Origin of the sequence: Rufibacter roseus (assembly GCF_001647285.1) — a bacterium.
Taxonomy (GTDB): domain Bacteria; phylum Bacteroidota; class Bacteroidia; order Cytophagales; family Hymenobacteraceae; genus Nibribacter; species Nibribacter roseus.
In genome coordinates this window covers 173,015-229,940 of record NZ_LRML01000006.1, presented here as the reverse complement: position 1 = coordinate 229,940, position 56,926 = coordinate 173,015, and the positions used below count along the sequence as shown (strand labels likewise).

Here is a 56,926-nt window from a genome sequence, read left to right as displayed (position 1 = left end):
ATAGTTATGCTTATAATCGTTTTAAAAGAATACGGGGCTAAAACCGGAAGGGTTCTTATGCTACTCTTATAACCCGTTTATGTACCTTTGGTTATAAAAGAATCCATTGAACTACCTGGCGCACCTTTTTCTTTCGGGTAATGACCCTGACCTGCAGATTGGCAATTTCATAGCCGACAGCGTGCGCGGTGCCCAGATACTGCTGTATCCGGAGCGGGTGCAACAGGGCATTAAGCTGCATCGCCAGATAGATGCCTTTACCGATTGCCACCCTATTGTAGCCGAAACCAAAGCTCGTCTGCGGCCACTTTTCCGGAAGTACGCCGGAGTGGTGGCAGACCTTTATTTTGATCATTTTCTGGCGGTGCAATTTTCACATTTCAGCGCTGAGCCTTTGCCTGCGTTTGCCGCTGCTGCCTACTCACATATATTAAGTAGGCCAGAACTGTTGCCAGAGCGGGTACACCATTTCTTACCGCACATGGTCCGTCACAACTGGCTGGTTTCTTATGCCAAAGTGGAAGGAATTACCAGAGCCTTACAAGGGCTTAGCCAACGCACCACCTTTGAATCAGGAATGGAAAAAGCAGGAGAGGAGTTACTGTTAAATTATGCTTCCTATGAAGAAGAATTTGCCAGGTTCTTCCCGGAACTGCAGCGGTATGTGGAGGAGCAGATAGTATTAATTAGGAATTAGGAATTAGCAAAGCGCAGGGAGGACACAGAGTGGAATCAATATTATATTCAGCAATGCGTGGACCAGCAAGTGTAAACATCCCCCTTCGCCCCCTTTAAAGGGGGAGTTTCTACTATTGGGTTAAAAAAAATGTTCCTGTTTTTGGGCTACTTTATAAAAAACAGGCCGAAAACAATAAGAGCCAATCCTTCTAGGATTGCTCTTATTGTAATATTATGACTCGCGACTCAGAACTCGCGACTCAAGACTCTTAATGATGGTGTCCACCTTCGCCGTGTACGTGGCCGTGGGCTATTTCTTCTGCAGTGGCATCTCGCACTCCAATTACTTTGCCTTCAAAATGCATATCCATTCCGGCGAGCGGGTGGTTGAAGTCCATGAGTACGTGGTCTTCTTCTACGCTCATAATGCGGCCTTGCATGTGGTTTCCTTCGTTGTCAGACATTGGAATGTAATTGCCTACCTGCACCATTTCCTCGTCTATTTTACCGTCTACCTCAAAAACGTTTTTAGGCACCGGCACAACAGCAGACTCATCTAAATCGCCGTAACCTTCTTCAGAAGAAACGGTGAATTTGAAGGATTCTCCTTCAGACTTGCCGGCAATTTCCTGCTCGAACTTTTCTGGTAACCCACTGACACCAAATAAAAAGACCATCGGATTTTCAGTGTCGGCTGTCTCAACGAGCGTTGCTTCGCCTTCTTCGTCAGTTACGCGTAGCTCGTAGGTGAGCGTTACAACTTTGTTCTCTTCTATTTTCATTTGATGAAGGGGTTTATGTGTTGATTTGTCGTAAAGGTACATATTCAGGAGAAAGAACCATGAGTTAGGAGCAATTCTGATAAAAAGCCAAGTGCTTAAAATCTGATATGGTCTTTCCTGTTTCTATTTCTTTTACGGTTCACTGAAGGTAAAAGATTAAGGTTTCTACTCCTCCGTTAGGAGTTCCCAGGCACTTCTATAAGCACCTATACCCTCGGCGTACTGCAGAAACTGATTATAAAAGTCATTCACTCCCAGCGTGGCACTGTCTCCAACAATCACCATTTTCTTTTTAGCACGGGTCATGGCCACGTTCATACGTCGTATGTCGGCTAAGAAACCAATCTCGCCTTCTGGATTGCTCCGCACCATGCTGATATACATAATATCTCGTTCCTGACCCTGGAAAGAATCTACCGTACCCACAGATAACTGCCTCTTGTTTTGCAGCTTAAATAGCTTGGGCTCATGTTCTACCTGATCTTTCAGGTAATTGATCTGGGCGCGGTAAGGGGAGATGATGCCAATGCGGAGTGGCTTTTCCTGTGCTTCGTTCTCCTTATAATCAAAGGGTTCATACGGCTGAAGCAACTGCACCAGGTGATTTATGAGCAGGTCTGCTTCTTCTGGGTTGGCGGTGCTGCTGCCTTCGCCCATAGTTTGCTCATTGAATCCGCAGCCGGCAGTGTCAATGAACTCCACTACCAGCCCAGGGGCAAACTCAGAAAATACATCATGTAGTGTTGCTGTTTTCACCGATTCATGCGCCTGTAGTTCACCGCCGTAAAACTGCTGGTTAGAAAAGCCCATGATGAGTTCGTGCATGCGGTACTGGGTTTTGAGCATTACCCCGCTTTCTGGTTGCCTCTCAATGCATTTCTCAAATAAAGTCCTGCCCAAGCCGCCTTTTTCGGCCGCCAGGGATTTAACGGTTGGTGGTAATTGGCAGTGGTCTCCGGCCAGTACGACTCGGTTGGCGCGGGTGATGGGTATCCAGCAGGCGGGTTCCAAGGCTTGGGCGGCTTCGTCAATAAAAACAGTGTCGTACTGCAGGTGCCGGATCACTCTATTGGCTGAACCCACTAACGTACAAGTAATTACCTGCACATTCTCCAACAAATCATCAGTGATATACTGCTCAATATCATCGGCTTGGGCTAAGACACGTTTGCTTTCTTCCTGCATAAACCGCCGCTGCTCCCGTTCATGCGGGCCGAAGTTACGTTTATACTGACCAGCCATACTTTTATATTCTTGGGCAGATTTCCGGAGCTTCTTCAGCATCTTGAAATCGCGGTGGTGCATGATCTGGGCATCCAGGGTGTGCTCCAGTAGCACTTCTGATACTCTGGAAGGATTACCGATGCGGATGACATTGATATCTTGTTCGGCAAGTTTTTCTGTGAGTAAATCTACGGCAGTATTACTGGGGGCGGTAACTAACAATTTGCGTTCACCGCTCTCTAAAGTTTTAATGATAGCCTGCACCAGTGTGGTAGTTTTACCAGTGCCCGGAGGACCATGAATGATAGCCACGTCTTTGGCTTGTACAATGTTTTTGACCGCTTCGTTCTGCGATTGATTTAGAGACGGAATAGGTGAATAGCTGCGCTCACGGCGGAAAATGGCTGGTTCTGCACCCAAAAGAATGTCGCGTAGCTGAGCCAACCGGCTTTTTTCAGCTTCCATTACTTTCATGAGGGCAATTTCCATTTCGCGGTAGCTCACTTCATCAAAAGTAAGCTCCACAGCCATTCTGGAACCTCCATATACCCAATCCGGAAGGTCTTCCTTAGAGGTGGCTAAGCGCAATTTGTTCCGCTTCACCTCCAGCACCACTCCATTTAAAGAGCCGCCTTCTCCGTTGGTGAACAAAGCCGCCGAAGAACCCGCCTGAAACATGTGCAGTTGGTCTCTGGCAGAAGTACGCTCTAACTCCACCACCATTTTATTACCAAACCCTACTTCCTGCTTTACAATGCTGACGGGGTACCAGCAAATTCCAAGGGCTTTGCGCTCGGTGATGCTGGTTTGGGCATTCTTTAATTGGTATTGTTTGCGGTCTTCTTCCTGCTCTAGCTTAAGCAGCGCCCGCACCTCTAAAAGTTCGTCTAAGATTTTATCCATTTATGTGGGGACACATGATTCAAGACTCAAGATATAAGACTTCAGGTGTACGAAACCATAAATAGGTCTTGTGTCTGATATCTTGTTTCTTATGTCTTTGTTATACAAAAAATGTATGTTGGTAAGGTTGGCACTTATATACTGTGGTGCCGGCGTAAATGATCTTTCTCCAGAGGGGTAATTTTTCTTCTGGCTCTACATATACGGAACCACAGGTTGGACAGGTTGGAACCTGTACTCTGTTTTTAGCCTGATTTTCAGAAAATAGCCGTAAAACAGGCTCTGCCACCTGGTGGTCTTTAATTTTGATCTGGAGTTGGTAATAAATTCCTTCGCCAAAAGGTAGGCTGGGAGGGCCGCAGGATTTCACTAGTGACAGAATTTCCACCTGCTCTAAAGCTTGGTATAACTCTACTGCCTCAGCATAAGTAATGTATTCGGCAACCGTTATAAAACGGTCTGTCATGCTTTCTTAAGCTTTTTCTTTGGAGCCTGAACTCTGTTCAATTTGCCTCTGAGCCAGGAAATATAGCCCACTAACACCAGTGACAGCATAGCGAAGAAAGCGGCGATGGCATCATGCTCAAATTTGGCATCGGCAGACACCACTAATTTTTCCTCCAGGTCTTTGATTTGCTTTTCTCTTCGGCGCACCAGGTTTCTTGAATTCTCTAATGAAGCTTTCAATTCAAATATGTTGTCAGTTACCAAACGCTTGTCTCCCTGCACCTGGTTAGCTATACGCTTGGTCTCATATTCTAATTCAGCGGCACGTTTGGCGGCAAGCCTTCTTGCCTCTAAAGTCTGTTCAGAAACAGCATGTATAATCTCTGTGTCTTTTTGCAGTACTTCTTTCAGTGCATCAATCACAGCTTTCATGTCTTTTTTAGAGGCATTGCCCCAAAAGCTGTTTTCCTGTGCTTTCAGGTAGTCATATTTTAACACCAACTGCTCACGTTCTGTAATTAGCTGCTGAATTTTAGATTCTGCGGCAGTAAGCTTAACAACAGGAGCTTCTGCGGCATCAGGGGTTAAGGAAGGGGCTGCCGCTGGCTTTGAAGTAGCTACTGTTTGTACTTTTGAAGTAGTGCTGGCAACTTGAGGTTTTGGTGCTGCCAGTGTTTTAGGCGCAGTGGAAACTACCATTGGCTTAGGTGCCGGCGCTGATACAGGCTTAGGCGTTGGGGTGACCACTTTGGACGTAGCTGGCAAGGCAGGGGGGGAGGCTAACGTCTGGCCGTTAACGTTGGCTGTGTAAGCAAGACTTAACAAGAACAGAAGGCGAGCGGGTACTTTCATAAGCGTAAAAAATCAAATCTATATCTACCTACTTAAAACCAGACTTAATAATAGAAGCTGTTTTTGGCATGGTTCTGTAAAAATACATCAAAAACGGCAGATAGCCGCAAAGGTGAAGACTCAGAATAATGTATTGTGCACCAGACCTGTGCAAGAGCTGAAATTTTACTATAAAAGAAGAGGGCTGGCAAGTATACTTGCCAGCCCTCTTCTTTTATAGTTTCTACTTTTACTTATTCTGCTGGTCTGCCCAGTTGTCCATTTTCTTCTCAACAACTCGCAAAGGCATGGTGCCATCTTTCAGGAATTCTTCATGAAATGAAGCTAATTTAAACTGATCACCTAGTTTCTTCTGGTATTTTTCTCTCAGCTCCTTGATCTTTAACTGACCAATTTTATAGGATAGCGCCTGACCTGGTATGGCCATGTACCGCTCTATTTCAGCTATGGCACCTTCTTCACTGATGGCCATATTGCTTAACATGTACTGTATCGCTTCTTCGCGGGTCATGCCTTTAGTGTGCATTCCTACGTCCACCACCAGCCGCACAGCTCTGTGCATTTCATCTCCTAAAGCGCCCATATATTGGTAAGGGTCAGTATACAGCCCCAGCTCTTTGCCCAACGATTCTGCGTATAGCGCCCAGCCTTCGCCGTAGGCACCGTACCAACTAAAGCGGCGGAATTTAGGCAACGCCTCGTTTTCCTGTTGCAACGATATCTGGTAGTGGTGCCCGGGAATGGCCTCATGCAAAAACAAAGACTCCATACCTGAGGTGGTGTTGAACTTGGTGGCATCTAAGATGGGAACGTAAAAAATGCCGGGTCGAGATCCGTCTGGTGAACCTTGGTTATACTCGGCACTGGCCGATGCCGCTCTGAACGCTTCCGTCTGCCTTATTTCAAAAGGAGTTTTAGGCGTTTGATTGAACATCTTTTTCAGGTAGGGCTCAATTTTAGACTGAATGGCTTTGAAGGCACTTAGTACCTCTTCCGGTGTTTTGTAGGGAGTGAACTTGGGGTCGTTACGAAGGTGGGTGAAGAAAGCATCCATGGTGCCTTTGAAACCTACTTGATCTTTTACCTTTTGCATTTCCCCTTTTATACGGTCTACTTCTTTCTGCCCGGTAGTATAAATATCGGCCGCCGATTTGTCAGTGGTGGTCCAGTATTTCACATAATAATTGTAAAGGTCTTTGCCACCCGGAATTTGATCTATACCAGTTGAAGTGCGTGCTTTAGGTAAATATTCCTGCCGAAGGAAAATCGCTAGCTTTTGGTACGTAGGCACCAGCTTGGTCTGGATTGCCTTTTTGTATTCTTCCGTCAGGCGCTGGCGGTCAGCACTAGCCATTTCCTCCGGAAAATTGTTGATGGGACCATAAAATAAGCTTTTGCTTGGTTCCTTCGTCACCAGGCTTTCCATTTGCGGAATCATTTTCTCCACCAATGCCTTTGGCAACACCACTTCATTGGCAATGCCCAGCCTGAAATTGGCAATGGCACTGTCTGCCCACACGGTAAAGCCTTCTATGCGCTGCAGCCAGTTCTCATAATCCTTTACTGTCTTGAAAGGCTGATTGCCCGTGCCGGAACCTAACTGGCCCATAGTAAGCGGCAAACCCCAGAACTGCTGGAACGGGATCATCCAAGTATTGTGCTTCAGGCCTTCGAGCTGAGTGTTCATTTCATACTCAAAAATATCATAACTGATCTGGTCATTGGCATTTAGCTCTGCCCGCTCAAACTGGCGCAACCTATCAAGGTAACTTTGGTAGTAAGTTTTTAAAGAATCACGGAAACCCTTGGTGTTGCTGTTTGGCAGCAGGTGGTTATAGCGGTTATCACCTTGGGCTGTGGCCTCCAGCGGGAACAGTCGGGCATTCTCTTCCCAGTAATTCTCAAACAATGTAGCCAACTGGGTATTGTCTGGCGTGTTGGCAGCAGTCTCCCTTTTATTCTGACAAGAGAAAAGCAAAAAGACAGACAAAAAAGCAAGAGCAAAATATTTCATAGGCATTGTGTTTTAAGAGCTAAGACAAATACGATGAACTTTTTAAGGTGATTGGGCTAATTTTAATGCTTTGCTACAATGGAGTATTAATTTATACTAATCAGACTTCAAATGATTTTTTAGCTGTAGTAAGTAGCGTATCAGCACATCTTGCAGCGGATAATCTGGGTGCATGAGGTAGTGGTGCGCCATGCCGTCTAGTGTAGCGACCATTAATCTTGCCTCGGCGGTAGGAGAGGTAGAGCCTGCCGCTGCAAGATGCTGCGTCAATAAGTTCAGTCTTTTTTGATTCTCAGCCTCCAGTTCCTTTTCCAGCGCCTTCACAACGTCAGACTGTAGTCTAAGGCTATAGTAAAGCTTCCAGAAGTTTCTGTTTTCTTCTAGCACTTTGAAAGTAGTTCGTACGTGGTGATCCAGAAACTGATAAGCAGATAGCTCCTCCGGCTTCTGGTAAGACTCCAGCACCGACTGTCTTCCTTTTAAAAGACCCGCCTTCAGAAGCTCTTCTTTACTGCTGTAATAATTGTAAAGCAAACCCAATGATATTCCCGCAGACTGAGCTATTTGGCGGATAGAGGTGCGGTCAAAACCTTGCTGCGCAAATAATTCCATAGCAGACTCAAGAATATTCTGGGCGCTGGTTTCACGCTTTAAAACCCGTTTATTCATATTGATTGAACGTTTGTTCAAATTTAAAAATTGTTTATTGAAGGACAAAAGAAAAGCCTGTTTTCATGCTCTTTTCTGAAAAAGAAGCTGAAAACAGGCCTGTGAAAAGGTGTGGTTAAATTTTAAAGCTTGTTGATGCGGCTATAGAATTTACTTTGGTAAGAGCCTCCTATTGGAATGTATTTGTCCTGCATCAGCACAGAATCATCTTCAATGAGCTCTATTTTCTTCAGGTTAATGATGAAAGAGCGATGAATCCGCAGAAATTGATCACTAGGTAATTTCTGGTCTATGGCGCTCATGGTTGTATAGACTATGTGCTTTTTATTCTCGGTGTTGATGACCACATAATCTCCCCGGGCTTCAATAAAAAGTATGTTGTTAAGGTTCAGCTTAATTATTTTGTTGTCAACCTTGACAAATATTTCCTCTGGATGGACAGTGGCGGCAACTGCCGCTGCCTGTTGCGGTTGCGCGGCTTCCATGCGGGCAGTGGTATTGATGACAGCCTGGGTAAAGCGGGTGAAATCTACCGGCTTTAGCAGGTAATCAGATACTTGTAATTCGAAGGCCTGCAACGCGAAATCTTTATGCGAGGTGATAAGAATGGTATGAGGTTTCTTCGGTAAGGTTCTTAGTAATTCTATACCCGTCATCTCCGGCATTTCCACATCCAGAAACAAAATATCAATAGAATCATTCTTCAGAAGCCAGGCTAGTCCTTCGGTGCTGGAATTAAATGCCTGCACTAGCTCCAGTGAGGGAGTGGCCTTGATGTGACGCTCTAATATCATTCGACTAAGCTCATCATCATCAATAATGATTACTCGGTAGGGGGTGTCCTTTTTCAAAATCTGCTCATGTTGAGTTTCAAATACAATAACCTAAAGGCTAATGTTCTCCAAAGTTATGACCAATTAGCCTTCTGTGGTGCGGAAGCTTTAAATTATCTTTTCATAACCAAGATTGGCGCGGATTGTTCAAGATAGTAAAAAATATTCTTCAGCTGCAAACCTGACTACAAAACTAAGTGGCACCTACATAAATTAAGTGAGGTACCTATAACTCTCTCCCAAAAAAACGTATAAGAGCACCAAACTAAGCAAAATCAAGTGCTTCCTGTTACTCTGCTCAATTCGCTAAAGATTAATACTCAGCCTGATGACTCCACCTGCGGACCCACCAGCCTGCATGCCGTGTACCAATATTATAATGATATTATACCACTTGAGCAGGTTATTTCTGAGGTGTCTTTTCTGGAAGAGGGAGGAACACTGGCCGTTATGCTTGGCTGCCACGCTTTGAAAAGGGGGTATAAAACCCGCATTTATACCTTCAATTTACATGTTTTTGACCCTACCTGGTTTATTAAGCCCGAAAAAGGGAAGCTAATTGCCAACCTGCAGGAGCAGCTCCGGTACAAATCTGATATAAAGCTTCAGGTTGCCACCAGAGCCTATATAGAGTATTTAAAGTTAGGAGGAGAGATTTGCTACCGAGATTTAACGCCTGGCCTGCTGGATGAATATTTTTCCAAAGACATTCCTTTACTGGCAGGCCTCAGCGCCACCTTCTTATATAACTGTGCCCGTGAGCGTGTAAACGAGCGCGACGAAGCAGTTTATGACGATATTAGGGGAGAGCCCTTGGGTCACTTTGTTGTGTTGGCAGGCTTTGCCCAAGACAAAGAGCACGTTATTGTGGCAGATCCGTATCAGGAGAACCCGCTCTTTCGGAACAATTATTATAATGTGAACACGTCCCGGCTGATCAATGCCATCATGCTGGGAATTGTTACGTATGATGCTAATCTTCTGGCTATCGAGAAACCAGTAACCTCAAATTCTTAATGAATTAACGAACCTACATGCGCAAACTAGTTGTGGTCAATAATCCCAAAGATTGGGATCTGGACGTAGAAGATGTGGAAGTGGTAGACGCACAACGTTACCTCACTGACCCAGCCTACACCGAAATAAGAAGTGCCCGCATTTTTAATCTGTGCCGCTCGTACCGGTACCAAAGCAGCGGCTACTACGTGTCTTTGTTGGCCGAGGCCCGTGGCCACAGGGCTATTCCCAATGTAACTACCATTCAGGATTTAAAGTCGCCTACTATTGTGCGGGCCATTACTGATGAGATCAACGAGACAATTCAGAAAAGCCTGGGCAAGCTCAAATCTAAAAATTTCACTCTCAGCATCTATTTCGGCCAGAATGTCGCTAAACAGTATGAGAAACTGAGTAAGCAGTTGCATGACCTGTTTCAGGCTCCGCTGTTAAGGGCGCAGTTTGTATATAACAAGGAGTGGGTGCTGGAGAACATAAATCCTATTCCGGTCAATGAGGTTCCGGAACACCATATTAAGTACCTGCATCGTTTCGCGAAAGCTTATTTTGCCCGAAATCGGTTTGCGGGGCAGCGGGTGAATAAAAAGATCTACGACTTGGCTATTCTGGTGAATCACGCCGACTCAGACCCGCCGTCAAATGACAAAGCACTTCAGTATTTTATAGAGGCAGCAGAGTCTCTGGGTTTCTACACAGAATTAATCACCAAAGAAGATTACCGACGGCTGTCTGAATTTGATGCGCTCTTCATCCGGGAAACAACTTCGGTGAATCACCATACCTACCGCTTTGCCCGCCGAGCCCACGCCGATGGCTTAGTCGTGATTGATGATCCTGCTTCAATTCTACGCTGCACAAACAAAGTATACCTGGCCGAGCTGCTCACTAAAGCTAAAGTGAACATTCCTCAAACAATGATTATTCACCGGGATAACTGTGAGAAAGTGACGGAAACCTTAGGCCTTCCTTGTGTACTGAAGAAACCTGACAGCTCATTCTCGCAGGGCGTGGTGAAGGTAAAAACAGAAGAGGAACTGCAGGAACAGCTGCGTGAAATGCTTTTTGAATCTGACCTGATTATTGGGCAGGAGTTCAGACCGACAGATTTTGATTGGCGAATAGGAATACTGGACAAGCAACCGCTGTATGCCTGCAAATATTTCATGGCCAAAGACCATTGGCAAATCTACAACTGGGAAGGCAAGAAGAACGACGTAACTGGTAACTTTGAAACGGTTCCTTTTGCAGATGTTCCGTTCTTTGTGCTGCACACGGCTTTGAAAGCGGCCAACCTTATCGGCGACGGGTTGTATGGAGTAGATTTGAAGGAAATTGATGGAAAAGCGTACATTATTGAAGTAAACGACAACCCTAATATAGACCACGGCGTGGAGGACCAGATTCTAAAAAAGGATCTGTACCTGACTATTCTAAAATCTATAAAACGGCGCATAGACAACAAAAAAAGCCTGAACACCCATGAGCCAGCGTAAGAAACTGGGGCTTTTTGCCGGTTATGGCGTGGAAATGGAATACATGATTGTAGACCGTGACACGCTGCAGGTAAGGCCCATAGCCGACGAGGTGTTGAAAATGGAAGCTGGCGAAATAACGTCTGACGTGGAGCGGGGAGAGATGGCATGGTCAAATGAGCTGGTGCTGCATGTATTGGAACTGAAGACCAACGGACCGGCCAAAGAGTTGCACCGTTTGCCGCTGCTGTTCCATCAAGAGGTGCTCCGAATAAATGAGATCCTTGCCCCCATGAATGCCATGCTGCTGCCTACTGGGGCTCACCCATTCATGAACCCCTACAAAGAAACAAAGCTGTGGCCCCATGAAGCCAGTGAAATTTACGAGGCTTATAACAGAATCTTTGATTGCCGTGGCCATGGTTGGTCAAACTTACAGAGCACCCATGTGAATCTGCCTTTCAGCAATGATGATGATTTTGGCAGGCTGCACGCTGCCATCCGTTTAATTTTGCCGCTGATACCTGCTTTAAGTGCTGCCTCGCCGCTATTAGATGGAGTCGTTTCTGGTCTTCTTGACACACGCCTGGAGGTGTACCGTAAAAATCAGCAAAAGATTCCGTCTATTGCTGGACAAGTGGTTCCGGAGGCTGTGTTTTCTGAGAAGGAATACGGGGAGCATATTTTTGGCCCCATATTCAAAGCCATTGCGCCCTATGACCCTGATGGTGTTCTGCAAGATGAATTCCTTAATTCACGTGGAGCCATTGCTCGGTTTAGCCGTGGTGCCATTGAAATTAGAATCATTGATAACCAGGAATGTCCGCTGGCTGATGTGTCCATTGTAACATTGGTCACCGAAGTATTAAAATACCTAACCCAGCAGCGGTGGAGTAGCTACCCTCAACAGCAGAATATTAAAACGGAGCAGTTAGCTTCAGTTTTCCTCTCCTCTTTAAAAACCGGCCCGGAAACAGCAATAAAACAACCAGAACTGCTTCAGTTGTTTGGTTTAAACCGTAGCCAGTGTACTATCAAGGAGCTATGGCAGCACTTGTGGGAACAGGTAAAGCATTCAGACGCCTTCACCCCTGAACTGACTAGTGCCGTGGAAGTGATACTCTCTGAAGGCTGTCTGGCACAGCGCCTTTTACGGGGGCTGGGGCAGAATCCTGATCTAGAGCAAATCAAGAGCGTATACCTGAAGTTGGCGAATTGTTTGCAACAGAACCAAATGTTTGTACCGTGAGAGAGGAAAACCTTAAAATATTGATTACCTGTGAGCACGGGGGAAATATAATTCCGGAAGAATATAGTACCACTTTTTCAGGAGGAAAAGAGGAGCTGGAGTCGCATAGAGGGTATGACATTGGTGCGTTAGAATTGTTTCAGAACTTTGAAAGCAACATAGGAGATTTCACGCACTTTAGCCAAACCAGTAGACTTTTAGTGGAGCTGAATAGGTCGTTGCACCACCCCAAATTATATTCTGAATTTACCCAGCACATAGCGCCAGATGTAAAGGAAAAGATTCTGCAGGAGCATTATTTTCCGTACCGTAACCAAGTAGAAACTAAAATAGGAGAGTGGGTGCGTGACGGGCTCAAAGTGCTGCACCTATCTGTGCATAGTTTTACTCCAGTAATGAGTGGCAAATTACGCAATACTGATATCGGTTTGCTATATGACCCAAGTAGAGCCCGCGAGCAATTATTTGCGGCCCATTGGCGGCAACAGTTGCACAAATCGGCGCCACAATTTAAAGTTCGGTATAATTATCCCTATAAAGGCACAGCCGATGGATTTGTGACACACCTTCGCAAGGAATTTAATGATGAGCAGTATGCTGGGCTAGAGCTGGAGGTAAATCAAAAATTTCCGGAGCAGAAACACGAGAAGTGGGAGCAGTTAAAAAACGTTTTAGTCTCTTCTTTTAGGCAGGCGCTTTAACCCGGGATAAGAATTTTAGTATAAGTACTATCTATTGTTTGGCCATAACGGCTGTTTGTTCTACCTAAACTATGAAAAATGAATTGGATTATTGAACTACTTGTAAGCGCTGGGGTGATTTTGCTATTAGCCTATATCCTGCCCCAAGTGACCATTAAAAGTTTCTGGACCGCCCTTTGGGTAGCTGTTTTGGTGGCTATTTTGAATGTGCTGATTGGTTGGTTGTTACGGGGGGTGCTCAATTTATTCACCTTAGGCTTGCTCACTGGAATTGTAAGAATAGTGGTTGCCGCCATAGTGATTAAAATTGCCGACAAATTGGTGCGCAATTTCAAAATTGATGGTTTTTGGCCAGCCTTGGTTATTGCTGTGGCTCTTGCGGTTGTCAGCTACTTCTTAGACAGAAATGACGAAGGCCGCGAAATCTCCAGATCAAATCAACCGGCTCTTATAGAATTGACGGTTTCACGCACCTAACCTCAATTGCCTTTTCTAACTCGTTAGTAGCAGGCATGTAAACAAAAAAGCAAGCTTCTTGTATAGAAGCTTGCTTTTTTGTTTTGTAGTTTAGAAGGTAGGCAATCATTCAAGTTCTTTCTCTGTAAGTGTCTATAAAAAGCCCCTTTCATAGGCATACAATACCTGCCAGTTATGATCAAATCAATATCCTCTGGAAATATCAGCCAGTTTATCTTTTACTTCTTCTCCGGCCAAAAACAACTGAAGGTTTTCAAGGAAGCGATTGATTTTGCCTTCGGTTTCTCGGGCTTGTCCGCCGCTGGTATGTTGGGTGAGCAGCACGTTATTCATTTGCCATAGGGGGGAAGTAGCAGGCAATGGCTCTTGCTCCGTTACATCTAATACTGCACCAGACAATTGTCCGTCTTGCAGAGCGCTGACCAATGCCGTTTCATTGGTTGTGCTGCCCCGTCCAACGTTTGCGTACAGGCTTCCCGGCTTCATCTTTGACAGAAACTCCCCTGAAACATACTGCACCAGATGGCCAGGGAGAGTATTGATGACAACATCTGTCAATGGTAATTGGCGGTAGAGTTCTTCTTTTGAAAGTATGTCGGCGGAAGGGTTTTGGCGGGCGGTAAGCACTATATGGCATCCAAAGCCTGTGAGCATTCTTTTTATGGCCTGCGCTATAGTGCCGGCTCCCAGAATGACCACTCTTTTGCCGCTCAGCAGTTGCAGCGTTGCCCTCACTTCTTTTCCTTGCCACTCTTTCTTATCCTGCAGCTTTACTAGCCTCGGAATAGCTCTATACATAGCCAAAATTCCGGCTACCATAGTCTCAGCGCAGGCAATGGCAAAAAAGTCACCCATGTTAGCTACCACGGCGGCTGTTGTCACAGATCGGTACTGTTCAAACCCCGCCGACTCCAGCTGCCAGAAACGCAAGGCGGTTGGCGGATTACTGAACCACTGCGCAGGCGGATTGCCAAAAATCACTTCGGCCTCTTTAAATGCCTGTTGCTGCTCTTCAGAAGAAAGATCTGTGCTGAAGTATGCTTCAATACCATCCGGTAATTGTTGCCGCAGGTAGTTCTTTTGGTCAGTGCTTAAATCTGAATAAACGAAGAGCTTCATAATGCTGTATATACCCTGCCTTTTCACAAACTGTTGTGATGACACAGCTTGGTTTTCTGAATTATCCAGCGGAAGTAGTAATGTTGTTTTGGGGCTACTTTTCAAAAAACAGGTCTAAAACACTATTCCTCGTCCTCAAAATAAAGCTTGTAAAATTTACGTCCGTCTGGGTCTACTCCTTTTTCTATCATTTCTTTGTTGCCGTGTATGTACACGTGGAAGTTTTTGTCGAGCTTAAGCACGCTTTTAAAAACCCTTGATTGTTTTTTCACCGCCTGTGGCGAAATTTCGAAACTGTCTTCCAGTTCCACATCATAGTTCTGGCGGTACTCACCGTCGTAGTTCCTGAAAGATTCAATCAGTTCTGGCTGACCGAAAACCTCGGTCTCAAATTCTTCCTTATCAAATGACTCATGCTTTGTAAAGTACTCCACTGACTTGTTTAGCAAAGCAATCTGGTCGGTTTTCTCTACCTCAAATTCCTCACTCATGCGTTCGCTGATGAACTCCTTGGTGAGGTTCAGAAAATGATTTGTCTGATGAAACTCATTGCTGATTTGCGTGAGCCCCAGAAAGTTCTGCCGCCAGTACTGCGCCTCTCCGCCTCGGTTCTGGTTATCTATGATAGCCACAATAAAGCCTTCCTCTGGGTTCAGGTTGAAAATGATACACCCTTTGTCGAATTTATTGGAGTCAATTCCCTCTTGGTATGAAAGCAGGTAGTCCCGCTTTTCACGGCGCACGTCAAAATATCCATTCTTTACCTCAGTTTTGAAAATGCCTACCGCCTCCACCTGCCGGTCTTCTACCTCTGCGTTGATAAAATGGCACACGTACAGTTCACCAGGCTTTATTTTAGGGTGGGCAGAACTCTCGAACAGGTGCCTGGCTATGCGCTCTGTTTCAACATGAAAATTTTCTTTGTCAGCAAAGATGTTCTCGGCGTAGGTATATACTTCGTTGAATTGCAGTGAAGACGCATGGCTAAACCGAAACTTCTCAAACACATTGCTAAACTTGCCCAGAAAGAACTTTTCCAGTTTTTCAGTGAGCCCATCGCCGGGCGAGAAGGGATTTTCTGAAAGGGTGAGCTTTTGATCTAGCCCTTTGTTTCCGACGTGGTGAATAGATACTTTAGTGAGCGACGCGTTGCTGAGGTTCATGGAGAAAAAGGTGTTACTGCGGCGCCAGAGGCTTCCGGAATACAAAGTTAAATTGGGATGCAAAAGTAAAGAATATGGCCTTTGATTTCAGGAGATTTCCAGATAATCCACTTTTCTTTTAGATTGCAAGCATGTTTTAGAGCCGTTTTCTGAAAAGTAGCGTTAAAACAGCTTTCGGTACTATATCACTTATTTAAAAGAGCCGAAGGAAAAAAGCCTGTTATACTCTACCTCTGCTTTCAATTCAAATAGGAGTAAAGCAGGGCGGTTAACTTTTGATAAAAAAATGCTTGAATTTTTACTGCTGATTGTTGGCTTTGTAGTGTTAGTGTTCGGTGCCGACAAGCTCGTTGACGGTGCTTCTAGCCTTGCCTCAAAGTTAGGTGTGCCTGACATTGTCATTGGTTTAACCATTGTGTCTTTGGGTACTTCAGCCCCTGAGCTGGTGGTGAACATTTTTGCGGCGGTAAATCAAAATACCGAGATGGTGCTAGGCAACGTGATTGGCAGTAACCTGTTCAACGTGTTGGCAATTTTAGGTGTCTGTGCGCTGATCAAGCCCTTAACTGTTAAAAGAACCACCACCTGGCTCGAAATTCCCCTTAGTTTATTAGCGGCGATAGCTGTTTTAGTGCTGGCCAATGATGTTTATTTAGACAATGCTACCTCTAACTTTATCTCCAGGTCAGAAGGTTTGATTTTGCTTTTGTTTCTGAGCATTTTTCTGGTGTATAACCTCATACTGGCCAGAAAAGGCAAAGCCGACGTAGGGGAAGAATTGCATCATTATTCTTACCTAAAGTCGACCTTGTTTGTGTTGCTTGGTTTGGGCGGACTGGTCTTAGGAGGCAAATTGATCGTAGACAATGCCGTATCACTGGCTCTTTCTTTTGGCATGTCTGAGCGCGTGGTGGGCCTGACCATTGTATCGGTTGGTACTTCCTTGCCTGAACTGGCTACGTCTGTAGCAGCGGTACGCCGTAACAATGTAGATATTGCCGTTGGTAACGTGGTGGGCTCAAACATCTTTAATATTTTCCTGGTATTGGGTATGAGTACCATAATTAACCCGGTGCCCGTGAACCCGAGTTCTCAGGTGGATATTCTCATCAACATTTTGGCTGGTCTATTGCTGTTTTTCTTCACCGGCAAAGGAAATCGCTTACTGCGGTGGGAGGGTGGCCTTTTCGTGTTGCTGTACGTGGGTTATATCAGTCTGCTGGTGTTTCAGTCATAGGTTGGGGTATGGGTTCTGTAAATTTTAATACGGAAATTTCCGTTCTTGTTAAGGAATTTTACGTATATTTATACCAAGTACAGAACTCATGAAAACGGCAGAGACCCATATGGAAGAATTGGTAGTAGTAAAAGACAACCTGGCGCTGGTTAATAAGGCGCAGGAAGGGGTGGAGCCATCTTTTTTCATCAATCTGCAGAAGCACTCTGGCATACGGAAAGATGAGTTAGCCAATTGGGTAGGAGTAGACCCTAAAACGGTAGACAACTACCGCCGTTCTAAAAAGAAATTCAAGAGCGACGTAGCCGAAAAACTACTGCAGTTGCACCGTTTGTTTGCCTTGGGCGACGAGTTGTTCGGTTCTACCGCTGAGTTTATGGATTGGCTGGAGATTCCTTCGCCCGGCCTGAATAACCAAAGTCCTATTTCATTATTGAACTCCATTTCCGGCATTTTGGAAGTAGAAAAGCAGATGCTGCGCATTGCCCACGGCTACGCCGTCTAGCTCTATGCACCTGTACCGCATTGTATTTGAGCGTTTCGCAGACCGCTTGTATGCGCCAGGATTCTCTGGCCGCTGGAACTACGACGGTGAATTTGTCATATACGCTGGCTCAAGCCGTTCACTGGCCTCAATGGAGAACATGGTGCACAAAATGGGGCAGGGGATATTGGGAGGAAGATTTACCATTATGGTGCTGGAAGTGCCTAATAAAGCCTCTGTAACGGTAGTTTCCCAGAAGGATTTGCCTAAAAGCTGGAAAGTGGAAAGCCATTATGCCCTCACGCAACCCATAGGTTCAGCATGGTACCAGAAAGGAGAGTCGCTGCTGCTGCAGGTGCCTTCTGCCATTGTACCTGCTGAGAATAATTTTGTACTGAATGCCCGTCACCCGGAGTTTGCTCAAGTACAAATCATAGCCCGTGAGCCTTTTGAATACGACCACCGGTTTATTTTCTTTGACAAAACCTTAGCGGGGAAAAAGAAGGAATAAAGGGTTAATGGCAGTTCTTTCAGTTCTTAGTTAACATAATCATTGCAATTGTTATAATAAGCGAACCAGTTTGAAAGTGGCTTTAAAAATAGTAGGGATTGTGTTGCTGGTACTACTAGCTTTAGTGGTGTTGTATCTGCTGGCTGCTTTTATGCTTTCCCGGATAGCCGTGGAGCCTGAGCCAAACGATAAGCAAGAGGTCTCTATATACATTCTCACCAATGGCGTACATACAGACTTAGTGTTGCCTGTAAAGACGCAGTATATGGATTGGGAGCAATTTATACCCATTGCAAATACGGAGGGCAAAGACACTTTGGCAAAATATGTAGCCCTTGGCTGGGGTGACAAAGGCTTCTATCTGGAAACTCCTACATGGGCCGACTTGAAACCAAGCACCGCGTTGAAAGCAGTCTTCGGATTAAGTTACTCAGCCATGCATGCTACTTTTTACCGCAACATGTATGAGAGTGATATCTGTCGGCGCATTAATATGAGTGCAGAGCAGTACCAACGGCTGGTTAGCTATGTGAAAGCCCGTTTTAAAGAAGATGGATCTGGTAAAGCCATCTACATCAAAACGAACGCTAACTACGGACCTGATGATGCCTTTTACGAAGCCCACGGCAGCTACAATTTATTTTACACTTGCAACACCTGGGCCAATAACGGTTTAAAAGCCGCCGGTCAAAAAGCAAGCCTTTGGACACCGTTTTACAAAGGCATCTTTTATCATTATAAATGATGAAACTGTTTTAGGTTTATTATTAGAAAAACAGGCCAAAAACAGAATCAGAGCGAGAAAATTTATTTTGAAGTTTCAAGCCGATATAGTGGCTATGGTGGTTCAGAAACAGATTACTATTAAAGTCTTATAATTTATATTATGTTAAGTAGTTATTCTTAACCCACGCCTACTCTCATTGATTTCCGTTTTGAAGAAAATTTGCCATCCTACGAGCGTTAATGATCATTCAATTGATTTTAGCTTACTAAGCCAAGAGTTGAACGCACTGATTAGCGATTTCAAGTTCTTCATTGGTTGGAATAATTAGAATCTTTGTAGTGGCAGCGTCACTATTGATTTCCCGAAGCTCTGAACTTCTTTCTGCATTTTTATTCAGGTCAATCTGTAAGCCAAAGAAAGTCATGTTGCTGCAAACCAGTTCACGAGTCAAAGCATCATTTTCTCCTACACCCGCGGTAAATACAAGCGCATCCAAGCCATTTAGTGCGGCTACGTACGAACCTATGTACTTCTGAATACGGTATGCATACATCTCGTAAGCTAAGTGAGCATCTGCATCGCCAGCATCGCGGGCTTTCTGAACTTCCCGCATGTCACTGAAACCAGTAAGACCGAGCATTCCACTCTTTCTATTAAGCAAAATATCTATTTGCTCAACCGTCAGGCCAGCTTTAGAGGCTAAGTAAAATACTACCGAAGCATCAATAGCACCAGACCGTGTACCCATGATCAGACCGTCTAAGGGTGTGAAACCCATACTAGTGTCTATGCATTTACCAGCCTTTACCGCCGCTATGCTGCAGCCGTTTCCTAAGTGAATAGTAATGATTTTTGCCTCAGGTTTATTAAGGTAGTTGGCAGCCTTTTCTGCCACGTATTTGTGGCTGGTGCCATGGAAGCCATACACCCGTACCCCAAGCTCATGATATAAATTAGTAGGAACAGCATACCTGAACGCCTTTTCGGGCATGGTCTGGTGAAAAGCGGTATCAAAAACAGCTATTTGCGTAGCGTGGGGAAACAGCTTTTCAGCCACTTCTATTCCCTGAAAATTTCCCGGATTATGTAAAGGAGCCAACGAGATAAGCTGTTTTATTTCTTCTTTCACTTCCGGAGAAATAATGGTGGTTTCTGAAAAACGCTCCCCGCCATGCACTACCCTATGCCCTACCACCCCTATCTCCGCCGGATCTTGAATTATACCGATTCCTGGTTCAGTAAGTAATTTAACTACTTCTAACAAAGCCATCTGATGGTCTGGTAGAGGCAATTCAGCACGAGTAATATTTTCCTCGCCGTTTGAGAATATTTTGTGGGTGATGATAGAATCTGGTAAGCCAATTCGTTCTATCAGTCCACTGCAAATAGGTTTTTCGGCAGGCATCTTAAACAGCTGGTATTTAACGGAACTGCTGCCGGCATTAATCACGAATATGTTCATAGAAATGAATCTCTGCTAAATTTAATCCTCCTGTTGGCTTTGAATGGCCGTGATTACAACGGTATTGAAAATATCATCTACAGTACAACCCCGGCTTAAATCATTCACTGGTTTATTGAGGCCCTGTAGCATAGGGCCAATGGCTAAGGCTCCGGTTTCGCGCTGTACAGCTTTGTACGTATTGTTGCCGGTGTTCAGGTCTGGGAAAATAAGTACGCTGGCTTTACCCGCCACTTCTGAATTGGGCATTTTCTGTTTGCCCACCAGCGGGTCTACGGCCGCATCATATTGTATTGGACCTTCCACTTTCAAATCGGGCCGAAGTTCTTTTACCAGCTCTGTTGCTTTTCTAACCTTCTCCACTTCTTCCCCCACTCCTGATGTGCCAGATGAATAAGATAACATGGCAACTCTTGGGTCAATACCAAACCGTTTGCTGGTATCTGCCGAGGAAATAGCTATCTCAGCTAATTGCCGAGCGGTAGGGTTTGGATTCACGGCGCAATCACCGAAAACAGAAACCCTGTCTTCCAGACACATAAAGAAAACAGATGAAACGGTAGAAATACCTGGCTTGGTTTTAATGAACTGTAGCGCGGGCCTGATGGTGTGCTGCGTAGTATGTACCGCCCCGGAAACCATTCCGTCAGCGTGGCCTTTGTACACCATCATAGTACCAAAGTAAGAAACGTCTGTCATCAGGTCACGGGCCATTTCTAAAGTCACCTGCTTGTCTTTTCGTAGCTCATACAGCGTTTCCACGTATAAATTATACTGCTCAGACTGGGCGGGGTTAAGAATATTTATTCTATCTAGATCTAAATTAAGACCCAGGCGCTTGATAGAGGCCGCTATTTCTGAAGGGTTTCCCAACAAGGTAAGATGGACAATATCCTGCGCCACTAAACGGGCTGCTGCTCTTAATATCCGATCATCATTACCCTCGGGCAGAACAATGTGCTTCCGTTCCCTCCTGGCCCACTGCCCTAGTTGGTATTGGAACATGTGAGGGGTAATGGCTTCTGAGTGATAAGTTGCAATGCGTGAATCAAGTGCCTCTACATCAATATGGCGGTTGAAAGAATCAATGGCCAGCTGAATTTTCTTAGTGTTGTCTGGCGTAATGCGCGCTTTTACTGCGGCTACTTTCGTAATGGTTTCAAAGGTGCCATTGCTCACGCATAAGATGGGAACCACGTTTTGCAGCCCGTTTATTAAGCGGATAATAGGTTCTTCAGGCTCATAACCCGCGGTTAGCACTATACCGGCAATGCGAGGATAGCTGGACGAAAGATTAGCCTGTAATGAACTGACAATAATGTCTCCCCTATCACCAGGAGTCACAATCAGAACATTTTCTTTCAGGTAGTTTAAGAAGTTGGGCACGTTCATGGCACCCGTTATAAAGTTATCTACCTGATTGGTGAGCTGGTCTTCGCCAAAAATGAGCTTGCCGTTCAGGCTCTCGAAAATATCTTTAACTGTAGGGTTTTGCAAGGCATTATCTTGCGGAATAACCGCCAGTATAATTTCAGGTGGTACTACTTCCGTAATCCGCTGCTGCACCGTTTCCAGGTCTGCTGGGTTTATTTTGTTAGCGACAATGGCCAAAACCTGAACCTCGCGGTCATTGAAATTGTGAAGCAGGTTCAACACAGTTTGTATTACCTGCTCAGGGGATTTATTTTCTCCGGAGGCCACCAGAATGGCAGGTGTTCCTAAATTTTTAGCAATGAGTAAGTTTAAGTCAAACTCAAAAGCGGCGCCCTCTCCCAAAAAGTCACTACCTTCTACAACTGTAAAATCACATTGAGCTTCCAGTTTCTTGAACTTGTCAATAATAGCATCAATCATCTGGCCCTGGGTCTCGTTTTCAAAATGCCGCATCACCTCCTGCCGGGTAAAGGCGTAGGCTTGTTCATAGGAAATGGGCAGGTCAAAATGAGTTAAAACCGTCTGGATGTGTACATCCTTTTTATCTGGTGTATCAGCATTGACAACAGGCTTGAAATAGCCAATTTTCTGCGCCTTACCCAGCAGCATGTTTACCAGCCCCAGCGCAATAAGTGACTTTCCGCTATAAGGTTCTGCAGAGGCAATGAATATATTTTTGGTCATAGTACAGATACACTAATATACCTGTGTAAACGACTCCTGCTCAGGTGTGGTTTTGTTTATACAGCCTTTTGGAAATTGTACAAACAGAGAGAACACCTCTTGGAATGATGATTTAAGATGAGCTAGCTTAGCCTGCAATCTGGAGTAAGTTGTTATGAAACTGACGCTGAAACTTTGTTCAGGTTTAGCTATGTAACTATCTAACTGCAGCACATACTCCAGTAGCTCAGCATTGTAGGCTTTTAGGCTTCTTTCAAATTGAGCAGCTATTTGTAAAATAGCCGGAGCTTTGTCAATAGAATCGCGCTGTATGTTCGGTAAAACAACTGAAGTTAATTGCTTTTTCAATAGCAAAAACTCCTTCTCTAGTATATTAAACTCTGCTGTCCACTGCTGAATGGTTTGGTGTAGCTCCTGCAGTTCCTCAAGTAATTCTGCAATAACAATTGAATTTTTCATGACCTGATCGTTTATGCTACAAAATTAAATTGTACCGCATAAGCAGTCAGGAACCGCTGTCACTTAAAAGAATGATTATTGTCATGCCTTCTCATTGCAGCAAACATAAAATACCCGTGGAGATATTTTTAAGGCAACAGAATGTTCTTCAAACAAAAGACTCTGTTTTGGGGCTGTTTTTTGAAAAACAGCAAAAACAGAGTCTAAAATAATTCTATGAACAATAAATAAGCTACCGGTGCAGGTTCAGCAGTAGTATTAAAGCATGCACAAGATTAAGGCACCTGTTTGAAAAGTTTTTCAATTGCCTCTGCAATTCTTTCCTCTATTGACTCTTCGCTTCTAGGGAGAACGGAGGAAACCTCCCCTGCCCAAACCAACTCATTTTGCTCTCGGTTTACCAAATGAATAGTAGCGATTCCCTGTTTGTACGTGCGTACTGGAATTTCTTCGCTTTCCCAATGGTAGCGGCGCTGGCCGGTATAATAAGGTGCATCTTGCCTGAAGCTTGTTTCGCGGGTCTGCACTTTCTCGTCTACCATTACGCCTATATTAACCTGCAAGTCTGGTTGGGATGGGTTATATGCTAACCCACGTGCCTGCAGTTGCTTTCTAATCTCTCGCTTTAGAAAATCAACCTGACCAGAATATGCGGCCGGTATAGAATCAGAAAGAGTATTCTCCTCTAAAAAAGCGAATGATTTGTATTCTTGTAACGTGAACCCACTTTTTGAGCCTATTGGAGTCACCCTCACAGGGCTACAAGCTGCTATAAAAAGCATGCTAACCACTATCCATTTCAACTTCTCCTTCATGTCTGTATATTACCTATAAAGTATTTAATACTGAAGAGGTATACAGGGGGAATGAAAGTAAGGTTAACTTGAGATAAAAGAGAAGCGCAGACCTGAGAAGAAGTATTACCCCATGAACTCGGCTTCGAGTCCTTTAACTAAAAGCCGTGCCGTAGAAGGGTTTGTGGCTAGGGCTACATTATGTAAATCGCACAGGCGCATGAGCATTTGGACATCTGGTTCATGTGGGTGTTTTCCCAGCGGATCTCTAAAGAAAATAACTGCTCTTAGTTTGCCTTCCGCCACTAAACTGGCTATCTGAGCGTCGCCTCCTTTTGGGCCAGATAAAAGTTTTTTCACCTTCAAACCAGTCTGCTGTACATATTGACCGGTGGTTCCGGTGGCAACTAATTTTACCTGTGTGAACAATTCTGAATGGTCTTTGATAAACGCCACCATTTCTGCTTTTTTGCCATCGTGGGCTATAAGGGCAATTCCTTTCATAGTTTGAGTTAAAGATTAATCTTCTAAATCTACTGGTTAATTTTAATAAGGCCTTATACGACCTACTAAAAAAATGAAAATCAGCTCCTGAGAATAATAGTACTGGTGTTGCAAAAGGGTATTACAATCTATAGTTGTATATCCTGTTTTGGGTCTGTTTTTCTAAAACAAAGGCTAAAACAGCCAGTAGTATCTTAAACCTATATCAAATAAAAAAGGGGCTACAAGAGCCCCTTTTTTATTTGATAATCAAAATCTTATAATTCCTGTAGTAACGTATCCATACGGTTTGCATCGGCTTTTCTACCCAATGCATTATAAACCTTGTTCAAAGATTTGATGGTGGTTACGTCTTTTGGTTTTGCATTTAACGCACTTTCAAAAAATGGAAGCGCCTGGGTGAAGAATTTATTAGCCTCGGTTTCTAAAGCCTTACCATTTTTTTGGTATTGAGCCAAGCTCATTTTCTCGGCTCTGTTTTTAAGGTTGATACCTTGGTTGTAGTAATAAACACCCATGTTGTACTGAGCGTCAAAGCTGGATGGGTCAAGTTCAATTGCCTTCTTGTAATCAGCAATGGCTTGATCCTGCTTTTTCAGGCGCTCATTCATGTTGCCCCGTACAGTGTACAAGTTAGCATTGGTTGGGTCAGCTTTGATGGCAGCATCTAACTTGCTCATGGCTTCTTCTTCTTTGCCTGTCTTTAAGAACAAGCTTAGTTCCTGAAGCATGAAGTTACGGTCTTGTGGGAAAGCAGCACGAGCTTTGGTTAATACTTTAAGAGCCTCTTCATCGCTTTTCTCTACTTCAGTGGCAATGTACAGTAATTGACCATACACCTCTGATGAAGCCATTTTTTTGTCAACCAAAGTGTTGTACAACTGTTTGGCTCCAGCATAGTCTTCAGCCCCAGCGGCGGCATAAGCGGCATAGATATACGCTGTTGTATCCTCTGGTCTATGTTTGATGGCTTCTAAATAAGCATTCTTGGCTTCAGCGAAGTTCTTGTTGTTGTACTCTTCTACGCCTTTGTTCAGGGCATATACATACAAGTTTTGCTTCAGCTGATCAAATTGTAAGTTAGAGAGTTCTGTATACTGCTTTTTCTTGGCATCTTTCTCTAACTCTACAGCCTTTTGAAAAGCGTCATACGCCTCTTGCGTAACTTTAGCCGGATCTATGGTTTTGCTATAGATTGGGTGAACGGCAAGCCCTTGGTAAATCAAGCCTTTGGTGTACCAGGCTTTTGGGTTATCCTTGGTTTTCTCATGCACAACCGCTTTATCAATCTCGGTTTTGGCTTTATCTAGCGTTCCTTTCTGCTGGTACATGGCAGCACTAGTCACAGCGCTATTTTGGGCAAATGCAGCCTGCATTGAAACAGCAGCAAAAGCCGTTAAAAGAAACTTTCTCATTGCTTTCTTCAGTTGGTTTATTGTTTGTTTTTTGTTCAACAAAGTTTATCTACTAATTAATTCAAAGGAAGGGTTAGTTCTCACTGATCGTCTCTGGATCAATCAAATCATCTGTGTTCAAGGCTTCGTCGGCTGGTAATTCTGATTCTACAGCTATCACCTCTGCCTTGTCTTCAACCTCAATTTTGGCCACCGATGAAATTTCATCGCCTTCGTTCAGCCTCAGTAATCTAACACCCTGAGAAACTCTACCAATTACCCGCAGGTCAGCTACCCGCAGACGGATGGTGATGCCAGATTTATTGATGATCATTAAATCATCTGTATCTACCACACCTTGTATAGAAACCAAGGCGCCGGTTTTCTCTGTTACGTTCAGCGTTTTCACACCTTTACCACCACGGTTAGTAATGCGGTACTCTTCAAGGGCAGAACGCTTTCCAAAGCCCTTTTCCGAAACTACCAGTAAGTTAGTGTCTGGGTTATGTACACAAACCATACCAACTACTTTATCTTGCTCATCGGCTAGGGTGATACCTCTAACCCCGGCAGCGGTCCGGCCCATAACACGCACTTTGGATTCTGGGAACCTAACGGCCCTGCCGGAACGAAGCGCAATGATCACGTCATTGGCGCCGTTGGTCAACTGTACATCTAACAGTCGGTCGCCTTCATTGATGGTGATAGCCTGAATACCGGTGGCTCTTGGGCGGGAGTACGCTTCTAAAGGCGTTTTCTTGATGGTACCTTGTTCGGTACAGAATACTAAGAAGTTGTTTAGTACGTAGTCCGGATTTTTTAGCCCATGTACATTAATAACCGCCCGAACCTTGTCATCTTTTTCAATATTGATAAGGTTCTGAATAGCACGGCCTTTGGTGGTCTTACCTCCTTCAGGGATTTCATACACTTTCACCCAGAACACTCTACCAGATTCAGTAAAGATGAGCAGGTAATTGTGCGTGCTGGCAATAAACAAATGCTCTGTGAAGTCGTCTTGCTTAGAGGCAGCTACTCCTCTGGAGCCCACTCCGCCTCTACTTTGGCTGCGGTATTCAATCAGTGCAGTACGCTTGATATAGCCCTCATGCGATATAGTAATCACCATGTTCTCATCCGGAATCATGTCTTCCAGAGAGATGTCACTAGACACCATTTCAATTTGAGTGCGACGGGCATCTCCGTAGCGGTCACGCACCTCAATCAATTCATTCTTGATGATTTCCTTGCGCAGATTTTCATCGGCTAAAACGGAGGTCAGGTAATCAATCAAGGCCTTGATCTCTTCGTATTCTTTTACAATCTTGTCACGCTCCAGACCCGTCAGTCTTTGCAGACGCATGTCCAGAATGGCACGGGCTTGTATTTCAGAAAGAGCAAAACGCTCAATCAACCCCACGCGGGCTACCTCAGGATCTCTGGAAGAGCGAATTAAATTGATTACTTCGTCCAGGTTATCCAGGGCAATCAATAAACCTTCTAAGATATGCGCACGCTTGCGGGCTTCTTCCAGTTCATACTCGGTGCGGCGTATCACCACTTCATGACGGTGATCCACGAAATGCTTCACCAGGTCTTTCAGGTTCAGCGTCATGGGGCGACCACCAACCAGTGCCACGTTGTTCACCCCGAAGGATGACTGTAGCTGCGTGTACTTAAACAGGTTGTTTAAAACAACGTTCGGAATAGCATCACGCTTAAGGTCATACACAATGCGCAAACCTTCACGGTCTGACTCGTCACGTAGGTCAGAGATGCCTTCAATTTTCTTGTCGTTGATGAGCGCAGCGGTTTTTTCAATCATGGCCGCTTTGTTCACCATGTACGGAATCTCCGTCACCACAATCTGCTCTTTGCCGGTTTTGGAGGTCTCGAAGTTTGCCTTCGCCCGTACAATGACACGTCCACGGCCGGTTTCAAAAGCAGACTTAACGCCATCGTACCCGTAGATGATACCACCGGTCGGGAAGTCTGGGGCAATGACGAATTTCATAAGATCAGCAATGGTGATCTCTTCGTCATCAATGTAGGCTATAATACCGTCCACCACTTCTGTCAGGTTGTGGGGGGCCATATTGGTAGCCATACCCACTGCAATACCAGAAGTTCCGTTTACCAACAGATTCGGGAATTTAGCAGGCAACACGCTTGGCTCTTTGAGAGAGTCGTCAAAATTTGGAACAAAGTTGACTGTGTTCTTCTCAAGGTCTGCCAACAACTCGTCAGCAATTCTTTTCAGGCGGGCCTCGGTGTAACGCATGGCCGCCGGAGAGTCACCGTCAATAGAACCAAAGTTACCTTGTCCGTCTACCAACGGGTAACGCAAAGACCAGGGCTGTGCCATACGCACCATAGTGTCGTATACAGAAGAGTCACCATGCGGGTGATATTTACCCAGCACCTCTCCTACAATCCTGGCCGACTTCTTATATGCTTTGTTATAGGAAACTCCTAATTCAGACATCCCATACAAAACACGCCGATGAACTGGCTTAAGACCGTCCCGCACGTCGGGCAGGGCTCGGGAGATAATCACGGACATCGAGTAGTCGATGTACGCCCCCCGCATTTCATCTTCAATGTTTATGGGAATTATCCGTTCGTTTTCTGCCATTTTACCTTAAATACAGCTTTATGATGCACTTTTTATAAGCTTGCAATTTACGCATAAAGATAGTGATATACTAATTTTTGGTCTTCTAGCGGCCGCCATTTTTGTTCATTTCTCTTTGTACTTCTTTTGATGGTTTCGGGAGCTTCTCCCCTATGCGCGGACGCTGCTTTTTGTACCAAGGCATACCCCTGTAATCCTGGCCTCCGTGCGGGTGTATCATTCTGGTTTGGCAAGAGGCAATGGGGCACCGCGGCGTACACGAAACACTGCCAAGCACAAGTAAAATAACCACGAGTAAAGCCGGAACAGATTTGTATTGTAAGAACATAAGCAACAGAATTATGGTAAAGCTAAAGTCTAAAGTACAGTATAAACAGTAATTTCTATCAAACATTGTGCTAAAAGAGCACAGCGCTCTTTGCTTTGCCGGGTAATTGTCTTAAAATAGTATCAAAAAGAATTTGAGTATGAAAGTACCAGTAGCAAAGTTAGGCCTGTCCTGTGTGTTGGCCATAGGATTTTCCTCCTTTTCCTTTGCCCAAACAAATGCCCCGGCGGTAGACGGATCGGCAGGCCAAATGACAGTTACCTACCTGCAGAGCCTGGGTAACTATCATTCACCGGGCGTGCAGGGGTTTGATAACCGTTACCAAGGCATGAATGGTCACCCTTATTTTGTTGATGTGTGGCTTCCGGGAAAGCTGGAGGTGCAAATAGGCAATACCCAAAAGACCCAACCTTTCACTGGGCTGAAGCTAAAATACGATGTGTACAGCAACCAGCTTGGGGCGATTATTCCGGCCACCAAAGACACGCTTTTATTGAGTACAGATGTGGTCAAGTCTTTTCAGATGGAATTGCCGGGCTATGACCAAATGGTAGAATTCAGGAAGTACCCACAAGCCGCAGCTTTAGACCCCAAACTGGCGAACACCTTCTTTGCAATACTGCACCAGGGCAATGCCACATTACTTAAAGGAGCAGGAAAACTGAAAATAGACGCCAACTACAAAGGCGCTTACAGTGCAAACCAACCATTTGACCAACTGGTAGACCAGGTGCACTATTTTGTATTAAATAACGGACAAATGCAGAAGGTGAAACTTAACCGAAAATCGATTTTGAATGCCTTGGTAGACCAGGAAGAAAAGTTAAAAGATTATCTAAAAAAGGAAAAGCTGAGTTTGAACACAGAGCAGGAACTGATAAAGGTAATTGCCTACTATAACTCCCTCTAGAAGAATATTCTCCCAAAACATGAAAGGCCGCTGACTTAGCGGCCTTTCATGTTTTGGGGCTGTTTTTCTAAAATTAGCTTAAAACCGACGTGTAACCACCCCGCCCTTTCGGCTATCTACCTCTACCTCAAGATTTGGGTTGGCAGACTTGACAATCCAGCGTACTTTCACAAAGCCCATACCCGGAATATTGGGAACCTCTAACCGGTGAGGCGTATATTTCTGCTCTTTGCCCAAATTCAAATCTGAGTTTTCCAGTACTATGCCGGCCACCACATCTTTATCTTTAAGGGTGATGTAATCTGGCCGCTCAATTTTGTATTTGATGTCATGGCTGGAGTGCGTGGGAATTAAGCGCGTATTGGCTACCGTCACGGTCACTTCTGTCAGCCCGTTTCCCAGCTTTCTGGTGGTGGCGTCCTGAATCACTAAGTTTGGGGTTTGGTAGGCATGGTACACGGTAAAGGCCATGTTGCGGTGGGCATCTTCCTCCAGTAAAAAGCCCGGGTGCGCGCGGGAGTAATTCTTCTTGAAGCCCCCAATCTCAATGGGGCCGTAGGCTGGGTGGTCAAATGGAGCCCACTCCACAAAGGCATCGCTGAACAGCAGCATCTTATCAAACTCATAGAATTCCAGATCACGGTCTTGCCCCGGAGCCTGCCGCCGGTGGAACTGCAGGTACGGCGACATCAGCTCGTTGGAGAAGGTGAAAACGCCGCGGGCGCCATGGAACCAATCTAACTCACCACCGAAAGCAGAATAAAGGTCTTTATACACCACCATGTAATCATACCCTGGTATAATGGTTTCGGCGTAATTGCCCAGCTGGTCATACACTTGGTTGTCTTCACGGGTGTAGGTATTGGTGTCTTCCTCGGCCCCTGGACCGCGCAAAACCATGCCGCCATAGTTATGGTAACTCTGCGCGCCGGCAATGTTGGGGTGGCGTAACACAAAGTCTTTCACGTTGCGGTTTTCAGGTATGGAAAACGGATATTTATAGGCACCCCGCTGCACGTAATCGGGCTGCCAGTTCCAAGCCCAATCGCGGTTAGGGTCATAATAGCCGGGCGGGTCTTCGTTTATTTTACCGTCGCCGTCGTTGTCTATTCCTTCATAACCCAAAATTTCATACTCTCCTGCCTGATCAGGTTTTGCCGGTATCAGCCGGAAGGGGTTGTGCGGATCAATGATATAGCGGCCGTTGGCTGATTTGCGGCGCATGAAGGTAATATGGCCGTCGTTGTTAAGGTCATCGGGCTGATCCTCGTCTACCAATCCGTCACCGTCATCATCTAGCGGAATCATGCCAGATCTGGGGGAGTGAGCCGTGTTAGCCGAGTGCATGAAATGATCACGGGCATCTGGATTGATAGTGGGCACGATATAAAACGTCTTCTGCTGCAGCAGTTCTTTAATGAACTTGTTGTCTTGGAAGCTTTCGGCTAAATACCAGGCGGTGTACAGGGCAAATTCCGCTCCCTGTATCTCATTGGAGTGGATGTTGCCGTCGATGTACATGCCTGGCTTCTTGTTTGGGTCACCGGTCTTGTAATCGGTAATGACCAGCGCAATCATTCTCCTGCCTCCAAAAGACTCACCCACTGTTTCCAGCTTCACCAGGTCAGGATGAGCCTCAGCCAGCTTGCGGCAGATTTCATTGATGCCGGCATGGTCATAATAACGGTTCCAGCTGACGGTGACTTTAGGGCTTTGTGGAGTGCCGGCGGCTCTGAAAACCTGGTTAGCGGTCTGTGCCAGAACAACTGATGAGCCAAGGAAAAGAGAAAAGGCAGCAGCGGCAGTACAAAATTTCTTCAATGTATTTTTCATGAACATGCGCTATCTGAGAACCACTTCTTTTGTTTGAGTACCAGCGGTAGGGCTGCTCGCCACTACTCCTACGTAGCCCTTGCCCTTCACGAGCCAAGACACGGTGACTTTATCGCCTCCGGCAATGGCATTGTGCAAATGCATTTTAGGCCCTGACACCAAGGTTTGGTCTTTTTCGAGCCTAAGGTTTACCTTCACTTTCTGCACCCAGCGGGTACGGTCGCCAATTTCAGAGTGGGTAGGTAGTGAGCCATTGTTAAGCACCTCGGCCGTGATACGGGTAAGCCCACCCGTTACTTTCTCTGTTTTAATATTTACAATCTCCAGCCTAGGCATAAGCTCAGCGTAGGCCATAAAAAATTTCAGGTGCTGCCTTGTAACAGGCTCCAGCAGGTGCTTGGGTGGCGTTTGCTTCACGTAAGGAGCTAAGCCTCCTACTTCCACTGTCTGCCCCGGGAAATCAGGGTGTTGAATGGGAGTCCAGTTTACAAAGGTACCTACCACGTTATTGGCCTTTGCCCAACGGAGGAAATTCAGGTCTTCATGGTCTTCCTCCGGATATGTTTGGCTCGTATAGGTAGAATCTTTTGGCAAGGGTTGTTTGGGAATCCACCAGCCGGGGGTGGAGTAACTGTAACGGCCATAGTGAAAATACGCCCACTGCAGCACGTCACCTCCGGTAGGTTGAGTTTTAGGAGCATCTTTCAACTGGGTGGTGGCATTGTACAGCTTTGACACCTGACTATTGACAGCGGCATCTTTCTCCAGCAAACCTGTAATAATGCGTTTGCTTACATTAGAACGGTCAAATTTTAATGGTTCTGATAAATTATTAGTTGGGCCAAGCACAAAAACAGCATACACATTTTTGGCATCGAACAGAAAATCAGCAAAAGCCTTGGTTTCCCGCTCAGACATAGGGTGCTCCCCCGCACCCACCTGAAAGTAAGGGAAGTCAAAGGAAAAATTTTTATTGAACACAACGCCACCCTCCGGGTCTTCATTCCACTTGCCGTCTTTGTCATTGTCAATGCCTTCGGTCAGGAGCAGATATCCTCCTTTTTCGCCTTTGGCCGCATCAGCTTTCACCATAACTCTAGGGTCTAGCTTTGACGGCCTGTACGGACCGGTAGGATCTTTGACTCGCATCATAGTGATAAGACCATCGCGGTTCAAGTCTTCAAAGGGGTCCTCAAAGATGCGGCCGTCGCGGTCATCGTCCATGGGCTGGGCGTTGCCCGAGCGTTCCCAACGCAGTTTCTCAGAGTATTGCTCTGTAGCGTCTGGGTTCAGGTTGGGAAAAATATAAATGGTCTTGGTCTGGAGCAACTGCCGTACAGAGTCTTGCACCATGGCAGCCTGCAGCAACTGCTCCGTCATCTGTAAAGAGAGCTCTACCGTAGCCAGTTGGGTAGCCTCTACCCCTGCCGCAATCACTAAGGCGGGTTTATTTTCGGCATTGTCACGGCCCAGCGTGAGCAGCCACACCTCTTTACCGGTAGCGGTTTTGCCTATGGTGTTCACCGAGCACAGGTTAGGATAACGGCTCCCGATTTTCATAAGCCGTGCCGTCAGCTGGCTGTAGCTGGGGTAATCGCGGTGCTGGGCCCAGCCGTTGAAACTAAGGCCGGAGAGCATTGCCCCTAACAATATGGCCTTGGTACTTTTTCTCATAGATAGATTGGAAGGTGAATTTGAGTGGAGGCAGTAGAGCTTACACGTGAAAAGATTCTGGAATGTCTTCCTCTGGGTGCCACTCCGCCAGGAACTGCCGCACAAACTGTTTCATGAAATTATTCCGCTCCTCAGCCATTTGCAGGCCGGTAGAAGTGTTTAGTCTGTCTTTGAGCAGAAACAGCTTTTCGTAAAAGTGGTTGATGGTGGGGCCGCTGTTCTTCTTGTATTCCTCAAAAGAGGCATGCAGCTGAGGCATTATGTGCGGATTATACATCTCCCGGTTCTTATGTCCGCCGTAGGCGAAAGCACGCCCCACGCCTATGGCGCCAATGGCGTCTAAGCGGTCGGCGTCTTGCACTACGGCCGCCTCCAGAGTGCTGGGTTCGGTGTCTACACCGGCTCCTTTGTAAGAAACTTCCCTGATAATCTGGCACACCTTTGTAATTATATGCTCGGGAGCCTGTAATGACCGCAGCCATTTGGCAGCCTCCCGCGGACCGGCTTCTTCGTCGCCCCCGTGGAATTTCCAGTCGGCAATGTCATGCAGCAGCGCACCCAGCTGCACTATAAGTAAATCTGCCTTTTCCTGCTGCCCAATTTTGAGCGCGTTTTGCCACACCCGCCGGATGTGCCACCAATCATGCCCAGAGCCCTCGCCAGAGAAGAGAGCTTCTACATGCTTGGCAGTCTGCTTCACCAGTTCTTGTTCGTTCATCTCCGAAAACTAGGCAAAAAATCTGGAAAGCCCAGCTTCAAAGCGCCTGCAGGCGTATAACAGCGTTTTAGGGCTGTTTTTCTAAAACTGGCGTAAAAACAGAATAGGAGCAGATTTAGATTGGAGAATTTATAAGTATCTTGCTGTACCCCAAGGCCGTGCTAATTGCCAAACGCGCCGTTTCGCCACAAACTTTACTCATGAAGAAGCTACTTTTAGGTTTGGCACTTTTAGCCACGGCATCGGGTGTCTGTGCCCAGGATGCACCGCTACCGGCAGATGACACTTTGCGCGTGAGAAGCGTGAAGTGGAGCATCTTCCCTATTGCATATTATACCCCTGAAACCCGCTTCGGCTTTGGTGCCAAACCGGTGCAGGTACGCCGCTCCGCCGGTAGCCTGCGCTCTGATCGGCCCAGCACCATCTCCCCCTCGCTCGTGTTCACCACCCGAAAGCAGATGCTGTCTACGTTTCTGGTAGATTTCTGGCGCAAACACAACGCGCAGCACATACACGGTTGGGTGGAATACAACAACTACCCCTATGTGTTTTTTGGCGTGGGCAATGATACCCCCGCAGAGGCCGAGGAGAACTACACCAGCAAAACCATAAACCTGTATGCCCAGTTCGAGCAGCGGCTTGCCAGAAACTTTTACCTGGGCATGCGCTATGATTTAAAACGGGAGTGGATTACCGAGGTAGAGGAAGGCGGTTTCCTGCAAAGCAATGTTGTGTTAGGCAGCGAAGGCATTACTTCGTCTGGCCTAGGCCCTGTCTTTCTTTACGACAACCGCGACAATCTCTTTACGCCGGGCAAAGGTGTTTTCATGCAGATGCTGGCGCAGAGCTACAACAAACTGCTGGGCGGTTCCTCTAACTTTATGCGCTACCGGATTGATCTTCGCAAGTACCACACAGTAGGCCCCGGTGTGTTAGCTGGGCAGAGCTTGTTCACGTTTGCCTCCGGCGAAGTACCCTTTCAATTTATGTCGCCGTTGGGCGGGGTAAACCAGATGCGGGGTTTTCTGGAAGGCCGTTTCCGTGACCACAATGCGGCCGTGCTGCAGGCCGACTACCGGTTTCCGTTGTTCTGGCGCATAAGTGGGGCTGTGTTCGGCGCAACTGGTCAGGTAACCCGAAAAAATTCTGATTTCTCCTTCAACAGGTTCAAGAACAGCGGCGGCGGCGGCTTGCGGTACCGCCTCAACGATGAAGGCATGGTGGTTCGGGGCGACGTGGCGTATTCCAAAGAAGGCATGTACGTGTACTTTGCCTTCGGCGAGGCATTCTAAAAATCTTGAATTGCTAAAGCGCCTTTTTCAACTATCTGTTTTAGCGGTGTTTTTGCTAAAACAGGCCTGAAACAGAGTGAATGAGGTAGAGGGGCAAACATTACATCTGTGTTTGCTCTGGTCCTTCTCAGCTCCTTACATGGTAAATATCTTTGCTTTCAGGTTTGGGGCTTCAAGTAATTTGGCGCCTCGTGCTTTTCCCTCTGCTTTAAAATTTCTAACTTTAAAGTTGAACCAAAGGAGGCTCGGTAACGAAAGGGCCATAAGCAACACTTTTGAAAACTAAACCTCTTTTCTTGCTGGTGCTTTTCCTGGTCAAGAGCGCGTATACCGTTGCCCAGACACAAACCGCTGTCATGGCACCAGACACTGTGGCGGCTAAAAAGAAGCTGACGGTTTTTCCGGCGGCAACCTATTCCCCAGAAACCAGTTTTTCTTTTGGCGCCAAAGCGATTCTGGTGAAAAGGCAGGTGGGCGGATATGCCACCGATAGGCCCAGCACGCATTCCCTCACGTTTTTTTATACGCTCAGAAAACAGGTTATCTCTACCCTTCGCACCGATATCTGGCGCAAGCACAACCGCAAACATTGGTTGGGCACCATGAACTTCGTGAATTACCCTTATGTGTTTTACGGGATAGGCAACAATACCACACAAGAAGCGGAAGAGCACTACACCAGCCGTGCCCTATATGGTTCATTACAGTTTGAACAGAAAATCTCGGACAAAGTGTACCTGGGCGGTCTTTTAAATTTCAGGCACGATGTTATTTCCAAACGGGAAGCCGAAGGGCAGTTAAACACGGGCAACATTGTGGGAGGTGCAGGTACAAATGCTTTCGGGCTGGGTCCCACTGCCAGTTATGACACCCGCGACCACCTGTACATTCCCCGGAAGGGTGCTTTTCACCAGGCGTCAGTGCAGTGGTTCGGCAAAGTGTTGGGCAGCAGCAGCAACTTTGCCCGCTATCGCCTCGATTTCCGGAAGTATGTGCCGGCACCTTTTAACGGGGTATTAGCTGGGCAGGGCCTGTTCACGTTCACCAGTGGAGAAGTACCTTTCCAGTATTTATCGCCCATAGGCGGCGGTAACATTTTGCGCGGGTATTTAGAGGCCCGCTTCCGCGACAGGCACGCCATGGTGTACCAACTGGAGTACCGGGTGCCCTTGTTCTGGCGCGTTGGCGCTGCCGCATTTGCCGGCGCGGGCAAAGTAGCCCCTACCCTGGAAGATCTGAACTTTAGAGGCCTCCACCCTGCCGCCGGTGCCGGCCTGCGCTTCCGCCTTAATGATGAAGGCATTAACCTGCGCATAGACATGGCTCTGTCTGAGGAAATGCCCGGCGTGTACTTCAGTTTATATGAGGCGTTTTAAGCTTGTTTTCTGAAAAACAGCCATAAAACAGATTGTTCGTCACTTCTCGTCCTGAGGCGAGTGCTCTTCCGGTTTAAACCCTTACCTTGTTCAGGAAAGAAATTTTATCAGCATGTGTGGCCGTTATTCCGTTATCGCCAAAAAAGGCAAAGCTAATCCTAAGAGCTCGGGTTCAGTGGCCGAGATTCTGCAGAAGTACAAGGAGCAGAACCGCTATAATGCCGCACCCTCGCAAAGCCTGCCGGTTATCACCAACTTAGCCCCCACGGCAGTACAGCATTTCTCATGGGGCTTGCTGCCCAGTTGGGCGAAAGAGAAGAAACACGGCCTGCGCCCTATCAATACCCGCACCGAGACCATCATGGAGAAAGCCAGCTTCAGACAGTTAGTTAGTAGCAGGCGCTGCCTTGTGCCCGCCGATGGGTTTTATGAGTGGAAGCGAGTTGGCAAAGACAAGGCCCCGTACCGGATCATTCTGAAAGACCATTCCCTCTTTACCTTTGCCGGCCTCTGGGACGAATGGGTAGACCACAGCACAGGCGAAGTGCTGAACACCTTCACCGTTATCACCACTGAGCCCAACGAACTGATGCTGAACATCCATAACCGCATGCCCGCCATTCTGCACCCAGAGGAAGAGCAAGTGTGGCTTTCGGGCACCGAAGATATCAGCAGATTGGTAGAGCTGCTCAGGCCGTACCCTGCCCATGAAATGTTGGCTTACCCGGTTTCCGCATTGGTCAATTCCCCTAAAAATGATGTACCGGCCGTGCTGGATCCGGTGGCGGAACAAGACAGCATGTTTGATTGAGAGGCCTGGAGTAAAGTAAGTTTCAAACTTCTTCAAGTCTGATTCTTCCGCTTTCGTTTTATAAAATCACTTTTGACATAATTTCATCATAACCCAACCTCATGAAGTATATTGAATTTCCGTTAGACTTTGAATTTAAGATTTCTACGCTCGCCAATGATTTCAGAGTAAAAGATGCCGACGGGCTCACGATCAGCTATGTACGGCAGAAGCTTTTTAAGCTGGTAGAAGAAGTGACCGTTTATAATGACGAGTCTCAGTCAGAAGTGCTGTATTCCATCAAAGCCAACCAATGGATCGACTTTTCTGCCGCCTATATTTTTACCGACAACCAAGGCCGTGAAATTGGGCGGGTGGCGCGTCAAGGCTGGGCCTCTATGTGGAAAGCCCATTACGAGGTGTATGATCAAAGCCAGCAGCAGGATTTTACCATTAGAGAGGCGAATGCCTGGATCAGAGTGGGCGATGCTCTGTTAGGCCAGATTCCGGTGTTAGGTATGTTCACCGGCTATTTCTTCAACCCTACTTATGAGGTAACCCGCCCCGATGGCACCTTAATAGCTGTTTTAAAGAAGCAAAAATCTTTGTTTGGCCGGCGCTTTTCAGTAACCCAGGAAAGTGAGCTGGAAAGCGGTGAGGCCGAACGCATAGTGCTCAGCTTAATGATGATGATCTTGCTGGAAAGACGCCGGGGATAACCAGTAGCTTTGAAACAAGCCCCTCTGCTGATGACGCACATTTTCTAAGTGCAGAGCAGTGTTTTTGCAGCAGAGGTGCTTCTATTTTGCCCTGATCAGATCTTCCAGCCTAGTGGTGTAGCAAGGGGAAAGGTGGCTGTTCTGCATCTGCCATTTGCCGCCCGTGCCCTGCACCCCGTAGAAGACGGACCTGTGCCCGTACCTGGACCGGAGACTATCCAGCGCCTGCATCAGTTCCTGGTCGCGTTGCCGGTGGTCTGGCTCAAACAGACTTTGCTGCACCTGGTTGGCCGGCACTATGCCGGAGACAATAATGCCGGTTTTCTTGTACCGGAAGCCCTGGCGGAAAATTGCCCGCAGTGCCTCCAGCGCCTGGGGCACCAGTACCAGCTCGCTGGCCGTGGGACTCTCCAACTGTACGGTGCGGTTGTTAAAGTACATTTGGTAAGACAGCGCAAAGCGGCTGGTCTCCAAAAAAACAGTGAGGGCGGAGCAGCAGGACTGTTGCTTCCGGAGCTTGGTGGCGCAGCGCACGGTATGCGCGGCCAGTGCCTCCTCAATGTCTTTCAGCTCCGTGAGCGTCTCCCCGAAGGACCTGCTGGTGCAGATGTTCTGCTTTGGCTGCGGAGCCATCTCCAGGTCAATGCAGGGCTCCCCCCGCAGTTCTCGGGCGGTTCTCAGCCCCACAATGGTCATGTGCTTTTTGATGAAACTGTCGGGCTTTAGAGTCAGGTCATGGGCGGTGTAGATGCCGTACTGGGCAAGCTTTTTGGCGTACCTCCTTCCCACGCCCCATACGTCGCCCACCTCGGTGCGTTTCAGGGCCGCCTCAATATGGGCGGGATCAGTAAGCACCAGCACCCCGTTGGCCTTCGCAGATTTCTTCGCCAGCCGGTTGGCTACCTTCGCCAGGGTTTTGGTAGAACTCACGCCCACCGCCACCGGAATGCCCGTAGTCCTGGGTACGCGTTCCCAAATGCCGCGGGCGTACCCCTCCAGATCCACGTGCAGGAAATTACCCAGGTCCAGAAAGCTCTCGTCAATGGAATAGATCTCAAGATTAGGAGTATACTCCTGAAGGATAAGCGCCACGCGCCGGCTCATGTCGCCGTAGAACTCGTAGTTGGAGCTAAACACGTGTACCCCCTCCTTTTCCGCTAAATCTCTTACCTCAAAGTACGGGGCTCCCATCTTTATGCCCAGTGCCTTGGCCTCGCCACTCCGCGCAATGACGCATCCGTCGTTGTTCGAGAGCACCACTATGGGTTTGCCGTTCAGGGTTGGGTTAAAGGCCCGCTCGCAGCTGGCGTAGAAGTTGTTGCAGTCTACAAGGGCAAAAAGGCTGGTCATGGCCTAAAACTTACGGTGAATGCCTACCACCACTCCCCAGATCATGCCTCCCTCCGGAGAGTCTATCTTGATGGGCGAGTATTTTTCGTTCTCAGACACCAGGTAAGCGGCCTCTTTGCGTACCTCCAGTCTCTTAATAGTGTAGCCACCCTCCACAAACGCCAGCACCACCATGCCGCTGCTGGCCCTGATGTCTCGGTTCACAATGGCCAAATCACCGGGCATGATGTGCGCGCCAATCATGCTGTCTCCCTCCACCTTTACCAGAAAGGTAGAGGCCGGATGATTGCTGGCGTAGGTGTTCAGGTCAATAGGCTCGGCGCTGTAGTCGGTGGCGGGGCTGGGGAAACCGGCCTGTACGGTGGTGGTGAACAAAGGCAGGGAGTTGCCCCTGTCAATAATCACCAGAAACCGTTCTTCGTTCAGCGGATGTAGTGGTAAAACAACTGCCTCCATAAGTATTCATTGCTAATATAATTGGCAATTACGTGAAATTACGGCAGTAAGGGCATAAATAAGAAGGATTAATTACTAACAATTTTATCAACAGCAAAATTGGGTGCTGTTGCGGACTAACGGAAAAGTATAGATGGAGAGGCTTTTATAGGCTTCTATTTGTATGGTTGTGAGTTAAATTCTGTATCAACTACTTTTTGGCTGGTGCACTTCACTTTATCACGAAGTTCAAGTTTGCAAATCAGAGACGTTCGCCTTGATACAACACCATCTTTCAGAACAAATTCCCTTTTCCTTCTTTCTAACCACCAGCAGAATAAGTCTTATTTACCCTGGGCCGTTTTCTGCTTATTTTCCAGAAAACAGCCCTAAAACAGCTTTCAGTTTGTAAACCGTTTTTATCTGAATTCAAAATCTCCTACCTTGGCCTCGGCTTTAGGGGCGTTCCAAAAATGGAGCTGAGATAGTACCCTTTGAACCTGATCCAGGTCATACTGGCGTAGGGAAAAGCAAGAGAGGTTTAGCAGCCGTCTCTCTTTTCATTCACTCCTCCTTTTCACCGGAGGCTCCTGAGCCTATCTTGAACCTTAACCAAGAACAGTATGCAGGAGCAACTCTGGAACATTATTTCAGCCGTTAAAACACAGGCACCGCTGGTGCACAACATTACCAATTACGTGGTCATGAACAATACCGCCAATGCACTGCTTGCAGCAGGTGCCTCGCCGGTCATGGCTCACGCCCACCCTGAGGTAAAGGACATGGTCACTATTGCCGGAGCCTTGGTGGTGAACATAGGTACCCTAAACGAGTATTGGGTAGAGAGCATGCGACTGGCCGCCCAGCAAGCCCAAACCTCACAGAAACCTTGGGTTCTAGACCCTGTAGGAGCCGGAGCCACAGCCTACCGTAACCAAGTGCTGGAGGAATTGTTGCAGTATAAACCATCTGTCATCCGGGGCAACGCCTCAGAAATCATGGCTCTGGTGAAAACCACTTCCCAGACCAAAGGCGTAGACAGCACCCACCAAAGCCAGGAAGCCCTGGAAGCAGGACTGGATTTAAGTGCCTCCACGGGAGCCGTGGTGTGCATCTCGGGTGCCACCGACCTTATTATTTATCAAAACCAATACCGCTCCCTCTCTAATGGGCACCCACTCATGGCCAAAGTTACCGGTATGGGCTGTACCGCCACCGCGCTCATTGGAGCCTGTTGCGCCGTTTATTCTAAAGATTTTTTTACCGCCACTCTTGCCGCCATGGCCCTGATGGGTGTAGCCGGCGAAATAGCCGCCGAAAAAGCATCCGGTCCTGGCACCTTACAACTACACTTTTTAGATGCCCTGCACGGATTAAACAAAGAAGCATTTCTGTCGCGGATGCAGTTTAGCGGAACTACTTGAAGTAACAAAAGCAGCTTAGCTGCACCATATTGCAGATTTAGACATACCGGACTGTACTTAAGTGCTTAATGCTCTTTTAGAGAGACTCCCCCTTTGAAGGGGGAATAACAGTAAGTTGTAATACAAGATTAGACTAAACATGAACACGAATCCAGATTTTCCCTATCGTTTGTACCTGGTCACCGATGAGAAAGCTTGCCTGGGGCGGGACTTCTTTCAAGTGGTGGAGGCGGCGGTAAAGGGAGGCGTGGATCTGGTGCAGATCAGGGAGAAGGAACTGTCTGAGGCTGCTTTCCTGGAGAAAACACTGCGGCTGCGGGAATTGCTGGATCAATACGAGGTACCGCTTGTTGTAAACGACAACTTAGGCGTTGCCCAGCAGAGCTCGGCGGCAGGCATTCACGTGGGCAACAACGATACATCACCCCAGCAGATCAGAAACGCGTGGGCCGGCTGCGGCATTCTGGGGTATTCTCTGGAAGACGAAACCCAGCTTCAGCTTCCTCATGCGCAGCTCGCCGATTATATAGCCTTGAGTCCTGTGTTCGCGACACCTACCAAGACTAACACCATCATTGAATGGGGTTTAGAAGGCGTTAGTAGAATCAGAAGTTTGATAGCTAAACCTTTGGTGGCTATTGGCCGAGTGAATGCGGACAATGCTGCTGGATTGGTACAAGCTGGGGCCGATTGCTTGGCGGTGGTCTCGGCAATCCTTTCCGCGCCAGACCCAGCGAAAGCCGCCGAGGACATCAGAAACCAAATTGAGAAAGCTTTATGAAAACTTATAAATACCCGGCTGTGCTCACCATTGCCGGATCAGACAGCGGTGGCGGAGCCGGCATTCAAGCTGATTTGAAAACCTTTTCGGCGCTGGGCTGCTTTGGTACCTCGGCTATAACCGCCATTACGGTACAGAACACTCGTGGCGTGACCGGTATTCACAGCATTCCTACAGAGGTGGTGCAAGGGCAGATCAAGGCCGTGATGGAAGACATTAAACCAGCCGCCATCAAGATTGGCATGGTGCATAGCCCCGAGCTGGTGCAGGCCATTGCGGAGGTACTAAGGCAGTACCAAGTGCCGGTGGTGCTGGACCCGGTGATGGTAGCTACCAGCGGCGATAAACTCATGCAGGATGAGACTATCAGTCTGCTGCAACAAGTACTTTTTCCGCTGGCCCTGGTGGCTACGCCTAATCTAGACGAGGCAAATATCCTGAGTGACCTAGAAATCCGGAACGTGGACGAGATGAAAATAGCGGCTCAGAAAATTCTGCAGACAGGCTGCGGATCGGTGCTGTTGAAGGGAGGTCACCTGCAAGGCCCACGGCTGTATGATGTGTACCAGCCGCAGCACGGAGAGGTGCAGGTGTTTGAATCAGAAGCAATCCAGAGCCAGAACACGCATGGCACCGGTTGCACGCTTTCCTCAGCCATTGCGGCGTACCTGAGCTTGGGTTTCCCCATCACCCACGCCATTGCGCAAGCCCGTGCCTACGTGTACGAGGCCATTGACCAAGGCAAGGACGTGAAAACCGGCGAAGGTCACGGCCCCCTCAATCATTTCTTCCACCCGCAACCCCTACAGAAACATGAGCTGGAGTAATACCGCCTGGCAGGCAGGCAACCCTATTTACACGCAGATCACCCAGATGTCGTTTATCCGGGAACTCATCAACGGCACACTATCTCCTGAAAAGTTTAAATTCTACATTGCGCAGGACTCAATATATTTGGCGGGTTTCGGGCGGGCCTTGTCGCTTATTGCGGCTCGAGCCCAGCACAGCGCCCATGCCCTGGAGTTCATGCGCTTCGCCGAAGGAGCCCTGGTGGTAGAGCAGGCGCTGCACGCGGGCTATTTCCAGAAGCTGAACATTATGCCTGACGTACCCATCTCCCCTACCTGCCAGCATTACACGCATTTCCTGCTCAGCCAGGCAGCGCTGGCACCCCTAGAGGTAGCCATGGCTTCCGTGCTCCCCTGCTTCTGGATTTACAAAGCCGTAGGCGACTACATTTTAGCCCAGGAGCAGCTGCCCGACAACCCGTATCAGGACTGGATCAACACCTACGCCGGCGAGGAGTTCGGGAAGATTGTGGCCCGCGCCATCCGGGTATGTGACGAAGTGGCAGAGACCTGCACCTCCGCCCAACACCAAGTCATGACCGCGGCCTATGTGACCGCCTCAAAATTGGAATGGATGTTCTGGGATAGTGCCTATAGATTAGAGGAGTGGCCGGTATAGAGTTAATTTTATTTTTTTGGCCCTTGATTCACTCTAAACAGGGTTTTAGAAAGTTTCTGGTTTTTCTACCCAACTTTCTGAACGATTACCAGTATAGGAGTGTCATTAAGGTATAATAACAACAATATGAATCAAGGAACAGTAAAATTCTTTAATGATGATAAAGGCTTCGGCTTCATTAAAGACAGCAATTCAAATCAGGAGTACTTCGTGCACGTATCTGGTTTAGTAGATGAAATCAGAGAAAACGACGAGGTAGTCTATGATCTTCAAGAAGGAAGAAAAGGACTAAACGCCATCAACGTTAAACGCGCTTAGTCTTTCGCTATAAAGACAAATTGCTTCAAAAGCCTCTCCATTTAGGAGGGGCTTTTTTTATGGGCTTACCTAGAGTAGAAATTCTGTTTTGCGCCTGTTTTACGTAAAACAGGCGCAAAACAGGTTCTAACTGTTGTCGGTTTAACATCCACAGCTATTTTAGGTCAAATTTAGTAAAGTAATATAGCAGGGGCCAGGCACGCAGTTTTGCTCCCTCAGTCTAGCGGCTTTCGCGCAAAGCCTCAGTTTATGCAAGCAAAGGGGAGTTTTTACGTCTTGAACCGTCCTTCTGCTTGTTGGTGAAAACACACAACAAAAGCGGCAGGTGATGCCAAGAGTTCTTTTACGAATAAATAGAATGGCTTAGCCTGACAACAATGGTGACAACTCCAACAAGGTCTTTGTGCTGAGTCTAATGTATAGTCAAACTTATATGGGGTTGTATAGACTTGTAAGGTATGACGAAGCGGCTTCATTTTAAAACTTAGTTTGCTTGCATCTTTAGCAGGAACTAATCTTCATTTTTACCCTTACTGTCATTCTCATTGTCTGATGCATCGCGTTTCGCATTTTTGGCAGCAGCTTTCAGGCGCTCTTGGTTTTCTTTCCTTTCCTTAAATTCTTTCTGGCGCTGCTTCCTTTGTTGGTCTGCTGATCTGGTACTCATAGTATTGTTTGGTTTTAGGTGTATCAAGAAAATACATATTTGTAGTATACTCTTACTGTGTCACATAGGTCTTTTGTTTTGGTAAAATTTATTCTTTGAGAAAAGCCTATCTAAAGAAAAAGGTATACTGAGGAAAGAAACCAGAAATTGAAGGTCAGGTTCTCCTTCACACAAAGCGGTTCTCCATAATAAACCGACAATCTTGCAAAAGACAGTTGCAACAGAAAAGTAGGGACAGGTCGCGACCCAATACCGTCAACTTAAGGTATTTTCGCTCTTTCGGATTTATCAATCCGAAAGTAATCTGTCGGGGATTTACCAATCCCCGTTGATGGACAACGTTTTGGGGAGGGGGATTTATAAATCCCCGACAGAGTGGTTCGGGATTTTTAATCCCGAACAGCCATTTCTTAAGTTGACGGCATTGGGCCGCAATCTGTCCCTACAGATTGAATAATGTGCAAATGAAAAAAGCACTTACCTTTTTCAAGATAAGTGCTTTTAAAGAGCCTCCTGCCGGGATCGAACCAGCGACCTACTGATTACAAGTCAGTTGCTCTACCAGCTGAGCTAAGGAGGCGTTCCGCTTTCTTTTGTGGCGTTGTTTCCGAAAGCGATACAAAAGTAGTAGTCTGCTTTTTATTTGCAAAACCTGACCGCAGATTTTTTTAAGGTTTTTAGCAAAGCGCTGAAACTCAACATGAAAATTTTATAAGCCTGGTCGCTTGCCTAGGTAATTAAAGATAATGGCTCCGTAAAGCAGCTGCGTGGCAATCAGATTTGCCTGTACAGTTCTCTACGGAGCCAATCCGCGCTAGTATTTAGCTTGCCCGTAACGTTTTTAACTGGCGCTTCAGTTGGTCAATGCGTTGCTGGGCGTCATCTATTTTAGATTGGTACTCCTCGCGCAGCTTCTCAGCATTTTTTGAACGTGCAAAGAACTCAATGTTTGTGTTGAGCGTGGAGATATCGTTTTCCAGTGTAGTGATCTCACGGCGTAGATGCTGCTCTTTCTGGTACAGCTTCTGCTCCCCTTCCGGACTTGCCTTCAGGTGGGTCAGCTGAAGCTGGAACAGAGTCTGTTCTTTCTGCTCTGGTGTAAGCTCCGGCACTTTGTCCAGGTACTTGGCCAGTAGTTGCTGGAAACGATCCTCTAGTTTAGGATTACGCTTGCCTTCTGAGCCCATGTTCTGCCACTCCTGGTGAATCTGCTTGAACTCATCCACAGAGCCCACAAAAGTAGCGTCGGCTATTTTTGTGCTTACTTGTTCCAGATACGCCTGCTTTTGCGCCGACAGCTGGTTTTGCTGATTTTCGCGGTTGCTGGCTTCCTGGTGCAAACGGTCGAAGAACGTGTTACAGGCAGTCCGGAAACGGTTCCAGACTTTGTCAGAATACTTGTCTGGCACGCGACCAATGGTTTTCCATTTCTTCTGCAGCTGAATCAGCTTTTCTTTGGTGCTGTCCCACTCCTCGCTGTTCTGCAGGCTTTCGGCTTCTTCACACAAGGCTACCTTCTGGCGGTAGTTGTTCATCTTCTCCTCATCCAGAGCCTTAAAGAAAGAGTTCTTGTTGTGGAAGAAGGCTTTGTAGCTGCTCCAGAAAGCTTTGTTTACTTCTTCGGCATTCTCTTTTGGCACCAGACCGGCGGCATCCCACCGCTCCTTCAGTTTCTGAATCTGATCGGTTTTGTCGCGCCAGTCGTTGATGCGGTCCGTTTGTATATTCTGGAACTGTTCCATTTCAGCCAGTAAACCTCTTTTTACCTCCAGGTTAGCCAGCTCTTGGGTGCGGCGGGTTTCAAAAAAGGCTTTCTTTTTGTCGTGTACTTTCTCTGATGCCTGAATAAACCGGTTCCAGATGGTATCACGGGCTTCATTGGGTACCGGTCCAATGTGTTTCCACTCGTCGTGGAGGTGACGTAGTTCCTGCAGTGCTTTGTTGATGTTTTCTTCGGCGGCCAAGGCCTCAGCGCGCTCACATAAAGCTGTTTTGGCGTCTAGGTTACGCTTGCGGTCCAACTCCTTCAACTCAAAGAAAATGCTCCGGTTGTTGTAGTACATGTCCAGCAGGGCGTGGTAAGAATTCCAAAGCTCCTGCGCCTCAGCATTTGGCACCGGGCCAATGGCTTTCCATTCGGCTTGCAATTCTTTGATGGCATTGCCGCTGGTCTGGGTTTCAGAAGACTCCACAAACTCCCGAAGGCGCTCCAAGAGGTCGCGTTTCTTCTGTAAGTTCTGCGCTTTGTTTTCTTCTTCCTGACGCTGCTCACGGTGGCGGGCTTCCCTGAAGCGCTGCATGGCCTGCTCTACTTCCCGGTGTTCCGGTGAAGCATGGTATTCAAAATCATCTGCCTCGCCCCCATCAGCCACGAAACGCTTTAAGGCTTCCTGGCGCTCTTCCTGGAAATGCTGGTCATAGATTCGGGACAGCGCGTTTACCATCTTACCAGACTTGCGGCTTCCTTCTTTGGTTAAAGTGAGAATTCTGGAGCGAACTTCCTCTACTGACAAAGCCGATAAGTCTTCATGCTCATCAGATTCGTCTTCCTCTGAATGATGCTCTTCTTCGGCTACATTGCTAGCAGAAGGTGCCTGATTTGATGCTGCTGTGTTTGCGCCAGACTGTTCTACTTGGGCTGCAGCTGTGATGGGTGCTTCAGAAGCCAAAACACTAGACTGTGTCTCTTCTTGATGAACCACCGGAGCGGCCACCTCCTCTGGTTTTTCCGGAGCGGCGGCGGCTGGTTCTGTTGCCTCGTTTTCTGGTGCTGCCGGAATTACTTCGGCGGCAGGAGCCTCTGCCGCTGCATGGGTTTCAGATGCCGGTTCAGCAACGGGGGCTTCAGACGTAAGCACTGCCGCTTGTGATGCCTCAGATGTTTCTGCTGGCGCTGCTTCTGCCGCAGGGGCCTGTTGCGTGGCCGCTTCAGGTTGCTGCTGTGCAGATGCTGGAGTCGCTGTCTCAGCAGTTCCGTTTCCGGCACTTTGTCTGGCATTTATTTCGGCCAGGCGTTCTTCCAGAATCCGGCGCTGTTCCTGAGCGCGGTCTTGGGCGGCCTGAGTTTCTGAATTCTCGTTTTGCTGATTTTCCGGGTTTTGGTTCATCATACACGTGAGGCTTATAGCCGTTGGGTTAATTTAAACTTGGGTCGGCGGGGTAGTTGGCGTACATCTTGTACTTGCCTCCCATCTCCCGTAAAATATCGCGCCACAAGGTATCTGTATTCAAAGTAAGTAATTTATTTGCAGCATTGTTATTCACAAACCAAACATTTTTCTCTATCTCCTCCTCCAGCTGACCGGGGCTCCAGCCAGAGTACCCCACAAAGAACCTTATTTCGTCCTCAGACACCAACCCACTGTTCAGCATAGTGGTTAGCTCTTCAAAGTCGCCGCCCCAGAATAATTCTGTTGAAATAGGCTGCGCATCGGTTAAATTAGGGAGCCGGTGAATATAGTGCAGGGTGTTAGGTTGCATAGGGCCGCCTACGGCCAGGGCCATGTCAAACACCTGTTGATTTACCTCCACCACATCAGAGAGAAACAAGTTTGAGATGCGGTTCAGAACCAAACCTACCGTTCCGTCAGTGTCATGCTGACAGATCACTACCACGCTGCGCTCAAAGTTAGGGTCGCCTAAAAAAGGTTCTGAAATCAATATGCTCCCATTCTGAATATCTTTCGCCATAAAGTCTTTGTCTATAAATGTTTGCCTGCTTTGTTTGTGTACTCAAAGCACAGTGGTTTGGTTTACTCTCGAAGCAGTTCCCGTAGCGTTACCTTTTCCCCGCAACCCTATTAAATGAATGATTCTTTTTCAGGAGTAACCGTTGCAGCGGACCAGTAGTTTTTCAAAATTGTTTCTACTTGCCTTCCTGCCAATTTTTCACCACTATAATATTAACGATTTCCCTGTAAAAGTGGTATCTATAACCTGCTGTTGAAGGGATTTTTCTCAAAAGCAGGCAGAATGAGGATATTCCGCTTACTTTTGAGGCGAAATTTTGTTGTCACCGCTATGGAAAAACCTTTGTCTTTGCAGGATATCCGAAAGAATTATTCTTTGAAGGAACTCACCACCAACGCAGTTGCCGATAACCCTTTTCAGCAGTTCGGGGTTTGGATGCAGGAGGCGCTGGAGGCGCAGGCAGCAGAAGCCACTGCCATGACGTTGAGTACCGCCGATGCACAGGGAAGGCCTTCGGCTAGGGTGGTGTTGCTGAAAGAATTAGATAGTCAAGGTTTTGTGTTTTATACGAACTACCTGAGCCGTAAGGGGCAGCAAATAGAAGATAACCCCTTTGCCGCCCTTACCTTTTTTTGGCCAGCCCTAGAGCGCCAGGTACGTGTGGAAGGACGTGTAGAGAAAGTGACCGATCAACTATCTGACCAATACTTCCACAGCCGCCCTATAGGCAGTCAGATTGGAGCCTGGGCATCACCGCAGAGCCAGCCCATCCCCAATCGTGCCGCACTGGCCAACCTGGAGAAAGAGTACACACAAAAATTTGAGGGGCTTCCGGAAATACCGCGGCCTGAGCATTGGGGCGGGTACAGAGTGGTGCCTGACCGCATTGAGTTCTGGCAAGGCCGCCCAAGCCGCCTGCACGACCGCCTGGTGTTTAAATTGCAAGAAGATGACACCTGGAAATTACAGCGGCTGGCTCCCTAATCAAATCTGTTTTCGGCCTCTTTTCTTAAAAACAGCTCAAAAACGCCCATGGCAGAAATTCTTCCTATTAAAGCATTCCGGTATAACCACAAGTTGCCTTTTTCTATTGATGCTCTCACGTCGCCCTTGTTTGATGTAGTATCGGTGAAGCAGCGGCAGGCACTGTACCGTAACGCCTACAACAGCATACATATCTCAGTGCCGCCCGGTCCTGAACCCGCTGATAGCGCCCGCCGCACTGTGGAGCATTGGAAACGCGCCGGCATAATTGAGCAAGACCCCCTGCCGGGTATTTATGTATACTACCAGTACTTTACCTTGCCCGGTTCAGAGAAAGAATATGTGCGGAAAGGTTTTCTTTGCCACATTAAGTCTTATGAATGGGAGGAGAAAGTGGTGCTTCGGCATGAAAACACCATTCCGGCCTCGGTGAATGACAGGATTGAACTGCTGGCCCAGACCCAGATGCATACCAGCGCCACCCACGGTTTGTATACCGATGAGGCTTTTACCCTGGAGCAATACATGGATGAATGCATCACCTCTCCTATTTACGAGTCAGAAGATTACCAGGGCGTGCGCGATGTGCTTTCAGTCATACATGATGCGAAAGTGATTCAGAAGTTTCTGGACCAACTTCAAGACCAGAAAGTTATTCTAGCCGATGGCCACCACCGGTACGAAGGTTCTTTGGCCTACCGCCGGCAAATGCTTCAGCAACACCCAAACGCCACCGGTGCGGAGCCTTTCAACTACCACCTCATGTACTTGACCAATGCTGCATCTGATGATTTGCGAATTTTGCCAACACACCGCCTTTTAGATAGTTTGCCTATTTCACCTGAAGTGTTTCTTGAGCGATTGGAGCGGTACTTTACTCTTAAACTTATTGAAGAACCGTTTATGCTTAATGAAGTAATTACTGGCAAGCAGTGGGCTTTTGGGGTGTACCTGCAGGGCGAGGCATACAAGGCAAGGCTAAAGCCGGAAGTACACGAAACCCTTGACTGGGATTTGCCGCAGCAGGTGAAGAATCTGGACCTGACCGTGATGCACTATTTTATCCTGCAAAAGGTGTTGGAAATTGATCGGGAAAAGCAGCGCCAATATGAAGGCTTGTCATACGTACGGAACTTTGCCGAGTGTTTGGCCCGGGTAGATTCTGGTGCATCTGCGTTGGCACTTATTACCAATGAAGTGAAAATGGAAGAGGTAAAAAGCGTTTGCTACTCCGGGGCAGTAATGCCGCAAAAGTCAACGTTTTTTTACCCGAAAGTGATTTGTGGTTACCTTTTCAGCTCAATAAAAGAAGATGAATTTTACTAAGAACTATATTCTGGCGTCTAACTCGCCCCGTAGAAAAGAACTGCTGACCAACCTGGGTCTCCCCTTTCAAAGTCGCGTGAAAGAGGTGCATGAGGATTTCCCGGCTGACCTGGTCCGTGCCGAAGTGGCTGAATACTTAGCGGCTCACAAAGCCAGCGCCTACCAAGATGAACTGCAGCCCAATGATGTCATTATTACCGCTGATACCATAGTTTGTTTGGATGACAAGGTGCTGAACAAGCCCCTGAGCCATGCTGAGGCTACGCGCATGCTCACGCAACTGTCTGGCCGCAGCCATGAAGTTTATACCGGAGTTTGCCTGCTGAGTTTAGACAAAAGCGTAGTGTTCTCAGACGTGACTACCGTTTATTTCCGTGACCTCACCCGTGAGGAAATAGACTATTACATTAACCATTTCAAGCCTTTTGATAAAGCCGGTAGCTACGGTGCTCAGGATTGGTTGGGAATGGTGGGCATTGAACGGATAGAAGGTTCCTATTTCAACGTGATGGGCCTGCCTGTGCACCTGCTGTACGAGCAATTGTTATCGTTTTAACCAGGAATTTAGGCTTAGTGTATCTTTAAGGTTTTAAAAGTCTCATGTCTCTGGAAATTGGCTGGAAGTATTCCTTAGTTTTTAGGCCTTCTTTAGGGCTTCTTTTTCAAAAACAGGTCTAAAACAGAAAAGCCGCCTTTTAACAAAGGCGGCTTTTCTGTTAGTAGTGAGTATTGTTGCCGAAGCTTACTTAAACTTTTCCTTTAAAGCGTCTATTTCTGCTCCTGGAGTTGCTCCGTTGTACAAAATGTTATATACCGCTGTCGTGATGGGCATTTCCACTTTCAGGCGTTTATTTAGTTCGTGTATGCTTTGTACGGCGTAGTATCCTTCTGCCACCATGTTCATTTCTACTTGGGCAGATTTAACGGTGTAGCCACGGCCAATCATATTCCCGAAGGTGCGGTTACGGCTGAATTGTGAATAAGCAGTTACGAGTAAATCACCTAAGTAGGCACTTCCTTTAAGGTCGCGGTGCAAGGGCATCATGGCATCTAGAAAGGTCTCAATTTCCTCCATAGCGTTAGACACCATCACGGCCTGAAAATTGTCACCATAGTTCAAGCCATGTGCTATACCGCAGGCCAGCGCTATTATATTTTTCATAACGGCGCAATATTCAATGCCATCTATGTCATCCAGCGGATTTGCTTTGACATAACGGTTGCGGAGCAAAGCGCAAAATTGCTCGGCGCGGGCAATGTCATGCGAGCCGATGGTCAGGTAAGACTGCTTTTCAAGTGCTACCTCCTCCGCATGACAAGGACCGGCAATCACGCATTGGTGTTCGGCGGGTACTCCGTAGTGATCTTCTAGAAAATCAGTTATCAGAACATTCTCACCAGGAATCATGCCTTTAATAGCCGATACCAGTGTTTTGCCCTGGAATGCATCTTGCGGCAGTTGACTAAGCGCTTGTTGCACAAAGGCAGCCGGAACAGCCAAAATAACCCAGTTCGCGTCTTTAACCGTCTCCCGAATATCATTAGAAGGCGAAACGAAATTCAAGTCAAACTTCACCCCGCTAATATACCGTGGGTTGTGGCCGTACTGCTGTAAATGGCGTACGTCTTCAGCATTTCTGAGCCACCAGTTGATAGCAGCTTTGTTCTCTGATAGAATCTTCACCAAGGCTGTTGCCCAGCTTCCGCCGCCTAATACCGCTATTTTTTCCAAATCTTGCTTTTCTTGTTCTAGTCTTTGTTTTCCGCTAGTTCTGAGCTCAGGCTTTTTTCATCCTTTACCAGTACCTTGTCGCCGTCTTTCAGCTGTTTTGAAACTGCTCTGAACGGCCCGGAAACCACTTGCTGTCCTTTCTTTACCCCAGACAAGATCTCAATGTTGTCAAAGTCACTGATGCCGGTTTTCACCTTTACCATGTTCACTTTGCCATTGTCAAACACAAACACTACCTCATCAGGGCGTTCTTCCGGCTTTACAGGTTGATCTTGGTTAGTGTTGTTATCAACATTTTCTTCTTGCCCTTCATCAGTCCCTGTCTTCTTGCTGTCTTTTTTAGAACGGGTGGTTACCGCTGCCAAAGGTACGGAAAGTACTTTATCTTTTTTGGTGGTAATAATGTCTACTGAAGCCGTCATGCCCGGGCGGAACGGAGATCTGCCCTGCTTTACAAGTAAATCCTGGTATGAGTCATTTAAAAGTCGAATGCGCACTTCAAACTCAGTTACCGCCTCCAAAGAGGTGGCATCTTTGGCGGTATTGGCAATAGAGGTCACCAACCCCTTGAATTTGCGGTTGGTGCTGTTGTAAGAGTCAACCTCCACAATGGCGGAGTCACCTAATTTCACGCGTATGATGTCATTCTCATTTACATTCACCAATACCTCCATGTTATTGAGGTTGGCAATGCGCATAATTTCTGTACCGGCCATTTGCGAGGTTCCTACCACGCGTTCACCTTTTTCTACGTTTAGCTTAGAAACTGTGCCGTTTACTGGCGCGAAAATGGTGGTTTTCTCCAGGTTCCGACGAGATTCCTCTAAAGAAGCGCTGGCACTGCGAACCGTAGACTCCGCAGCTCTTACGCCCTGACGGGCGGCACTAACTTCAGCAAGATTGGCCTCATACTGGGCTTTGGCGGCGTCAAACTCAGAGCGTGAAATTACCTTTTGCTCAAAAAGCTTTTGGTTACGCTCATAAGATTGTTGAATATTTTTGCTGTTGGCCAGCGCCTGGTCTAATCGTGCTCTGGCCTGTGCTAAATTAGCCCGTTGGGTGTTTACCGAAGCTGACTGCATTTCTACCATTGCCTGGTAATTGTCAGGGCGAATGCGCAGCAGCAACTGACCGGCTCTGACAGAGTCTCCTTCTTTCACATAAAGCTCTGTTATTTCTCCGGAAACGTCTGGGCTGATCTTTACTTCTACCTCTGGCTGAATTTTACCGGAGGCGCTTACTTTCTCTACAATATCGGCTGGCTGAACCTGTGCCAGAACTACTTCAGTTCCTTCTTCTTTTCCAATCCAGCCTTGTTTCTTTGCCAGCAGCACTACCAATAATAGTACTACAACCAGGCCACCAAGGGTATATAGGAGTTTGTTTGATTTGCGTTTAGCCATGAGGGTTATAATGAAAGGGTTTTGCCTTGGTAGAATTCCAGAATTTTTACTTTAAACACGAATTCATATTTGGCTTGTATGATATCTGATTGCGCCTTCACCAAGTTGTTGCGGACCACGTTAAAATCTACATTGTTGATCAGGCCGTTATCTAGACGAATTTCTGCATTTCTATAGGTCTGCTCAATAGCTTCCAATTGACTTTTAGCAGCCACATATCTTTTTTGGGCGGCTATAGCATCGGTATAAGATTGTGCAATGATCAGGCGTAAATCATTCTTGGCAATGGCAGTGTTGAGTTCAGCATTTCTGAGGCCAATTCTGGATAGCTGCACGTTATTTCGAACCCTGAAGCCGTTCAGAATAGGAATGTTCAGGCTAACCCCTATGTATTGACCAATGTTGTCATTCAGCTGGTTAAAGTAAGGGTAATCTCTGGGAGTGGTTTCGGTGACAAATGTTTCTGCAAAAACAGGCTGATTGGTGCCGTCTACAAAGCCTATTTGTCTTCGTACAGCTACGGGCTGCCCAACCAGAAAACGGTTAGAACCACTGGAGTATCTGGTGCTGATGCTACCAACCAGGTTGAGGCTGGGGTAGTAACCACCTCTGGCTATGTCAATGGTTTTGGCTGCGCTCTGTACCCTTAGTTGAGCCCTCTTTATTTCAGGCATAACGTCTTCGGCTCGTTCATATACGTCCTGCGCCTCAAAACCAATTACAGACTGGTCTGGAGCCTCTATTTCCGGTGCCACTATGGCAAAATTACGTTGGTCTGTATTTTCCAGGTTCATGAGCTGAATCAGCCGCAGCTCCGCCAGCTCAATATTGTTTTGGGCAGTAATGCTGTTTAGTTCATCGCTGGCTAACTGCGCATTTAGCTCCAATACATTGCTTTCGGGTACACTTCCGGCATTGAACAGTTTCTGTGTTCTCTCCAGCTGAATGCGGGAAAGGTTTTGCCGCTCCTGCGCTGTTCTTAGCAGTTCCTGGTTTAGCAGAATCTGCATGTAGGCCGTAACCACGTTCAGCTTTATATCATTTTCCGCCTTCTCTTTATCATATTGAGAGGCCTCGTAATCCAGCTTGTTCCGCTTGATGGTGTTCTGTACCTGTAAACCGTTAAACACGGTGACTGAGCTTTGCAGCGACACATTGCCTGCCCAGATTTGGGTGTTCTGGATCTGGTTACGAACAGGGTCGAGGAAGAAACCGTTATTGAAACCATGTGATCCGCCTGCATTCAAAGAGGGTAATTGGTTTGCCCGTGCCTGTTGCACATCTACGGCAGCCTGCTCTACCCCTAACCCAGCTTGCCTGAGCTGCAGGTTGTTTTTAACGGCATAGTCAATACACTGACGCAGGTCCCATACGGTCTCGCCGGTGGGTGACGTGGTTTGAGCCGCCGCCATTGATTGTGCTCCGATGGCCAACCCTAGGGCTGCTAGCACAGAAGAAGAAAAACGTCGCATTTATAAGTCAATATTAGGAATATATATCACATTCTTCACCCAACTCAGCTGGCGCAGGTACTCCAGTGAGATAGGCCTTAGCCCCGAATCCATTTCAATGAACTGGCGCGCTAAGTCATGGCGGCCTTTTCTGGACACGTTCATGGTGGCAATGTTGCAGTCATCATGGGCAATCACGTTGCTGATGAAAGCGATACTGCCCGTCACGTCGTCTGCGTCTATAATGAGCGTGTGCAAGTTAGCCGAAAAGTTAGAAGGGAAGCCGTCAACTTCCACAATACTGATCACGCCACCTCCTCTGCTCTGCCCTACTACCTCCGCCTGCTTCCCATCCGCGCTGACAAGGTTTAGTTTTATGGTATTGGGGTGCATGGTAGATGCGTTGCCTATTGATTTAAAAGTAAACTTCAGCCCGCGCTCTTTAGCGTGGTCAAAGGCTTCTTTTATTCTGGTGTCGTCGGTTTTAAAATCCAGTAAACCCGCTAAAATGGCCCGGTCACTGCCGTGTCCCTCATAAGTGCGGGCAAACGAGTTGTAAAAGGTAATGGTAGCCTCTGTGGGCGGCGCTCCTAAAATGCGGATGGCTGCCCTGGCTATGCGCACCACTCCCGCCGTGTGTGAACTGGAGGGGCCGATCATAATAGGCCCAATCATATCAAATATACTGCTCTTTTCAGCCATAAGTCTTCAGAAACACTATTTGGCGTCAAAGTTAAAGATATTGTTGAGCCTTAAGCTGCCATTTAAAAATTTAACCGCTGTGCTGCCTGTTACTGCTCAGCTTCTTTAGGCAAGATGCTTTCTACCGCTGAAAGGTTGCTTTATATGTTGCGGCAATACCGCCTCCCTTGTCCTCTTTTACAAATAGTTTTATTTTCTTTGTCGCTGGTTTTGGAGGTTTATTACAAATATTTAAGAAATTATATATGTCTGACCAGACGTTTTCCCCCGAGGTGCTGGACTTGTTGGAGCGCTTGCAGCAGAAGTATCGTCCCTTAGGGCAGGACTTGGCCGCTTACCTGGAGGGCCTCCTGTATTCTGACTTTGTCAACTACTGGGACTATATTCACCTGGACACCCTCTTAAGCCTGCAGACTCCCAGAACCAAAATTCCTGACGAGGAGATCTTTATCATGTACCACCAGATCACAGAGCTATACTTCAAACTCTGTTTGCATGAATATAAACAGATTGGTGAAAACGCTGCTCCTACTGCAGATTTCCTAATTTCCAGAATTGGACGCATAAACCGTTATTTTGAAAATCTGATTGATTCTTTTGACGTGATGGTAGATGGCATGGACCCGAAGGAGTTTCTGAAGTTCCGGATGGCCCTGATGCCCGCCAGCGGTTTTCAGAGTGTGCAGTACCGCATGATAGAGATCTGCTCTACCGACCTTCGCAACCTCACCGACAAAGCCAAGCGCGAGGCTTTGGGTCAGCAAAGTACCCAAGAGGAAATGTTTGGCTGTATTTATTGGAAAGAAGGTGCCACCGAGGCGGCATCTGGCGCCAAAACCCTTACTCTTCTACAGTTTGAAGAAAAATATTCTGATCAGCTTATTCAACATGCCCGAGAGTACGGTCAAAAGAATGTGTGGGCGGTGTACCAAAGGCTTTCTCCGGAAGAACAGCAAAATGAAAAGCTGATTCGCCACCTCAAAGAGCTGGATAGCAATGTGAACGTGAATTGGCCGCTCATGCATTACAAATCAGCGGTGCGTTATCTGCAGAAAGACCCGGCCGTGATAGCGGCTACCGGTGGCACCAACTGGCAGAAGTATCTTCCCCCTAAGTTCCAGAAAAGAATATTTTACCCGCAAATCTGGTCAGACCAGGAAATAGCAAACTGGGGCAAGGGATGGGTGAACGATATAGTAGGCGAGGTTGATTGATGAGAGAATGAATTATGGAGTGAATGATTTTTAATTGAGCTGCATAAAAATATCAATTCAACCATTGCCTCCAAGCAGTTTTGTTTTTTGCTTCTTTTTCAAAAAACAGCTCCAAAACGAATTTTCCTCTTGCTTCCATGGTTTCTGGAGGTAACGTATCTTTGCTTTAAGCAACACAACAACTGATTTAAGGCTAACTCCCTTACTCCTGCATATGAAAAAAGAACTTGATTTGGTGCTTGCACCAGAGATTGCCTATGACTCTGCCCTATTAGAAACAGAGTTGTTGCGGCAAGCCGGTTTCTCCAAGTCAAACGAGACGGCTTATATCCATAAAATAAAAAGATCTATTGATGCCCGTGGCCGGGAGGTGAAAGTGAAAGTGCGGGCAGATGTGTACACACAGGCTCCGGATCT

Annotated in this window: 54 protein-coding genes, 1 tRNA gene and 1 riboswitch (1 of these 56 only partly in view); of the genes, 25 read left to right on the top strand and 30 right to left on the bottom strand. The window is 47.0% G+C overall.

Annotated features, from left to right (window positions below; all coding sequences use genetic code 11):
• The first annotated feature begins 106 nt into the window (after positions 1-106).
• The gene (locus tag A8O23_RS11060) at positions 107-697 is read left to right on the top strand and encodes an acyl carrier protein phosphodiesterase (protein WP_066620965.1); all 591 of its coding nucleotides are present in this window, start codon (positions 107-109) and stop codon (positions 695-697) included.
• Between the two features lie 250 nt (positions 698-947).
• Here the strand turns inward: A8O23_RS11060 and A8O23_RS11055 are convergent, their stop codons facing one another.
• From A8O23_RS11055 to A8O23_RS11025, 7 genes are all read right to left on the bottom strand, one after another.
• A complete protein-coding gene (locus tag A8O23_RS11055; protein ID WP_066620963.1) occupies positions 948-1,460 on the bottom strand; it encodes an FKBP-type peptidyl-prolyl cis-trans isomerase in 513 nt (170 codons plus the stop codon).
• A gap of 165 nt (positions 1,461-1,625) precedes the next feature.
• On the bottom strand, positions 1,626-3,587 hold the full coding sequence (locus A8O23_RS11050; protein WP_066620961.1) for an AAA domain-containing protein: 1,962 nt from the start codon (positions 3,585-3,587) through the stop codon (positions 1,626-1,628).
• Between the two features lie 100 nt (positions 3,588-3,687).
• Positions 3,688-4,053: a hypothetical protein gene (locus A8O23_RS11045; protein ID WP_066620958.1), complete on the bottom strand. Its 366-nt coding sequence runs from the start codon at positions 4,051-4,053 to the stop codon at positions 3,688-3,690.
• On the bottom strand, positions 4,050-4,886 hold the full coding sequence (locus tag A8O23_RS11040) for a hypothetical protein (RefSeq protein WP_066620956.1): 837 nt from the start codon (positions 4,884-4,886) through the stop codon (positions 4,050-4,052). The genes A8O23_RS11045 and A8O23_RS11040 overlap by 4 nt, the downstream gene beginning before the upstream one ends.
• Positions 4,887-5,115: 229 nt before the next feature.
• Positions 5,116-6,900 (bottom strand): DUF885 domain-containing protein, encoded by a 1,785-nt coding sequence (locus tag A8O23_RS11035; RefSeq protein ID WP_066621381.1) that lies wholly within the window; start codon positions 6,898-6,900, stop codon positions 5,116-5,118.
• A gap of 96 nt (positions 6,901-6,996) precedes the next feature.
• Positions 6,997-7,569: a TetR/AcrR family transcriptional regulator gene (locus tag A8O23_RS11030; RefSeq protein WP_066620954.1), complete on the bottom strand. Its 573-nt coding sequence runs from the start codon at positions 7,567-7,569 to the stop codon at positions 6,997-6,999.
• Positions 7,570-7,691: 122 nt separating this feature from the next.
• Positions 7,692-8,420, bottom strand: a complete 729-nt coding sequence (locus A8O23_RS11025; RefSeq protein ID WP_082883007.1) for a LytR/AlgR family response regulator transcription factor — start codon at positions 8,418-8,420, stop codon at positions 7,692-7,694.
• A 261-nt stretch (positions 8,421-8,681) separates the two neighbouring features.
• Here A8O23_RS11025 and A8O23_RS11020 point away from each other — a divergent pair, with 261 nt between their 5' ends.
• The 5 genes from A8O23_RS11020 (at position 8,682) to A8O23_RS11000 (ending at position 13,318) form a co-directional block, all read left to right on the top strand.
• Positions 8,682-9,419 carry a peptidase-C39 like family protein gene (locus A8O23_RS11020; protein WP_066620947.1) on the top strand — a complete coding sequence of 246 codons (738 nt, stop codon included), beginning with the start codon at positions 8,682-8,684 and terminating at the stop codon, positions 9,417-9,419.
• A 17-nt stretch (positions 9,420-9,436) separates the two neighbouring features.
• Complete coding sequence (locus tag A8O23_RS11015; RefSeq protein WP_066620944.1) at positions 9,437-10,912, top strand: RimK family protein; 1,476 nt, start codon at positions 9,437-9,439, stop codon at positions 10,910-10,912.
• Complete coding sequence (locus A8O23_RS11010) at positions 10,899-12,140, top strand: carboxylate-amine ligase (protein ID WP_066620943.1); 1,242 nt, start codon at positions 10,899-10,901, stop codon at positions 12,138-12,140. Before A8O23_RS11015 ends, A8O23_RS11010 begins: the two co-directional genes overlap by 14 nt.
• Positions 12,137-12,841: an N-formylglutamate amidohydrolase gene (locus A8O23_RS11005; protein ID WP_066620941.1), complete on the top strand. Its 705-nt coding sequence runs from the start codon at positions 12,137-12,139 to the stop codon at positions 12,839-12,841. Before A8O23_RS11010 ends, A8O23_RS11005 begins: the two co-directional genes overlap by 4 nt.
• A gap of 78 nt (positions 12,842-12,919) precedes the next feature.
• Positions 12,920-13,318, top strand: coding sequence for a phage holin family protein (locus tag A8O23_RS11000; RefSeq protein ID WP_066620939.1), 399 nt, complete (start codon positions 12,920-12,922; stop codon positions 13,316-13,318).
• Positions 13,319-13,501: 183 nt separating this feature from the next.
• Here the strand turns inward: A8O23_RS11000 and A8O23_RS10995 are convergent, their stop codons facing one another.
• Both A8O23_RS10995 and A8O23_RS10990 read right to left on the bottom strand, forming a co-directional pair.
• Positions 13,502-14,437: a D-2-hydroxyacid dehydrogenase gene (locus A8O23_RS10995; protein ID WP_066621379.1), complete on the bottom strand. Its 936-nt coding sequence runs from the start codon at positions 14,435-14,437 to the stop codon at positions 13,502-13,504.
• A 122-nt stretch (positions 14,438-14,559) separates the two neighbouring features.
• The gene (locus tag A8O23_RS10990) at positions 14,560-15,600 is read right to left on the bottom strand and encodes a nucleoid-associated protein (RefSeq protein WP_066621377.1); all 1,041 of its coding nucleotides are present in this window, start codon (positions 15,598-15,600) and stop codon (positions 14,560-14,562) included.
• 286 nt (positions 15,601-15,886) lie between these two features.
• On the opposite strand from A8O23_RS10990, the gene A8O23_RS10985 reads away from it, so the two are divergent.
• The 4 genes from A8O23_RS10985 to A8O23_RS10970 all read left to right on the top strand — a co-directional run bounded on the left by A8O23_RS10985 (position 15,887) and on the right by A8O23_RS10970 (position 18,577).
• Positions 15,887-16,837 (top strand): calcium/sodium antiporter, encoded by a 951-nt coding sequence (locus A8O23_RS10985; protein WP_066620937.1) that lies wholly within the window; start codon positions 15,887-15,889, stop codon positions 16,835-16,837.
• Positions 16,838-16,925: 88 nt separating this feature from the next.
• Positions 16,926-17,342 carry a type II RES/Xre toxin-antitoxin system antitoxin gene (parS, locus tag A8O23_RS10980; protein ID WP_066620935.1) on the top strand — a complete coding sequence of 139 codons (417 nt, stop codon included), beginning with the start codon at positions 16,926-16,928 and terminating at the stop codon, positions 17,340-17,342.
• A 4-nt stretch (positions 17,343-17,346) separates the two neighbouring features.
• On the top strand, positions 17,347-17,832 hold the full coding sequence (locus A8O23_RS10975; RefSeq protein ID WP_066620932.1) for an RES family NAD+ phosphorylase: 486 nt from the start codon (positions 17,347-17,349) through the stop codon (positions 17,830-17,832).
• A gap of 76 nt (positions 17,833-17,908) precedes the next feature.
• Positions 17,909-18,577, top strand: a complete 669-nt coding sequence (locus A8O23_RS10970; RefSeq protein WP_204377688.1) for a TIGR02117 family protein — start codon at positions 17,909-17,911, stop codon at positions 18,575-18,577.
• 247 nt (positions 18,578-18,824) lie between these two features.
• On the opposite strand, the gene A8O23_RS10965 is transcribed toward A8O23_RS10970, so the two are convergent.
• From A8O23_RS10965 to A8O23_RS21970, 8 genes are all read right to left on the bottom strand, one after another.
• Complete coding sequence (locus tag A8O23_RS10965) at positions 18,825-20,021, bottom strand: acetate/propionate family kinase (protein ID WP_066620927.1); 1,197 nt, start codon at positions 20,019-20,021, stop codon at positions 18,825-18,827.
• A 21-nt stretch (positions 20,022-20,042) separates the two neighbouring features.
• Positions 20,043-22,139 (bottom strand): phosphate acetyltransferase, encoded by a 2,097-nt coding sequence (pta, locus tag A8O23_RS10960; protein WP_066620924.1) that lies wholly within the window; start codon positions 22,137-22,139, stop codon positions 20,043-20,045.
• A gap of 12 nt (positions 22,140-22,151) precedes the next feature.
• Positions 22,152-22,598, bottom strand: a complete 447-nt coding sequence (locus A8O23_RS10955; protein ID WP_066620921.1) for a hypothetical protein — start codon at positions 22,596-22,598, stop codon at positions 22,152-22,154.
• Positions 22,599-22,873: 275 nt separating this feature from the next.
• Positions 22,874-23,413 (bottom strand): DUF4136 domain-containing protein, encoded by a 540-nt coding sequence (locus A8O23_RS10950; protein WP_082883005.1) that lies wholly within the window; start codon positions 23,411-23,413, stop codon positions 22,874-22,876.
• A gap of 105 nt (positions 23,414-23,518) precedes the next feature.
• Entirely contained in the window at positions 23,519-23,896 is a 378-nt protein-coding gene (locus A8O23_RS10945) for a methylglyoxal synthase (RefSeq protein ID WP_066620919.1), read from the bottom strand.
• A gap of 257 nt (positions 23,897-24,153) precedes the next feature.
• Complete coding sequence (locus A8O23_RS10940; RefSeq protein WP_066621374.1) at positions 24,154-25,311, bottom strand: tetratricopeptide repeat protein; 1,158 nt, start codon at positions 25,309-25,311, stop codon at positions 24,154-24,156.
• Between the two features lie 73 nt (positions 25,312-25,384).
• Positions 25,385-27,925, bottom strand: coding sequence for a DNA gyrase subunit A (gene gyrA / locus A8O23_RS10935; protein WP_066620917.1), 2,541 nt, complete (start codon positions 27,923-27,925; stop codon positions 25,385-25,387).
• Positions 27,926-28,010: 85 nt separating this feature from the next.
• Positions 28,011-28,145 carry a hypothetical protein gene (locus tag A8O23_RS21970; RefSeq protein ID WP_262506439.1) on the bottom strand — a complete coding sequence of 45 codons (135 nt, stop codon included), beginning with the start codon at positions 28,143-28,145 and terminating at the stop codon, positions 28,011-28,013.
• Positions 28,146-28,392: 247 nt separating this feature from the next.
• On the opposite strand from A8O23_RS21970, the gene A8O23_RS10930 reads away from it, so the two are divergent.
• Complete coding sequence (locus A8O23_RS10930; RefSeq protein WP_066620916.1) at positions 28,393-29,163, top strand: hypothetical protein; 771 nt, start codon at positions 28,393-28,395, stop codon at positions 29,161-29,163.
• Between the two features lie 78 nt (positions 29,164-29,241).
• Here A8O23_RS10930 and A8O23_RS10925 read toward each other — a convergent pair whose 3' ends face one another.
• From A8O23_RS10925 to A8O23_RS10915, 3 genes are read right to left on the bottom strand one after another with little or no spacing between them, the layout of a single operon-like run.
• Entirely contained in the window at positions 29,242-30,996 is a 1,755-nt protein-coding gene (locus A8O23_RS10925; RefSeq protein ID WP_317039538.1) for a M14 family metallopeptidase, read from the bottom strand.
• Positions 30,997-31,005: 9 nt separating this feature from the next.
• Positions 31,006-32,670 carry a M14 family metallopeptidase gene (locus A8O23_RS10920; RefSeq protein ID WP_066620913.1) on the bottom strand — a complete coding sequence of 555 codons (1,665 nt, stop codon included), beginning with the start codon at positions 32,668-32,670 and terminating at the stop codon, positions 31,006-31,008.
• A gap of 40 nt (positions 32,671-32,710) precedes the next feature.
• Positions 32,711-33,388 carry an HD domain-containing protein gene (locus A8O23_RS10915; RefSeq protein WP_066620910.1) on the bottom strand — a complete coding sequence of 226 codons (678 nt, stop codon included), beginning with the start codon at positions 33,386-33,388 and terminating at the stop codon, positions 32,711-32,713.
• A 200-nt stretch (positions 33,389-33,588) separates the two neighbouring features.
• Between A8O23_RS10915 and A8O23_RS10910 the strand changes: the two genes are divergently transcribed.
• The 4 genes from A8O23_RS10910 to A8O23_RS10895 all read left to right on the top strand — a co-directional run bounded on the left by A8O23_RS10910 (position 33,589) and on the right by A8O23_RS10895 (position 37,565).
• The gene (locus tag A8O23_RS10910) at positions 33,589-34,680 is read left to right on the top strand and encodes a BamA/TamA family outer membrane protein (RefSeq protein ID WP_066620907.1); all 1,092 of its coding nucleotides are present in this window, start codon (positions 33,589-33,591) and stop codon (positions 34,678-34,680) included.
• A gap of 275 nt (positions 34,681-34,955) precedes the next feature.
• Positions 34,956-36,056, top strand: a complete 1,101-nt coding sequence (locus A8O23_RS10905) for a BamA/TamA family outer membrane protein (RefSeq protein ID WP_153042162.1) — start codon at positions 34,956-34,958, stop codon at positions 36,054-36,056.
• 112 nt (positions 36,057-36,168) lie between these two features.
• A complete protein-coding gene (locus A8O23_RS10900; protein WP_066620895.1) occupies positions 36,169-36,867 on the top strand; it encodes an SOS response-associated peptidase in 699 nt (232 codons plus the stop codon).
• 101 nt (positions 36,868-36,968) lie between these two features.
• Positions 36,969-37,565, top strand: a complete 597-nt coding sequence (locus A8O23_RS10895) for an LURP-one-related/scramblase family protein (protein WP_066620893.1) — start codon at positions 36,969-36,971, stop codon at positions 37,563-37,565.
• 81 nt (positions 37,566-37,646) lie between these two features.
• Here the strand turns inward: A8O23_RS10895 and A8O23_RS10890 are convergent, their stop codons facing one another.
• A complete protein-coding gene (locus A8O23_RS10890) occupies positions 37,647-38,915 on the bottom strand; it encodes a Y-family DNA polymerase (protein WP_066620889.1) in 1,269 nt (422 codons plus the stop codon).
• Positions 38,916-38,918: 3 nt separating this feature from the next.
• Positions 38,919-39,371 (bottom strand): LexA family protein, encoded by a 453-nt coding sequence (locus tag A8O23_RS10885; RefSeq protein ID WP_066620887.1) that lies wholly within the window; start codon positions 39,369-39,371, stop codon positions 38,919-38,921.
• Positions 39,372-39,798: 427 nt separating this feature from the next.
• Positions 39,799-39,894, top strand: a riboswitch (TPP riboswitch).
• A gap of 79 nt (positions 39,895-39,973) precedes the next feature.
• Between A8O23_RS10885 and thiM the strand changes: the two genes are divergently transcribed.
• The 5 genes from thiM (at position 39,974) to A8O23_RS10860 (ending at position 43,340) form a co-directional block, all read left to right on the top strand.
• The gene (thiM, locus tag A8O23_RS10880; RefSeq protein ID WP_066620883.1) at positions 39,974-40,774 is read left to right on the top strand and encodes a hydroxyethylthiazole kinase; all 801 of its coding nucleotides are present in this window, start codon (positions 39,974-39,976) and stop codon (positions 40,772-40,774) included.
• A gap of 139 nt (positions 40,775-40,913) precedes the next feature.
• Positions 40,914-41,555 (top strand): thiamine phosphate synthase, encoded by a 642-nt coding sequence (thiE, locus tag A8O23_RS10875; protein ID WP_066620880.1) that lies wholly within the window; start codon positions 40,914-40,916, stop codon positions 41,553-41,555.
• Positions 41,552-42,382 (top strand): bifunctional hydroxymethylpyrimidine kinase/phosphomethylpyrimidine kinase, encoded by an 831-nt coding sequence (gene thiD / locus A8O23_RS10870; protein ID WP_066620869.1) that lies wholly within the window; start codon positions 41,552-41,554, stop codon positions 42,380-42,382. The genes thiE and thiD overlap by 4 nt, the downstream gene beginning before the upstream one ends.
• Positions 42,369-43,022 carry a TenA family protein gene (locus tag A8O23_RS10865; RefSeq protein ID WP_066620867.1) on the top strand — a complete coding sequence of 218 codons (654 nt, stop codon included), beginning with the start codon at positions 42,369-42,371 and terminating at the stop codon, positions 43,020-43,022. Before thiD ends, A8O23_RS10865 begins: the two co-directional genes overlap by 14 nt.
• 126 nt (positions 43,023-43,148) lie before the next feature.
• Positions 43,149-43,340: a cold-shock protein gene (locus tag A8O23_RS10860; RefSeq protein WP_066621369.1), complete on the top strand. Its 192-nt coding sequence runs from the start codon at positions 43,149-43,151 to the stop codon at positions 43,338-43,340.
• Between the two features lie 511 nt (positions 43,341-43,851).
• On the opposite strand, the gene A8O23_RS21580 is transcribed toward A8O23_RS10860, so the two are convergent.
• The 4 genes from A8O23_RS21580 to A8O23_RS10845 form a co-directional block, all read right to left on the bottom strand.
• A complete protein-coding gene (locus tag A8O23_RS21580; RefSeq protein WP_161486722.1) occupies positions 43,852-44,007 on the bottom strand; it encodes a hypothetical protein in 156 nt (51 codons plus the stop codon).
• A 507-nt stretch (positions 44,008-44,514) separates the two neighbouring features.
• Positions 44,515-44,587: transfer RNA gene (locus tag A8O23_RS10855), tRNA-Thr, on the bottom strand.
• A gap of 241 nt (positions 44,588-44,828) precedes the next feature.
• Complete coding sequence (locus A8O23_RS10850) at positions 44,829-47,117, bottom strand: DUF349 domain-containing protein (protein WP_082883003.1); 2,289 nt, start codon at positions 47,115-47,117, stop codon at positions 44,829-44,831.
• Positions 47,118-47,142: 25 nt separating this feature from the next.
• Complete coding sequence (locus tag A8O23_RS10845; protein ID WP_066620863.1) at positions 47,143-47,697, bottom strand: YqgE/AlgH family protein; 555 nt, start codon at positions 47,695-47,697, stop codon at positions 47,143-47,145.
• 330 nt (positions 47,698-48,027) lie between these two features.
• Between A8O23_RS10845 and pdxH the strand changes: the two genes are divergently transcribed.
• Genes pdxH through A8O23_RS10830 form a run of 3 tightly spaced genes read left to right on the top strand, consistent with a single transcriptional unit; the run spans position 48,028 to position 50,563 of the window.
• Positions 48,028-48,681, top strand: coding sequence for a pyridoxamine 5'-phosphate oxidase (gene pdxH, locus A8O23_RS10840; protein WP_066620861.1), 654 nt, complete (start codon positions 48,028-48,030; stop codon positions 48,679-48,681).
• A 48-nt stretch (positions 48,682-48,729) separates the two neighbouring features.
• Positions 48,730-50,007 carry a DUF1015 domain-containing protein gene (locus A8O23_RS10835; protein WP_066620859.1) on the top strand — a complete coding sequence of 426 codons (1,278 nt, stop codon included), beginning with the start codon at positions 48,730-48,732 and terminating at the stop codon, positions 50,005-50,007.
• The gene (locus tag A8O23_RS10830) at positions 49,994-50,563 is read left to right on the top strand and encodes a Maf family nucleotide pyrophosphatase (protein WP_066620857.1); all 570 of its coding nucleotides are present in this window, start codon (positions 49,994-49,996) and stop codon (positions 50,561-50,563) included. The genes A8O23_RS10835 and A8O23_RS10830 overlap by 14 nt, the downstream gene beginning before the upstream one ends.
• A 186-nt stretch (positions 50,564-50,749) precedes the next feature.
• Here A8O23_RS10830 and A8O23_RS10825 read toward each other — a convergent pair whose 3' ends face one another.
• From A8O23_RS10825 to sdaAB, 4 genes are read right to left on the bottom strand one after another with little or no spacing between them, the layout of a single operon-like run.
• Complete coding sequence (locus tag A8O23_RS10825) at positions 50,750-51,739, bottom strand: NAD(P)H-dependent glycerol-3-phosphate dehydrogenase (RefSeq protein WP_066620855.1); 990 nt, start codon at positions 51,737-51,739, stop codon at positions 50,750-50,752.
• A gap of 17 nt (positions 51,740-51,756) precedes the next feature.
• Positions 51,757-53,142: an efflux RND transporter periplasmic adaptor subunit gene (locus tag A8O23_RS10820; RefSeq protein WP_066620853.1), complete on the bottom strand. Its 1,386-nt coding sequence runs from the start codon at positions 53,140-53,142 to the stop codon at positions 51,757-51,759.
• Positions 53,143-53,147: 5 nt separating this feature from the next.
• The gene (locus A8O23_RS10815) at positions 53,148-54,614 is read right to left on the bottom strand and encodes a TolC family protein (RefSeq protein WP_066620850.1); all 1,467 of its coding nucleotides are present in this window, start codon (positions 54,612-54,614) and stop codon (positions 53,148-53,150) included.
• Complete coding sequence (sdaAB, locus tag A8O23_RS10810) at positions 54,615-55,295, bottom strand: L-serine ammonia-lyase, iron-sulfur-dependent subunit beta (RefSeq protein ID WP_066620847.1); 681 nt, start codon at positions 55,293-55,295, stop codon at positions 54,615-54,617.
• 245 nt (positions 55,296-55,540) lie between these two features.
• Between sdaAB and A8O23_RS10805 the strand changes: the two genes are divergently transcribed.
• Positions 55,541-56,509, top strand: a complete 969-nt coding sequence (locus A8O23_RS10805) for a tryptophan 2,3-dioxygenase family protein (RefSeq protein ID WP_066620844.1) — start codon at positions 55,541-55,543, stop codon at positions 56,507-56,509.
• A gap of 214 nt (positions 56,510-56,723) precedes the next feature.
• A protein-coding gene (locus tag A8O23_RS10800; RefSeq protein ID WP_066620841.1) for an NAD(P)/FAD-dependent oxidoreductase crosses the window boundary here: on the top strand, positions 56,724-56,926 show its beginning. The gene runs 1,378 nt beyond the window's last position; 203 of the gene's 1,581 nt are visible here — the first part of the coding sequence; its start codon is at positions 56,724-56,726; its stop codon lies beyond the right edge, outside the window.

What these genes read in the sequence shown, in the direction of transcription:
- A8O23_RS10985 (WP_066620937.1), top strand. Translation starts at nt 15,887, where the DNA reads ATGCTTGAATTTTTACTGCTGATTGTTGGCTTTGTAGTGTTAGTGTTC.
- A8O23_RS10920 (WP_066620913.1), bottom strand. Translation starts at nt 32,670, where the DNA reads ATGAGAAAAAGTACCAAGGCCATATTGTTAGGGGCAATGCTCTCCGGC.
- A8O23_RS10990 (WP_066621377.1), bottom strand. Translation starts at nt 15,600, where the DNA reads ATGAACCTCAGCAACGCGTCGCTCACTAAAGTATCTATTCACCACGTC.
- A8O23_RS10860 (WP_066621369.1), top strand. Translation starts at nt 43,149, where the DNA reads ATGAATCAAGGAACAGTAAAATTCTTTAATGATGATAAAGGCTTCGGC.
- parS (WP_066620935.1), top strand. Translation starts at nt 16,926, where the DNA reads ATGAAAACGGCAGAGACCCATATGGAAGAATTGGTAGTAGTAAAAGAC.
- A8O23_RS10910 (WP_066620907.1), top strand. Translation starts at nt 33,589, where the DNA reads ATGAAGAAGCTACTTTTAGGTTTGGCACTTTTAGCCACGGCATCGGGT.
- A8O23_RS10885 (WP_066620887.1), bottom strand. Translation starts at nt 39,371, where the DNA reads ATGGAGGCAGTTGTTTTACCACTACATCCGCTGAACGAAGAACGGTTT.
- A8O23_RS10915 (WP_066620910.1), bottom strand. Translation starts at nt 33,388, where the DNA reads ATGAACGAACAAGAACTGGTGAAGCAGACTGCCAAGCATGTAGAAGCT.
- A8O23_RS10845 (WP_066620863.1), bottom strand. Translation starts at nt 47,697, where the DNA reads ATGGCGAAAGATATTCAGAATGGGAGCATATTGATTTCAGAACCTTTT.
- A8O23_RS10975 (WP_066620932.1), top strand. Translation starts at nt 17,347, where the DNA reads ATGCACCTGTACCGCATTGTATTTGAGCGTTTCGCAGACCGCTTGTAT.
- thiD (WP_066620869.1), top strand. Translation starts at nt 41,552, where the DNA reads ATGAAAACTTATAAATACCCGGCTGTGCTCACCATTGCCGGATCAGAC.
- pta (WP_066620924.1), bottom strand. Translation starts at nt 22,139, where the DNA reads ATGACCAAAAATATATTCATTGCCTCTGCAGAACCTTATAGCGGAAAG.
- A8O23_RS10850 (WP_082883003.1), bottom strand. Translation starts at nt 47,117, where the DNA reads ATGATGAACCAAAACCCGGAAAATCAGCAAAACGAGAATTCAGAAACT.
- A8O23_RS10945 (WP_066620919.1), bottom strand. Translation starts at nt 23,896, where the DNA reads ATGAAAGGAATTGCCCTTATAGCCCACGATGGCAAAAAAGCAGAAATG.
- A8O23_RS11040 (WP_066620956.1), bottom strand. Translation starts at nt 4,886, where the DNA reads ATGAAAGTACCCGCTCGCCTTCTGTTCTTGTTAAGTCTTGCTTACACA.
- A8O23_RS11015 (WP_066620944.1), top strand. Translation starts at nt 9,437, where the DNA reads ATGCGCAAACTAGTTGTGGTCAATAATCCCAAAGATTGGGATCTGGAC.
- A8O23_RS10830 (WP_066620857.1), top strand. Translation starts at nt 49,994, where the DNA reads ATGAATTTTACTAAGAACTATATTCTGGCGTCTAACTCGCCCCGTAGA.
- A8O23_RS11050 (WP_066620961.1), bottom strand. Translation starts at nt 3,587, where the DNA reads ATGGATAAAATCTTAGACGAACTTTTAGAGGTGCGGGCGCTGCTTAAG.
- A8O23_RS10995 (WP_066621379.1), bottom strand. Translation starts at nt 14,437, where the DNA reads ATGAAGCTCTTCGTTTATTCAGATTTAAGCACTGACCAAAAGAACTAC.
- A8O23_RS11030 (WP_066620954.1), bottom strand. Translation starts at nt 7,569, where the DNA reads ATGAATAAACGGGTTTTAAAGCGTGAAACCAGCGCCCAGAATATTCTT.
- A8O23_RS10820 (WP_066620853.1), bottom strand. Translation starts at nt 53,142, where the DNA reads ATGGCTAAACGCAAATCAAACAAACTCCTATATACCCTTGGTGGCCTG.
- A8O23_RS10895 (WP_066620893.1), top strand. Translation starts at nt 36,969, where the DNA reads ATGAAGTATATTGAATTTCCGTTAGACTTTGAATTTAAGATTTCTACG.
- A8O23_RS11045 (WP_066620958.1), bottom strand. Translation starts at nt 4,053, where the DNA reads ATGACAGACCGTTTTATAACGGTTGCCGAATACATTACTTATGCTGAG.
- pdxH (WP_066620861.1), top strand. Translation starts at nt 48,028, where the DNA reads ATGGAAAAACCTTTGTCTTTGCAGGATATCCGAAAGAATTATTCTTTG.
- A8O23_RS10890 (WP_066620889.1), bottom strand. Translation starts at nt 38,915, where the DNA reads ATGACCAGCCTTTTTGCCCTTGTAGACTGCAACAACTTCTACGCCAGC.
- A8O23_RS10965 (WP_066620927.1), bottom strand. Translation starts at nt 20,021, where the DNA reads ATGAACATATTCGTGATTAATGCCGGCAGCAGTTCCGTTAAATACCAG.
- A8O23_RS10805 (WP_066620844.1), top strand. Translation starts at nt 55,541, where the DNA reads ATGTCTGACCAGACGTTTTCCCCCGAGGTGCTGGACTTGTTGGAGCGC.
- A8O23_RS21970 (WP_262506439.1), bottom strand. Translation starts at nt 28,145, where the DNA reads ATGATACACCCGCACGGAGGCCAGGATTACAGGGGTATGCCTTGGTAC.
- A8O23_RS10815 (WP_066620850.1), bottom strand. Translation starts at nt 54,614, where the DNA reads ATGCGACGTTTTTCTTCTTCTGTGCTAGCAGCCCTAGGGTTGGCCATC.
- A8O23_RS10925 (WP_317039538.1), bottom strand. Translation starts at nt 30,996, where the DNA reads ATGAAAAATACATTGAAGAAATTTTGTACTGCCGCTGCTGCCTTTTCT.
- A8O23_RS21580 (WP_161486722.1), bottom strand. Translation starts at nt 44,007, where the DNA reads ATGAGTACCAGATCAGCAGACCAACAAAGGAAGCAGCGCCAGAAAGAA.
- A8O23_RS11055 (WP_066620963.1), bottom strand. Translation starts at nt 1,460, where the DNA reads ATGAAAATAGAAGAGAACAAAGTTGTAACGCTCACCTACGAGCTACGC.
- A8O23_RS10835 (WP_066620859.1), top strand. Translation starts at nt 48,730, where the DNA reads ATGGCAGAAATTCTTCCTATTAAAGCATTCCGGTATAACCACAAGTTG.
- gyrA (WP_066620917.1), bottom strand. Translation starts at nt 27,925, where the DNA reads ATGGCAGAAAACGAACGGATAATTCCCATAAACATTGAAGATGAAATG.
- A8O23_RS11010 (WP_066620943.1), top strand. Translation starts at nt 10,899, where the DNA reads ATGAGCCAGCGTAAGAAACTGGGGCTTTTTGCCGGTTATGGCGTGGAA.
- sdaAB (WP_066620847.1), bottom strand. Translation starts at nt 55,295, where the DNA reads ATGGCTGAAAAGAGCAGTATATTTGATATGATTGGGCCTATTATGATC.
- A8O23_RS10955 (WP_066620921.1), bottom strand. Translation starts at nt 22,598, where the DNA reads ATGAAAAATTCAATTGTTATTGCAGAATTACTTGAGGAACTGCAGGAG.
- A8O23_RS11000 (WP_066620939.1), top strand. Translation starts at nt 12,920, where the DNA reads ATGAATTGGATTATTGAACTACTTGTAAGCGCTGGGGTGATTTTGCTA.
- A8O23_RS11035 (WP_066621381.1), bottom strand. Translation starts at nt 6,900, where the DNA reads ATGAAATATTTTGCTCTTGCTTTTTTGTCTGTCTTTTTGCTTTTCTCT.
- thiM (WP_066620883.1), top strand. Translation starts at nt 39,974, where the DNA reads ATGCAGGAGCAACTCTGGAACATTATTTCAGCCGTTAAAACACAGGCA.
- A8O23_RS10950 (WP_082883005.1), bottom strand. Translation starts at nt 23,413, where the DNA reads ATGAAGGAGAAGTTGAAATGGATAGTGGTTAGCATGCTTTTTATAGCA.
- A8O23_RS10865 (WP_066620867.1), top strand. Translation starts at nt 42,369, where the DNA reads ATGAGCTGGAGTAATACCGCCTGGCAGGCAGGCAACCCTATTTACACG.
- thiE (WP_066620880.1), top strand. Translation starts at nt 40,914, where the DNA reads ATGAACACGAATCCAGATTTTCCCTATCGTTTGTACCTGGTCACCGAT.
- A8O23_RS10930 (WP_066620916.1), top strand. Translation starts at nt 28,393, where the DNA reads ATGAAAGTACCAGTAGCAAAGTTAGGCCTGTCCTGTGTGTTGGCCATA.
- A8O23_RS10940 (WP_066621374.1), bottom strand. Translation starts at nt 25,311, where the DNA reads ATGAGAAAGTTTCTTTTAACGGCTTTTGCTGCTGTTTCAATGCAGGCT.
- A8O23_RS10900 (WP_066620895.1), top strand. Translation starts at nt 36,169, where the DNA reads ATGTGTGGCCGTTATTCCGTTATCGCCAAAAAAGGCAAAGCTAATCCT.